This window comes from Brachybacterium halotolerans (assembly GCF_016623465.1).
Classification (GTDB): domain Bacteria; phylum Actinomycetota; class Actinomycetes; order Actinomycetales; family Dermabacteraceae; genus Brachybacterium; species Brachybacterium halotolerans.
The window spans coordinates 441,963-499,633 of sequence record NZ_JAEDAJ010000001.1; the positions used below are offsets into that span (position 1 = coordinate 441,963).

The 57,671-nt window shown below is 70.9% G+C and carries 45 protein-coding genes, 1 tRNA gene and 1 pseudogene (1 of these 47 only partly in view); 17 read left to right on the forward strand and 30 right to left on the reverse strand.

Annotated features, from left to right (window positions below; genetic code table 11):
* Positions 1 to 144: 144 nt before the first annotated feature.
* The gene (locus tag I8D64_RS02005; RefSeq protein ID WP_200500825.1) at positions 145 to 576 is read right to left on the reverse strand and encodes a hypothetical protein; all 432 of its coding nucleotides are present in this window, start codon (positions 574 to 576) and stop codon (positions 145 to 147) included.
* A 287-nt stretch (positions 577 to 863) separates the two neighbouring features.
* On the opposite strand from I8D64_RS02005, the gene I8D64_RS02010 reads away from it, so the two are divergent.
* Together I8D64_RS02010 and I8D64_RS02015 are read left to right on the forward strand one after the other, a co-directional pair.
* Complete coding sequence (locus tag I8D64_RS02010) at positions 864 to 4,319, forward strand: bifunctional proline dehydrogenase/L-glutamate gamma-semialdehyde dehydrogenase (protein ID WP_200500826.1); 3,456 nt, start codon at positions 864 to 866, stop codon at positions 4,317 to 4,319.
* 290 nt (positions 4,320 to 4,609) lie between these two features.
* Positions 4,610 to 5,860, forward strand: coding sequence for an acyltransferase family protein (locus tag I8D64_RS02015; RefSeq protein WP_200500827.1), 1,251 nt, complete (start codon positions 4,610 to 4,612; stop codon positions 5,858 to 5,860).
* Positions 5,861 to 6,070: 210 nt separating this feature from the next.
* Here the strand turns inward: I8D64_RS02015 and I8D64_RS02020 are convergent, their stop codons facing one another.
* Complete coding sequence (locus I8D64_RS02020; protein WP_200500828.1) at positions 6,071 to 7,450, reverse strand: UTP--glucose-1-phosphate uridylyltransferase; 1,380 nt, start codon at positions 7,448 to 7,450, stop codon at positions 6,071 to 6,073.
* Between the two features lie 73 nt (positions 7,451 to 7,523).
* Here I8D64_RS02020 and metG point away from each other — a divergent pair, with 73 nt between their 5' ends.
* Positions 7,524 to 9,317, forward strand: a complete 1,794-nt coding sequence (metG, locus tag I8D64_RS02025; protein WP_200500829.1) for a methionine--tRNA ligase — start codon at positions 7,524 to 7,526, stop codon at positions 9,315 to 9,317.
* Positions 9,318 to 9,326: 9 nt separating this feature from the next.
* Here metG and I8D64_RS02030 read toward each other — a convergent pair whose 3' ends face one another.
* Genes I8D64_RS02030 through I8D64_RS02040 form a run of 3 tightly spaced genes read right to left on the reverse strand, consistent with a single transcriptional unit; the run spans position 9,327 to position 11,636 of the window.
* Entirely contained in the window at positions 9,327 to 10,091 is a 765-nt protein-coding gene (locus I8D64_RS02030) for a PIG-L deacetylase family protein (protein WP_200500830.1), read from the reverse strand.
* A 55-nt stretch (positions 10,092 to 10,146) separates the two neighbouring features.
* Entirely contained in the window at positions 10,147 to 11,184 is a 1,038-nt protein-coding gene (locus I8D64_RS02035; RefSeq protein WP_200500831.1) for a hypothetical protein, read from the reverse strand.
* The gene (locus I8D64_RS02040) at positions 11,181 to 11,636 is read right to left on the reverse strand and encodes a hypothetical protein (protein ID WP_200500832.1); all 456 of its coding nucleotides are present in this window, start codon (positions 11,634 to 11,636) and stop codon (positions 11,181 to 11,183) included. Before I8D64_RS02040 ends, I8D64_RS02035 begins: the two co-directional genes overlap by 4 nt.
* A 245-nt stretch (positions 11,637 to 11,881) precedes the next feature.
* On the opposite strand from I8D64_RS02040, the gene I8D64_RS02045 reads away from it, so the two are divergent.
* Together I8D64_RS02045 and I8D64_RS02050 are read left to right on the forward strand one after the other, a co-directional pair.
* The gene (locus I8D64_RS02045) at positions 11,882 to 13,366 is read left to right on the forward strand and encodes a phytoene desaturase family protein (RefSeq protein WP_200500833.1); all 1,485 of its coding nucleotides are present in this window, start codon (positions 11,882 to 11,884) and stop codon (positions 13,364 to 13,366) included.
* Positions 13,367 to 13,488: 122 nt separating this feature from the next.
* Positions 13,489 to 13,671, forward strand: a complete 183-nt coding sequence (locus I8D64_RS02050; protein ID WP_343068392.1) for a hypothetical protein — start codon at positions 13,489 to 13,491, stop codon at positions 13,669 to 13,671.
* Here I8D64_RS02050 and I8D64_RS02055 read toward each other — a convergent pair.
* The 6 genes from I8D64_RS02055 to I8D64_RS02080 all read right to left on the reverse strand — a co-directional run bounded on the left by I8D64_RS02055 (position 13,634) and on the right by I8D64_RS02080 (position 20,459).
* Positions 13,634 to 15,064, reverse strand: coding sequence for an O-acetylhomoserine aminocarboxypropyltransferase/cysteine synthase family protein (locus I8D64_RS02055; protein WP_200500835.1), 1,431 nt, complete (start codon positions 15,062 to 15,064; stop codon positions 13,634 to 13,636). The genes I8D64_RS02050 and I8D64_RS02055 overlap by 38 nt on opposite strands.
* A gap of 212 nt (positions 15,065 to 15,276) precedes the next feature.
* The gene (locus I8D64_RS02060; RefSeq protein ID WP_200500836.1) at positions 15,277 to 15,936 is read right to left on the reverse strand and encodes a DNA-3-methyladenine glycosylase I; all 660 of its coding nucleotides are present in this window, start codon (positions 15,934 to 15,936) and stop codon (positions 15,277 to 15,279) included.
* Between the two features lie 9 nt (positions 15,937 to 15,945).
* A complete protein-coding gene (locus tag I8D64_RS02065; protein ID WP_200500837.1) occupies positions 15,946 to 16,806 on the reverse strand; it encodes a siderophore-interacting protein in 861 nt (286 codons plus the stop codon).
* A gap of 98 nt (positions 16,807 to 16,904) precedes the next feature.
* Positions 16,905 to 18,050 (reverse strand): FAD-dependent oxidoreductase, encoded by a 1,146-nt coding sequence (locus I8D64_RS02070; RefSeq protein WP_343068393.1) that lies wholly within the window; start codon positions 18,048 to 18,050, stop codon positions 16,905 to 16,907.
* Entirely contained in the window at positions 18,047 to 18,892 is an 846-nt protein-coding gene (locus I8D64_RS02075) for an HAD family hydrolase (protein ID WP_200500838.1), read from the reverse strand. Before I8D64_RS02075 ends, I8D64_RS02070 begins: the two co-directional genes overlap by 4 nt.
* A gap of 34 nt (positions 18,893 to 18,926) precedes the next feature.
* Positions 18,927 to 20,459, reverse strand: coding sequence for an MDR family MFS transporter (locus I8D64_RS02080; RefSeq protein WP_200500839.1), 1,533 nt, complete (start codon positions 20,457 to 20,459; stop codon positions 18,927 to 18,929).
* Positions 20,460 to 20,846: 387 nt separating this feature from the next.
* Between I8D64_RS02080 and I8D64_RS02085 the strand changes: the two genes are divergently transcribed.
* Positions 20,847 to 21,353, forward strand: coding sequence for a DUF6314 family protein (locus I8D64_RS02085; protein ID WP_200500840.1), 507 nt, complete (start codon positions 20,847 to 20,849; stop codon positions 21,351 to 21,353).
* A 49-nt stretch (positions 21,354 to 21,402) separates the two neighbouring features.
* Here I8D64_RS02085 and I8D64_RS02090 read toward each other — a convergent pair whose 3' ends face one another.
* The 4 genes from I8D64_RS02090 to I8D64_RS02105 all read right to left on the reverse strand — a co-directional run bounded on the left by I8D64_RS02090 (position 21,403) and on the right by I8D64_RS02105 (position 25,789).
* Entirely contained in the window at positions 21,403 to 23,127 is a 1,725-nt protein-coding gene (locus tag I8D64_RS02090) for a flavodoxin domain-containing protein (RefSeq protein ID WP_200500841.1), read from the reverse strand.
* A 242-nt stretch (positions 23,128 to 23,369) separates the two neighbouring features.
* Entirely contained in the window at positions 23,370 to 23,747 is a 378-nt protein-coding gene (locus I8D64_RS02095; protein ID WP_246482632.1) for an SHOCT domain-containing protein, read from the reverse strand.
* A gap of 177 nt (positions 23,748 to 23,924) precedes the next feature.
* Positions 23,925 to 24,587 (reverse strand): response regulator transcription factor, encoded by a 663-nt coding sequence (locus I8D64_RS02100; RefSeq protein ID WP_200500842.1) that lies wholly within the window; start codon positions 24,585 to 24,587, stop codon positions 23,925 to 23,927.
* A complete protein-coding gene (locus I8D64_RS02105; protein WP_200500843.1) occupies positions 24,584 to 25,789 on the reverse strand; it encodes a sensor histidine kinase in 1,206 nt (401 codons plus the stop codon). Before I8D64_RS02105 ends, I8D64_RS02100 begins: the two co-directional genes overlap by 4 nt.
* Before the next feature lie 310 nt (positions 25,790 to 26,099).
* On the opposite strand from I8D64_RS02105, the gene I8D64_RS02110 reads away from it, so the two are divergent.
* Both I8D64_RS02110 and I8D64_RS02115 read left to right on the forward strand, forming a co-directional pair.
* A complete protein-coding gene (locus I8D64_RS02110) occupies positions 26,100 to 27,128 on the forward strand; it encodes a pyridoxal-phosphate dependent enzyme (RefSeq protein ID WP_200500844.1) in 1,029 nt (342 codons plus the stop codon).
* Between the two features lie 623 nt (positions 27,129 to 27,751).
* The gene (locus I8D64_RS02115) at positions 27,752 to 30,955 is read left to right on the forward strand and encodes a DEAD/DEAH box helicase (RefSeq protein WP_200500845.1); all 3,204 of its coding nucleotides are present in this window, start codon (positions 27,752 to 27,754) and stop codon (positions 30,953 to 30,955) included.
* A 101-nt stretch (positions 30,956 to 31,056) separates the two neighbouring features.
* Here I8D64_RS02115 and I8D64_RS02120 read toward each other — a convergent pair whose 3' ends face one another.
* Both I8D64_RS02120 and I8D64_RS02125 read right to left on the reverse strand, forming a co-directional pair.
* The gene (locus I8D64_RS02120) at positions 31,057 to 34,233 is read right to left on the reverse strand and encodes a DEAD/DEAH box helicase family protein (protein ID WP_200500846.1); all 3,177 of its coding nucleotides are present in this window, start codon (positions 34,231 to 34,233) and stop codon (positions 31,057 to 31,059) included.
* Between the two features lie 320 nt (positions 34,234 to 34,553).
* Positions 34,554 to 35,090 (reverse strand): hypothetical protein, encoded by a 537-nt coding sequence (locus tag I8D64_RS02125; protein WP_425490258.1) that lies wholly within the window; start codon positions 35,088 to 35,090, stop codon positions 34,554 to 34,556.
* Positions 35,091 to 35,316: 226 nt separating this feature from the next.
* Here I8D64_RS02125 and I8D64_RS02130 point away from each other — a divergent pair, with 226 nt between their 5' ends.
* Both I8D64_RS02130 and I8D64_RS02135 read left to right on the forward strand, forming a co-directional pair.
* Positions 35,317 to 35,661 carry a sulfate permease gene (locus tag I8D64_RS02130; RefSeq protein ID WP_200500847.1) on the forward strand — a complete coding sequence of 115 codons (345 nt, stop codon included), beginning with the start codon at positions 35,317 to 35,319 and terminating at the stop codon, positions 35,659 to 35,661.
* A 69-nt stretch (positions 35,662 to 35,730) separates the two neighbouring features.
* The gene (locus tag I8D64_RS02135; protein ID WP_200500848.1) at positions 35,731 to 36,735 is read left to right on the forward strand and encodes a DNA-processing protein DprA; all 1,005 of its coding nucleotides are present in this window, start codon (positions 35,731 to 35,733) and stop codon (positions 36,733 to 36,735) included.
* An 82-nt stretch (positions 36,736 to 36,817) separates the two neighbouring features.
* Here I8D64_RS02135 and I8D64_RS02140 read toward each other — a convergent pair.
* Positions 36,818 to 38,374: pseudogene (locus I8D64_RS02140) on the reverse strand (AAA family ATPase); the annotation flags it as partial.
* 45 nt (positions 38,375 to 38,419) lie between these two features.
* On the opposite strand from I8D64_RS02140, the gene I8D64_RS02145 reads away from it, so the two are divergent.
* Both I8D64_RS02145 and I8D64_RS02150 read left to right on the forward strand, forming a co-directional pair.
* Positions 38,420 to 39,645 (forward strand): IS3 family transposase gene (locus I8D64_RS02145; protein WP_246482634.1). Its coding sequence is split into 2 segments (ribosomal slippage): positions 38,420 to 38,705 and positions 38,705 to 39,645, totalling 1,227 coding nucleotides; the frame shifts between segments, so codons are not numbered across the junction.
* Between the two features lie 17 nt (positions 39,646 to 39,662).
* Complete coding sequence (locus I8D64_RS02150; RefSeq protein WP_200500850.1) at positions 39,663 to 40,754, forward strand: recombinase family protein; 1,092 nt, start codon at positions 39,663 to 39,665, stop codon at positions 40,752 to 40,754.
* Here I8D64_RS02150 and I8D64_RS02155 read toward each other — a convergent pair.
* From I8D64_RS02155 to I8D64_RS02185, 7 genes are all read right to left on the reverse strand, one after another.
* Positions 40,746 to 40,818 (reverse strand) — tRNA-Ala (locus I8D64_RS02155). The two genes, I8D64_RS02150 and I8D64_RS02155, sit on opposite strands and share 9 nt — an antisense overlap.
* Positions 40,819 to 40,891: 73 nt before the next feature.
* Positions 40,892 to 41,527, reverse strand: a complete 636-nt coding sequence (locus tag I8D64_RS02160) for a histidine phosphatase family protein (protein WP_200500851.1) — start codon at positions 41,525 to 41,527, stop codon at positions 40,892 to 40,894.
* A complete protein-coding gene (gene rsfS / locus I8D64_RS02165) occupies positions 41,524 to 41,898 on the reverse strand; it encodes a ribosome silencing factor (RefSeq protein ID WP_152352818.1) in 375 nt (124 codons plus the stop codon). The genes I8D64_RS02160 and rsfS overlap by 4 nt, the downstream gene beginning before the upstream one ends.
* Positions 41,895 to 43,025: a hypothetical protein gene (locus tag I8D64_RS02170; protein ID WP_200500852.1), complete on the reverse strand. Its 1,131-nt coding sequence runs from the start codon at positions 43,023 to 43,025 to the stop codon at positions 41,895 to 41,897. Before I8D64_RS02170 ends, rsfS begins: the two co-directional genes overlap by 4 nt.
* Positions 43,018 to 43,626 carry a nicotinate-nucleotide adenylyltransferase gene (gene nadD, locus I8D64_RS02175; protein ID WP_152352816.1) on the reverse strand — a complete coding sequence of 203 codons (609 nt, stop codon included), beginning with the start codon at positions 43,624 to 43,626 and terminating at the stop codon, positions 43,018 to 43,020. The genes I8D64_RS02170 and nadD overlap by 8 nt, the downstream gene beginning before the upstream one ends.
* Before the next feature lie 3 nt (positions 43,627 to 43,629).
* Positions 43,630 to 43,851, reverse strand: coding sequence for a hypothetical protein (locus I8D64_RS02180; protein WP_152352815.1), 222 nt, complete (start codon positions 43,849 to 43,851; stop codon positions 43,630 to 43,632).
* 101 nt (positions 43,852 to 43,952) lie between these two features.
* The gene (locus I8D64_RS02185; protein ID WP_200500853.1) at positions 43,953 to 45,353 is read right to left on the reverse strand and encodes a glutamate-5-semialdehyde dehydrogenase; all 1,401 of its coding nucleotides are present in this window, start codon (positions 45,351 to 45,353) and stop codon (positions 43,953 to 43,955) included.
* 178 nt (positions 45,354 to 45,531) lie between these two features.
* Here I8D64_RS02185 and I8D64_RS02190 point away from each other — a divergent pair, with 178 nt between their 5' ends.
* A complete protein-coding gene (locus I8D64_RS02190; RefSeq protein ID WP_200500854.1) occupies positions 45,532 to 45,900 on the forward strand; it encodes a DUF488 domain-containing protein in 369 nt (122 codons plus the stop codon).
* 62 nt (positions 45,901 to 45,962) lie between these two features.
* Positions 45,963 to 47,039: a ribokinase gene (locus I8D64_RS02195; RefSeq protein WP_200500855.1), complete on the forward strand. Its 1,077-nt coding sequence runs from the start codon at positions 45,963 to 45,965 to the stop codon at positions 47,037 to 47,039.
* 253 nt (positions 47,040 to 47,292) lie between these two features.
* Here I8D64_RS02195 and proB read toward each other — a convergent pair whose 3' ends face one another.
* The 5 genes from proB to I8D64_RS02220 all read right to left on the reverse strand — a co-directional run bounded on the left by proB (position 47,293) and on the right by I8D64_RS02220 (position 54,284).
* The gene (proB, locus tag I8D64_RS02200) at positions 47,293 to 48,480 is read right to left on the reverse strand and encodes a glutamate 5-kinase (RefSeq protein ID WP_200500856.1); all 1,188 of its coding nucleotides are present in this window, start codon (positions 48,478 to 48,480) and stop codon (positions 47,293 to 47,295) included.
* Positions 48,481 to 48,482: 2 nt separating this feature from the next.
* The gene (obgE, locus tag I8D64_RS02205; protein ID WP_200500857.1) at positions 48,483 to 50,015 is read right to left on the reverse strand and encodes a GTPase ObgE; all 1,533 of its coding nucleotides are present in this window, start codon (positions 50,013 to 50,015) and stop codon (positions 48,483 to 48,485) included.
* A gap of 126 nt (positions 50,016 to 50,141) precedes the next feature.
* The gene (gene rpmA / locus I8D64_RS02210; protein ID WP_200500858.1) at positions 50,142 to 50,396 is read right to left on the reverse strand and encodes a 50S ribosomal protein L27; all 255 of its coding nucleotides are present in this window, start codon (positions 50,394 to 50,396) and stop codon (positions 50,142 to 50,144) included.
* A gap of 39 nt (positions 50,397 to 50,435) precedes the next feature.
* Positions 50,436 to 50,744, reverse strand: a complete 309-nt coding sequence (gene rplU, locus I8D64_RS02215; protein WP_200500859.1) for a 50S ribosomal protein L21 — start codon at positions 50,742 to 50,744, stop codon at positions 50,436 to 50,438.
* A gap of 258 nt (positions 50,745 to 51,002) precedes the next feature.
* Positions 51,003 to 54,284: an Rne/Rng family ribonuclease gene (locus tag I8D64_RS02220; protein ID WP_200500860.1), complete on the reverse strand. Its 3,282-nt coding sequence runs from the start codon at positions 54,282 to 54,284 to the stop codon at positions 51,003 to 51,005.
* Between the two features lie 476 nt (positions 54,285 to 54,760).
* On the opposite strand from I8D64_RS02220, the gene I8D64_RS02225 reads away from it, so the two are divergent.
* The 3 genes in view from I8D64_RS02225 to cydD are tightly spaced (at most 15 nt apart) and all read left to right on the forward strand, a layout consistent with a single transcriptional unit that may run on beyond the window.
* A complete protein-coding gene (locus I8D64_RS02225) occupies positions 54,761 to 56,317 on the forward strand; it encodes a cytochrome ubiquinol oxidase subunit I (RefSeq protein WP_200500861.1) in 1,557 nt (518 codons plus the stop codon).
* Between the two features lie 15 nt (positions 56,318 to 56,332).
* Complete coding sequence (gene cydB / locus I8D64_RS02230) at positions 56,333 to 57,415, forward strand: cytochrome d ubiquinol oxidase subunit II (protein WP_200500862.1); 1,083 nt, start codon at positions 56,333 to 56,335, stop codon at positions 57,413 to 57,415.
* Positions 57,416 to 57,426: 11 nt separating this feature from the next.
* A protein-coding gene (cydD, locus tag I8D64_RS02235) for a thiol reductant ABC exporter subunit CydD (protein ID WP_200500863.1) crosses the window boundary here: on the forward strand, positions 57,427 to 57,671 show its start. Its footprint extends 1,489 nt past the window's final position; 245 of the gene's 1,734 nt are visible here — the first part of the coding sequence; it begins with the start codon at positions 57,427 to 57,429; its stop codon lies beyond the right edge, outside the window.

A 57,671-nucleotide genomic window follows, 5' to 3' on the forward strand; every position in this document is an offset into this window, starting at 1 on the left:
CCCCCCCCCCCCCCCCCCCCCCCACCCCCGCCCCCCCCCCCCCCCCCCCCCCCCCCCCCCCCCCCCCCCCCCACGCTCGTATCGTCGTGCCACCGGCAGGTGCGCCGGACTTCGTGCAGTCGGCAGATGCGCCGGCGCCGGGGCTCAGGCGCTGAGGGGCTTATCGCCGACCTCGCCGTCGCCGCCCGAGGTGGTGTCGGGGGTGCTGCCCGCGGAGCTGTCCGGAGTCGCGGACGTCGATCCGGAGCCCGAGGCCGAGGAGGATGCCTTCGCGCTCTCGTCGCCCTCGTCGTCCCCCGAGGCGTCGTCGGCGCGGTGGGTCGCGCGGTCCTTGACCGCCGTGGCCGCACCCGCGGCGGCGCCCTTCACGGAGTCGGCGACCTCGGGCGCGCGGTCCTTCGCGCGCTGGGCCAGGGCTTCCGCCGATTCCTTGGCGTCGGACGCCTTCTGCTGGACCGTCGGGTCGTCGGCGATCTGGCGGGCGGTGGACTCGAGCGACTCGTAGGGTCCGCGGCCCATGCGGGAGCCCGCGAAGAAGCCGAGCACGAGGCCGAGCAGGAAGATGACCTTCTTCATGGTGTTCTGCCTTCCGTCGGGGCAGCTTCGGACACTGCCGCAGGTGCCCCATCGTGGCACAGGCACCCGATGACCGGACGTACGATGGCAGTCCCTCGGGCGCGCGCACGGACCCGAGGACGGCAGGAGGGCACCGTCGCCCTCCACCCACCGCGGCGCACCCGTCGCGGGCCCTGCGCCGCCGTCCTCCCCGCCGCTCCCCGGGACACCGCGGGCCGTGCCCCGCATCCAGCGTCAGCCAGCGTCAGCGAGACGTCCCGTCCCGTCGACAGATCAGGAGAACAGCGTTGCCCACGACCACTCGGACCCGCACCACGTCCATCGCGCCCGAGCAGGTCGCATCGCAGGTCAGGGACTGGGTCCACGAGGCCGCAGCGCGGCCCGTCCCCCGCTCCGCCCAGCTGCTGGCCGATCTCCTCAAGGACCCGAAGGGCCTGGACTTCACCGTCGCCTTCGTGGACCGCGTGATCCGCACCGAGGATCCCCGCGCGGCCGCCTCCGAGCTCAAGCGGCTCGCGGCGGACCCGCCGTCGTTCCTGCCCGCTCCGCTGCGCCGCGTGATCTCCTTCGGCGGCGCCACCGCACCCACGCTGCCCCATGCCGTCATCCCGACCGCGCAGGCCGTCATGCGGCGCATGGTCTCCCACCTCATCCTCGACTCGCGCGACCCGCAGCTCGCCCGCTCCGTGCGCCGTCTGCGCGCCGAGGGCACCGACCTGAACATCAACGTGCTCGGCGAGGCCGTCCTCGGCGCCCGCGAGGCCGGGCGGCGCCTGGCCTCCGTGCGAGAGATGGCCGGCCGGGACGACGTCGACTACGTGTCGATCAAGATCTCCTCGATCGTCGACCATCTCTCGCTGTGGGGCGCGGCGGAAACGGTCGACCACGTCGTGGAGACCCTGCTGCCGCTCTACCTCGACGCCTCGCGCCAGGACTCCCCCACCTTCCTGAACATGGACATGGAGGAGTACCGGGACCTCGAGCTCACCCTCGACGTGTTCGAGAAGCTCCTGGACCGCCCCGAGCTCATGCAGCTGCGCGCGGGCATCGTGCTGCAGGCCTACCTGCCCGACTCGTTCGCCGCGATGCAGCGCCTGCGCGCCTTCGCGAAGGACCGTGTGGCCCGTGGCGGCGCGCCCATCAAGGTGCGCGTGGTCAAGGGCGCGAACCTCGCCCTGGAGACGGTCGACGCCTCTCTGCACGGCCTGGACCAGGCACCGTTCCACACCAAGGAGGAGTCCGACGCCCAGTACAAGCGGATCCTGCTGGACTCCCTCGAGCCCGAGCACCTCGGGGCCGTGCACCTGGGCATCGCCGGGCACAACCTCTTCGACGTCGCCTTCGCTCACCTGCTGATGGGCGAGCGCGGGATCGACGGGGCCGACGACGAGGTCGAGTTCGAGATGCTCGCCGGCATGGCCCCGGGGCAGCAGCAGGTGGTCCGCGAGGCCGTCGGCTCGATGCGCCTGTACGTGCCGGTGGTCTCTCCCCGTGAGTTCGACGTGGCCGTCTCCTACCTGGTGCGGCGCCTCGAGGAGAACGCCTCGAGCGAGAACTTCATGTCGGCCGTCTTCGAGCTCGACGACAGCGAGGACCTGTTCGCACGGGAGCAGGCGCGCTTCGAGGCGTCACTCGCACGGGCGATCGAGGGCCCGGCGGAGGCCACCCACCGCGACCAGGACCGCGCGGCGGAGGAGCACGGGGAGCGGCCGGCGCTCGGCTCGACCGTGATCCCCGCCCGTCCCGGCGCCTTCCGCAACACTCCCGACACCGACATGTCCACGGCCGCGAACCAGGAGTGGGCCGCCGGGATCATCCACCGCGTGCGCGGTTCCCGCATCGGCATCGAGGAGATCGAGGCGGCGCGCGTGACCACCCGCGAGGGCGTCGACGACGTCTACCGCCGTGCCCTCGCCGCCCAGGAGACCTGGGCGAGGAGGGGCGCGAGCGAGCGCGCGCAGGCGGTCCGCGAGGTCGCGCGCGTCTTCGCCGCCCACCGCGCCGACCTCCTCGAGGTGATGGCCGCCGAGACCGGCAAGGTGCTCGAGCAGGGCGATCCCGAGGTCAGCGAGGCCATGGACTTCGCCCTCTACTACGCCGAGCAGGCGGAGCTGCTCGAGGAGCTCGACGACGCGGTCCTCACCCCCCGCCGCCTGACCCTCGTGACCCCGCCCTGGAACTTCCCGGTCGCGATCCCCACCGGCGGCGTGCTCTCGGCGCTCGTGACCGGCAGCGCCGTCGTCATGAAGCCCGCCCCGCAGGCCCGCCGCTGCGGCGCGATCATCGGAGCCCTGGTCCACGAGGCCGGGATCGACCGGGACCTCGTCCAGATCGTCGACGTCCCCGAGGACGAGGTGGGGCGCGCCCTGATCGCCGATCCGCGGGTGGACCAGCTGGTCCTCACCGGCGCCTACGACACGGCGGCGCTGTTCGCCTCCTGGAGGCCCGAGCTGCCGATCAAGGCGGAGACGAGCGGCAAGAACGCCGTCATCGTCACTCCCCACGCGGATCTCGACCTCGCCGCGAAGGACGTCGCCGCGAGCGCGTTCGGCCACGCCGGTCAGAAGTGCTCCGCCGCGAGCCTCGTGATCACCGTCGGCTCCGTCGCCCGCTCCCGCCGCTTCTCCTCCCAGCTCGCCGACGCCGTGATGAGCCTGCACGTCGGCTATCCGACGGACCCGACCTCCCAGATGGGCCCGGTCATCGAGGAGCCCGCCGGCAAGCTCGCGGACGGGCTGAGCAGCCTCGGCGCCGGGGAGCGCTGGCTCGCCGAGCCGCAGCAGCTCGACGAGTCCGGCCGTCTGTGGAGCCCGGGCGTGCGCGAGGGCGTCGAGCCGGGTTCCGAGTACCACCTCACCGAGTACTTCGGACCGATCCTGGGCATCGTCCACGCCGACACCCTGGAGGAGGCGACCGAGATCCAGAACGGCACCTCGTACGGGCTCACCGCCGGCCTGCACTCCCTGGACCTGGGCGAGATCGCCTGGTGGACCCAGCACGTGGAGGCCGGGAACCTGTACGTCAACCGCGGGATCACGGGTGCGATCGTGGAGCGCCAGGCCTTCGGCGGCTGGAAGCGCTCCGCGATCGGGGAGACCTCGAAGGCCGGCGGCCCGAACTACCTCATCCACCTCATGGATGCGGCCGACGTCGAGGGCCGGCGGACTCCCTCGGGAGCGATCCGGGACGAGGCCACCTGGCTGACCACGGCCAAGCACTCGGATGCGGCCCACTGGACCAGCACCTTCGCCGCCCGTGACCCGCAGGACCTGCACGGTGAGATCAACGTGCTGCGCTACGTGCCGATCCCCACGGTGGTGCGCGCCGCCGAGGGCGCGCGGGAGGTCGAACTGCGTCGCGTGCTGCACGCGGCGGCGACCGTCGGCGCCGACATCGAGGTCTCCGTGGCGACCGGCGCCCTGCGCGCCGCGGCCACTCAGGAGCTGCCGGTGGGCACCACCGTGCGGATGGAGGACGCCGACGCGTTCGCCGCCGCCGTCCCCGCGCAGTCCCGCCTGCGGATCCGGCTGGTCGGAGAGGCCGACGACGCCCTGCTGGGCGCGATCTCGCGCCGCGTCGAGGTGGCCCTGTTCCGCGGCCCGGTGACCGCAAGCGGACGGATCGAGCTGCTGAGCTTCTTGCACGAGCAGGCCATAAGCGCGACCGATCACCGCTACGGCAACATCATCCCCGAGACCCTCGACGTCACCGGCGGCGAGGGGTACGTCCACGGTCGCGACTGACGGGGGCCGACGGGCCGCGAGTCGACTCCGTCGGATCGGCCCGTTCGACCCGTCCGCCGGACCGGACCGTTCGACTGGCCCGTCCGCTGGATCGGCCCGTTCGACCCGTCCGCCGGACCGGCCTGTCGGACATGTCCGTTCCGCCGACGACCCGGCCCGTCGACCTGATCACACGCGCCCTCGCGCGCGGGGCGCGATGCGTCCCATTCGCGGCGCGGGTGCTTGAGCGCGTCACCTTCCGCTCCTAGCCTCGTCACGTTCCGTTCACCCCCGACGAGAGGCGCAAGCGCATGGCCGGCCAGCAGGATCCGAGCGCGGAGCCAGCCCCCACCGAGACGGCCGGCACGGGCCCGGCCGGTGGGAGCGCCCCGGCCGTTCCGACGCACACGCCGCGGCGCCCGCCCACGCACCGCGCCCACGGCGATGCCCGCGGGACGTCCGCTCCCGCGGCGCTCGACACCCGCGCAGCGCCCTCGGACCCCGGGAAGCCCGAGAAGCCCGCGAAGGCCGATAAGCCCGCGAAGAAGCCCCGTGATCCGCTGCTGGACAACGCGCGCGCGATCCTCATCGCGCTCGTGGTCGTGGGCCACACGATCGAGAGCAACGACAACGCGTACCTCGACATCCTCTACACGTGGATCTACTCGTTCCACATGCCCGCCTTCGTCGCGATCTCCGGCTTCCTCTGCCGCTCCTACCGCAACGAGCCGCGGCAGGTCTCGCGCCTGCTCACGGGCATGCTCCTGCCGTACCTGATCTTCCAGGTCCTCCACTCGATCGAGAGCGACCTCCTCGACGGGAACCCGATCACCGTGAGCCTGTGGCACCCGGCCTGGACGCTGTGGTTCCTGCTCGCGCTGACGTTCTGGCGGGTGTTCTCGCCGATCCTGCGCTCCCTGCGCTACCCGCTCGTGTTCGCGGTCGCGATCTCCGTGCTGGCGCCCCTCGAGGCGGACTTGGACACCGTCCTCACCTGGGGCCGCGTGCTGAGCTTCCTGCCGTTCTTCGTGCTGGGACTGATGTGCACGCCGGAGATGCTCGCGAAGATCCGCGACGTGCGCTGGGGACGGGCGATCGGCGCGGCGGCCTTCGCCTGCGCCCTCGTGGTCGCGGCGATCACCCACGACATGTTCTCCAACGACATCTTCACGATGTCCCGCAGCTTCTCCGAGAACGATCTCGGGAACGTCTACGGCATGGTCACGCGCTTGCTCGTGCTGATCTGCGGCACGATCCTCACGATCGCGATGATCATGGTCGCCCCGCGTCGCCACCACTGGTTCACGGCCCTGGGCGTGGAGTCCCTGACGATCTACCTGATCCACCCGCTGCTGCTGCAGATCCCCCGCGACCTGGGCTGGTTCGACGCGATGACGTCGAACCTCGACGCGGTGATGCTCGTGGTCGGGGCGCTCCTCCTGGTGCTGATCCTCTCGCGCGCACCGATCGTCAAGGTGCTCTCGTGGATCACCTCGCCGCCCATCGGCCACTTGCTCGTGCGGGAGCCGGCAGCAAGCGCGGCAGGGCCGGCGCGGCGCTGAGCCCGAGGCCCGCAGCGGCGCCGCGCACGGCCCGACCCGGGCGAAAGTGGCGCACCGCGGGGCGGCAGTCGCGCACCGGCGTATGGCGGACGTCTCTGCCATATCTGGCAGAGACGTCCGCCATTTGCCGGTGCATGACCGATGGACCGCGTCGACCATCCACAGATCCGCAGGGTGTGCCCCGCGCAGTGGGGACCCACCCGCAGGTCCTCAGCCGCCGAGCACGGTCCCGCCGGGGATCTGCGCGGGGTCCTCGGGGCCGACGACGGCGTCGCCGCGGGCGACGACGTCACGCCCGAAGGTGTGATCGCCCGTCACGCTCAGCGAGGTCGCCTCGCGCAGGGACGGCACGCCGTGAGGGAAGCGGGCGTCGAAGTCGCCGATCAGCTTGTAGTGGTCACTGTCCAGGGAGACGGTCGGGGCCGACGGCACCTGCTGGACGAGCGCGCTCTTGGTGTCGAGGTCGTAGACGTCCGAGCGCACCAGCAGCAGGTCGCTCGTGGCCTTCACGGGCAGGAAGCGATCGCGGCCGACGACGATCGCGCTCGCGCCCTCGAACACCTCGATCGCGGCGCCCATCGCGGACTCGATCTGGTAGACCGGCGTGCTCGACTTGTCCGAGGGGTCGACGGTCTTGGAATTGCGGATCATGGGCAGCGGCATGACGCCGTCGTGGGCGCGCAGCACCGCGTCGAGCTTCTCGAGGTCCATCCACAGGTTGTTCGTGTGGAAGAACGGGTGACGGTGCTCATCGGTGAAGAAGTCCATCTCCTCCTCCGGCGTCTGCGCGGTGTCGCGCAGGATGAGCCGACCGTCGGACTTCCGCACCGCGAGATGGCCGCCCTTGCGATCCGCGGGGGTGCGCGGGCACAGCTCGGCCGCGTAGGGCGCGCCGGAGGCGGCGAACCAGCCGGCCAGCACCGGGTTCGGGAGCGTGCCGAGGTTGTCGGAGTTCGACACGGACGCGTACTTGAAGCCGGCGGCCAGGAGCTTCTGGAGGACGCCGGAGGTCTGCAGCGCCGTGTAGAGGTCGCCGTGGCCCGGCGGGCACCACTCGAGGTCGGGATCGGCCTCCCAGGTGACGGGCTCGAGGTCGTCGGCCCGCAGCTTGGGCTCCTTGTTCTGCAGGAAGTCCAGCGGGAGATCGCCCACAGACAGGTCCGGGTACTGCTCGAGCACCTCGAGGGTGTCCTCGCGCGTGCGGAAGGAGTCCATGAACAGCAGCGGCAGCGGGGAGCCGGTCGCCTTCCGCGCGGCCAGGACCTGCTCGACGATGATCTGCAGGAAGGACCTGCCGTCGCGCACGGGCAGCAGCGACTTCGCGCGGTCCATGCCCATCGAGGTGCCCAGGCCCCCGTTGAGGTTGATGATCGCGAGGCGGTCGAAGGCCTCCTTGGCCTGGAACGGATCGATCGTGACGTCCTCGAGCCGGGGCGGGTCGAGGTACGGGGAGATGGTGTCCTCCGGGATCGACCCGGTGACGCCCTCCTCGAGCTGCTGGTAGTAGCGGGAGAACACGTCGATCGCCGTCTGGGCGACGCCGGCGTCTCGCATCTTCTGCTGGGCTGCGGAAAGGCCATGGGTGCTCATGTGGCCAGGGTATCGGTCGACGCGGGCCGTTCGCGGTCCGCGTGCGGGCGTGGTGTCCGTAGACTTGCGTCCCATGAGCACAGTCCTGTCCGCGGTCGCCTGGCCGTACGCCAACGGTCCCCGCCACATCGGTCATGTCGCCGGCTTCGGCGTCCCCTCCGACGTCTTCTCGCGCTTCATGCGCATGGCGGGCCACGACGTGCTCATGGTCTCCGGCACCGACGAGCACGGCACCCCGATCCTGGTCGAGGCCGACAAGGAGGGCGTGACCGCCCGCGAGCTCGCCGACCGCAACAACCGGATCATCGTCGAGGACCTCGTCGCCCTGGGCCTCAGCTACGACCTGTTCACGCGCACCACCACCCGCAACCACTACGCGGTGGTGCAGGAGATGTTCGAGGTCGTGCGCGACAACGGCTACATGATCGAGCAGACCACCTCCGGCGCCATCTCGCCGTCGACCGGCCGCACCCTGCCCGACCGCTACATCGAGGGCACGTGTCCGATCTGCGGCGCCCCGGGCGCGCGCGGCGACCAGTGCGACACCTGCGGCAACCAGCTGGATCCGACGGACCTCATCGACCCGGTCTCCCGCATCAACGGCGAGACCCCGGAGTTCATCGAGACCACCCATTGGTTCCTGGACCTGCCCGCGCTCGCGGCGGAGCTCGGTCGCTGGCTCGACGAGCGCGAGGCGACCGGCCTGTGGCGTCCGAACGTGATCCGCTTCAGCCAGAACATCCTCCAGGACATCAAGCCGCGCGCGATGACCCGAGACATCGACTGGGGCATCCCCGTGCCGGGCTGGGAGGACCAGCCCACCAAGCGCCTCTACGTGTGGTTCGACGCCGTGATCGGCTATCTCTCCGCGTCCATCGAATGGGCGCGGCGCCAGGGCGATCCGGAGGCATGGCGCCGCTGGTGGAACGATCCCGAGGCCCTCACCTACTACTTCATGGGCAAGGACAACATCGTCTTCCACTCGCAGATCTGGCCGGCGGAGCTCATCGCCCAGAACGGCGAGGGCGACAAGGGCGGCGAGCCCGGCCGCTTCGGGAAGCTGAACCTGCCCACCGAGGTCGTCTCGAGCGAGTTCCTCACCATGGAGGGCCGGAAGTTCTCCTCCTCCAAGCGCATCGTCATTTACGTGCGCGACATGCTCGAGCGCTATCAGCCCGACGCGGTGCGCTACTTCATCTCCGCCGCGGGCCCGGAGAACCAGGACGCTGACTTCACCTGGTCCGAGTTCGTCTCGCGCACGAACAACGAGCTCGTCGCCGGCTGGGGCAACCTCGTGAACCGCACGGCCGCGATGATCGCGAAGAACGTCGGCGAGATCCCCGCCGCGGGCGAGCTCGAGGACGTCGACCGGGCGCTGCTGTCCCAGATCGAGGGCGGCTTCCGGTCCGTCGGCTCCCTCATCGAGGCCCACCGGCAGCGCGCCGCGATCGCCGAGGCCATGCGCCTGGTGGGCGAGGCGAACCGCTACGTCTCGGAGACGGAGCCCTTCAAGCTCAAGGCCCCCGAGCAGCAGGAGCGCCTGCACACGGTGCTCCACGTGCTTGCGCAGGCCGTCACCGACCTCAACACCATGCTCGCCCCGTTCCTCCCGTTCTCCGCGAACGCGGTCGAGCGGGCGCTCGGCGGGGACCGGCAGATCGCCCCGCTGCCCGAGGCCCGCGAGGTCGAGGACCTGGACGGCGGCCCCTCCTACGCGATCATCACGGGCGACTACACGGACGTGCCCGTATGGGGCCACCGCGACGTCGAGACCGGTCGCCCGGTCGCGAAGCCCTCGCCGATCTTCACCAAGCTCGACCCGAAGGTCGTCGACGAGGAGCTCGAGCGGCTCGACCCCGAGGCCTGACCCGACGGGTCACTGCCCCGTCGAGCCTCCGAGCCCTCCCAGGTCGAAGACGCGGGCGGTGACGGCGAGCCCGCCGCCCTCGCTCTGCGCGCCGCCCTCCTGCAGGGCGCGCGGGATGAGCTCCTCGGGCGCGGGGTGCCCGGTGACGTGCGCGAGGTACGCCTCGTGGCTGCGCAGCGAGGCGATCGACGCCGCGGCGTCGTCGGGGCCGACGGGGATCGCGTGGGTCGGCCGCGAGTGGCCGACGACGATCAGGGCGCGGGCCTGCCACGGTCGATAGCCGTCGTGGCCGAGCTCGCGGAACACCCAGGGGTTCGCGGCGTCGCGCGTGCCGTCGGCCGCGGCCGTCCCGGCCGTGCGGTGGTCCGCCTGGTTCAGGGAGCCGTGGGCCTCGACCTCGTAGGTCGTGGTGAGCACGAGGTCCGGGCGCACGTCGCGGACGGTGCGGGCCACGTCGCGCCGCAGGTCGAGCGAGGGCTCGAGCATGCCGTCGGGATGGGCGAGGATCCGCAGATCCTCGACGCCCACCGTCGTGCAGGCGGTCCGCTGCTCGCGGGCGCGCAGCGGGGCGACGACCTCCGGTGCCTCCGCCATGCCCGCCTCCCCCGCGGTGAGCAGGAGGTAGGTGACCTCGACGCCGCGCGCGGTCCAGCGGTGCACCGCGGCGGACGCCCCGTACTCCATGTCGTCGGGATGCGCGACCACGCAGAGCACACGGCGCACGTCCTCGTCGGGAAGCGTCGGCAGGGCGCGGGCGGCCTGGTGACTGGGCATGAGGACTCCCCTCGGTCGACGGGCGGCGAAGCGTCGGGCCGCCCGGGCTCCGAGGCTACTCGGGCTCGACTCCCGCGCGGGAGGGATCCGGAGCGCCCGCGCGCCCAGCGCCGGCTCGCGCAGCGCTGGCTCGCGCAGCGTCGGCTCGCGCAGCGCGACGGCGCCCGGCCCATCGGCGCAGTCGCGCCGTGATCCGCTCGAGCGGCAGGAACGCCGCCCAGCACACCACCGTGGGCAGGAAGTGGATCCCGAGCGCCACGAACGTCGCGAGATGGAAGACGAGGAAGACGCCGATCAGCGCGTAGAGCTTCCTCCCCCGCAGGAACAGCGCGAGCGGAGACATGGTCTCGAGGGCGATGAGCGCCCATTGGGCCGGACGGAACAGCCAGGGCACGTCCAGCATCCACTGCACCCACGGGGCGCCGCGGCGGATGAACGCGAAGGCGAACACTGCGCTGTTCGCCCAGGTCGCCGGGGACCCGGAGATCACCGACTTCTCGAGCACCGAATAGAAGTAGGTGAGCACCACAGCGAGCTGGATGCACCGCAGCGCCCAGCCCGCCTGCCGAGAGAGCACTCCTGCGTCGGCCCCACCGACCCCACCGAACCCGTCGACCCCGTCCACCCGGTCGGCCCGTGCCCCCGCGATGCCGGCGGTGGGCAGCACGGCCACGGCGACCATGAGCGCCACGTGGTCGTGGCTGATGTAGCCGTAGCCCTGGGAGTAGAGCATCCAGATCCAGAAGCTCACGGCGAGCACCACGCCGCTCGCGCGCGGCGCGCGCCCCAGGGCGCCCAGAGCCCCGGAAGCGAGGATGACAACCAGCAGTCCCCAGCCCAGCACCGGCGTCACCGCGGGAAGGTGCAGGAGGCGGGCGAGCGCCGTGGGCCGGAAGTACTCGGGGTTCGCCGCGTGGCCGATCACGTCATTCGAGACCAGCAGCACGTCGAAGACGACGAACGCGCTGATCAGACGGCGCATCACCTCCAGACGCGCGAGGGGGATCGCCGGGGTGAGGACATCGAGCAGTCGTTCTGTCCCTCGCCGTGCGCGGGGCGGCGTGCTCGCGCCCGTCGAGATCGCCGTGCTCATCGCGCCTCCCAGGTGACCAGGGTGACGTGCTCGGGCGGCCCGTCGGGCGCGCCTGAACGCAGGTGGTAGCGGTCGCTGCAGACGGTGAGGCTCGTCAGCTGCGGCTCGTCCGGGTGGTGGGCGTCGACGGCCCGGGCGAGCGGGGCGAGGCGCTGGGGGTCCTCGCGGATCCCGCGCAGGTTCCCCTCCACGTCGGAGCGCGCGATGCCGGCGTCGGGGAAGCTGATCGGGAGGACCTCGTCGCTGCCCTCGCGGGTGCCCTCGAGGCAGGTGTCGTCGACGACGCCGTCCGGGTCGCGGGGCTGGGCGAACATGGCCATCGCGCTGAACGGGAAGAGGTCGTCGGTGTGTCCGATCTGAGCGGCCGTCAGCACGGCCAGTCCCGCAGCCATCGCGAGGATCCGCCAGGCGAGGCCCACGGGGCCCATGCGCCCCACACGCGTCCGCCGCACACGCGGCACTGTGCCGCCGGGGGCTCCCGGCATCCCGGCCGTCGAGGGGCCGATCCCCGGATCATCGTGCTGATCGGCGCTCCGCCCGGTGGGCCGATCGCGAGGGGACGCGGGATCTTCGGTCATTGCGCCCACGATAGGGAACGCGGACGCGGCCGGGCCGAACCCCACGCCGATCACGCCCCACGACCTGGACCTCCGGGGTCCGCGCGCGACGCCCCTGCCCCGACCACTAGGCTTCGAGCATGGCTTCCCCCTCGCTGGACGCAGTGGTCGTCGGCTCAGGGCCCAACGGGCTCGCGGCGGCGGTCACCCTCGCCCGTGCGGGGCTGAGCGTCCAGGTCCTCGAGGCCGAGAAGACCCTGGGCGGCGGCTCCCGCACGCTCGACCTCGGCCTGGCTCCCGGGATCGTCCACGACATCTGCTCGGCCGTGCACCCGATGGCGCTCGCGAGCCCGTTCCTGCGCGAGTTCGACCTCGCGGCGCGCGGCGTGCGCACGATCGTGCCCGAGGTCTCCTACGCCCAGCCGCTGCCGGGCGGTGATGCCGGCATCGCCTGGCACGACCTCGAGCGCACCGTCGAGGGGCTCGGGCCCGACGGGCCCTCGTGGCGCCGCATGTTCGAGCCCCTCGCCCGACATGCCGACGCCGTCACCGCACTCGCTCTCGGCGACAAGCGCTCGATCCCTTCGGAGGTGCTCTCCCCCGCCGGGCTCGTGGCCGGCGCCCGGTTCGGGCTGCGGGTGCTGCAGCAGGGCACCCGGGCCTGGGACGCGCCCCTGCACACGGAGAGGGCGCGCGCCCTGCTCACTGGAGTCGCCGCGCACGGCATCAGTCCCCTGCCGTCGCTGGCCGGCGCCGGGGTCTCCCTGCTCCTGGCCGCGCTCGCGCACGCGGGCGGCTGGCCGATCCCTGTCGGCGGCAGCCAGGCCATCGCCGATGCCCTGCTCGAGGACCTGCGCGCCCACGGCGGCAGCGTGATCGCAGGCCGCCCTGTGCGATCGCTCGCGGATCTTCCGCCCGCGCGCGCCGTGCTCCTGGACACGAGCGCCGACGACGCCTCGCGGATCCTCGGCCGCACGATCCCCCGCCGCACCGCCCGCGGCCTGCGGGGCCTCGGGCACGCGGGTGCCGCGGCGAAGGTGGATCTGGTGACCAGCGGGCCGATCCCGTGGGCGCATCCGGACGTGCGCCGCGCGGGGACCGTGCACCTGGGCGGCACCAGGGAGGAGGTCGCCGCGGCCGAGAACCAGGTGCTCGCGGGCCGCATCCCCGAGCGTCCCGTGGTGCTCGTGAGCGATCCGGCGGTCGCCGATCCCTCCCGCGAGGTCGGTGGTCTGCGGCCGATCTGGGCGTACGCGCACGTGCCCGTCGGCGGCATGGAGGATCCCACCGAGGCCGTGATCGCGCAGGTCGAGGCGAGCGCCCCCGGATTCCGCGACACGATCGTCGCCGCGAGGGGCATCCCCGCCGCGCGCATGGGCGAGCACGACCGGGCGATCGTCGGTGGCGACATCGCGATGGGGACGATCACGATGTACCGCATGATCGCGCGGCCCCGCGCGGTGTGGGACCCCTACCGGCTCTCGGACGACGGCCACTTCCTGTGCTCGTCCGCGACGCCTCCGGGCCCCGGGGTCCATGGCCTCAACGGCCATTTCGCCGCGCGGCGCGTCCTGCACGAGCGCTTCGGGATCCGTCGGGCCCCCGACCTCGGCCCTGGCGCCTGACGGCGCGAGAACCCTGCGCACTCCCAGCGAGCCGACCGGTCGAGGCACGCGGCGCGTTCGACGGATCTGCCCCACTGGGGCACACTCGTGGCATGGCTCAGCGATGCGAACAGTGCAGGAGAGTGATCCGCGGCCGCGCCCGGAAGTCGTTCACGGGGCGCCTGCTGTGCGAGCGCTGCAACGACCGGATCCTCGGCGCCTCCGCAGGGCATGCGGTGGGCGGCGGGGTCGGGCACGCCGTGAGCGGCGGCGGCTGGTTCGGGCGCGTCAAGCAGTTCGCGAGCGGGAAGCGCCCGCGCCGCTGAGCACCGAGGCGCGACCCGGCGCGTCCGTCGGTGCTGCGTCTCCCGGTCCCGCGTCTCCCCGTTCCGCGCCTCCCGGCTCCGCGTCGCCCGGTTCCGCGCCGCTCGGTCCCGCGTCGCGCGCCGTCCGCGCGGCGGCGAGGCCCCGTTGCAGGTCCGAGAGCAGATCGTCCACGTCCTCGAGGCCGATGCTGAGGCGCACCGTGCCCTCGCCCACCCCGCAGGCCGCCCGCTGCTCCGTGCTCAGGTGCGAGTGCGTCGTGGTCGCCGGGTGGCAGACCAGGGAGCGGACGTCGCCGATGTTCACGGCGAGGGTGAAGACGCTCAGGGCATCGCAGAAGGCGGCGGCCGCTGCTTCCCCGCCCTCGAGGTCGATCGAGAACACTCCCGAGGTGCCGCGTGGGAAGTCGCGCGCGGCGAGGTGCGCGTCGGCGCGACCGGGGGCCGACGGATGGTTCACACGGGCGATTCCTTCCGCGCCCTGCAGGCTGCGAGCGATCTGCTCGGCGTGAGCGCTGATGCGCTCAAGGCGCAGGTCGAGGGTCTCGATGCCCACGAGCACGTCGCGGGCGCTCTGGGCGGGAAGGGTGGCGCCGAAGTCGGTGACGTACTTGGCCCGGGCGAAGCCCAGCAGTCCGGAGCCGCCGGCCTCGTACTCGTCGGCGAAGGTCACGTGGAAGCGCTCGTTGGGTGTGGTCAGGCGCGGCCAGCGCTCGGGACATCGGCGCGGGTCGAAGGAGCCGGTGTCCACGATGAGTCCGGCGATCGTGGTGCCGTGACCGGCGAGATACTTGGTGGCCGAGTGCACCACCACGTCGGCCCCGTGCTCGCCGGGACGGTAGAGAGCGGGGCTCGCGAGGGTCGAGTCGACGACCACCACCGCGCCGTGCTCGTGGGCGATCGCGCTGATGGCATCGAGGTCGGTCAGCTCAGCCCCGGGATTTGCGATCGACTCGAGGAGGACGACGCGGGTCTCCGGGCGGATCGCGGCGCGCCAGGCGTCGACGTCCCAGGGGTCGACGGAGCTCCAGCTCACCTGCAGGTCGACGAGGGTGTCGCCGAGGAACTCCGTGGTCCCGCCGTAGAGGCGGGAGGAGGCCACGACGTGGGTGCCCGGCTCCAGCAGGGCGCACAGCGCGATCGTGGTGGCCGCCTGCCCGCTCGCCACGGCGATCGCGCCGATCCCGCCCTCGAGCGCGGCGATCCGCTGTTCGAGGACGGCCGTGGTGGGGTTCCCGGAGCGGGAGTAGGCGAACCCCTCGCTCTCCCGGGCGAAGAGGGCCTTCAGAGAGGCGTGGCCGCTGTGGGCGTAGGCGCTGGTGGCATAGATCGGGGGGACGAGCGAGCCGTGGGCGCCGCGCGCGTCCCAGCCCGCGTGCACCGATGTCGTGGACATGACCTTCTCCTCCCGAGCGGCCGACGGGGCCGAGGACGCCGCTCCCGGCCACTCTCGCGCGCACACGGGTCGGGCGCCCAGGAATGTGACCACGTATGACCGCTCATGCGGTCCCCGCGCACCGGACGTGGCGGTCGGGCACGGGATGCGCGGCTCGCGCGGGTCGGGCTCGGGATGCGCGGCTCGCCCGGTTCAGGCTCGAGTTGAGCCGGTCAGGCTCGACGCGCGCCGGTCTCGTCCCAGAGGCCGGAGCTGCCGCGGCGGTGGGAGCCCAGCAGGTGGGTGTCGACCACGCCGAGGGCCTCCATGAGCGCGAACATCGTCGTCGGCCCCACGAACCGGAATCCTCGGGCCTTGAGCTCCTTCGCGAGCGCGCGGGACTCGGCGGAGGTCGTCGGCACCTCGGCGGCGGTGCGCGGCGCAGGGCTCGTCCCCGGCCGGTAGCTCCAGACCAGATCGGCGAGGGTCGAGCCGCGCGGCAGGTCGCCGCGGGCGCCGATCCCCTCGGCCTCGCGCAGGGCGAGGGTCGCGCGGGCGTTGGCGATGGTCGCCTCGATCTTGCCGCGGTGGCGGATGATGCCCTCGTCGGCGAGCAGGCGCTCCACGTCGGCCTCCTCGAAGCGGGCGACCGCCTCGGGGTCGAAGCCCGCGAAGGCGCGGCGGAATCCGGGGCGGCGCCGCAGGATCGTGGCCCAGGAGAGGCCGGACTGGAAGCCCTCGAGCGCGAGGCGCTCGAACACCTCGGCCTCGGTGCGTCGCGGCATGCCCCACTCGGTGTCGTAGTACTCGCGCAGATCCTCGTGGCGGCTCGCCCAGACGGGGCGGGCCAGTCCGTCCTCGCCGACGACAAGGTCCTCGCTCGGATCGCTCATGCGGCGGGGTCAGTCCTCGTCGATGCGGCCGACGGGCTCGCGCTTCTCGGCCTGGAACTGGTCCTCGACGCGGCCGGCGGCCCAGTAGGCGGAGATCGAGATGAGGGAGCGGTCGATGCCGCGCTCCTTGACGAGGTTCCGACGGATCCGCTTGATGATGCCGCGCTCCCCGTGGGCGAAGACCTGGAGGCCGTCGGCCGGGAGGTCCAGGCCCTCGGTCTCGGTGACCAGCTGCTCGCGGTCGCCGATCAGCCAGCGCAGCTCGACGCCCTCGGGGTGGTCGAGGTCCTGCTGGTCCTCGGCGTGATCGAGCTGGACGAGGGCGATGCCGCGGGCCGCGGGCTCCATGGCCTCGAGGGCGGAGGCGATGGCGGGCAGCGCCGAGTGGTCGCCGATCAGCACGTGGAAGCCCGTCTCCGGGTCGGGGGCGTAGCCGCCGCCGGCGCCGTTCGCGGCGACGACGTCGCCGGGCAGGACGGCGTCCGCCCAGGCGGCCGCGATCCCGTCGATCGTGCCCTCGCCGTGGAGCACGAAGTCCAGCGCGAGCAGCTGCTTCTCGCGGTCCCACGAGCGCACCGTGTAGGTGCGGCGGGACGGCAGGGTCTCGGGCGAGGTCTCGCGCAGGCCCTCCATGTCGTAGGGCGGCTGCAGGCCGCTCCCTGGCTGCGGGAGCAGGAGCTTGAGGTACTTGTCCGTGGAGTCGTTGTCGTTCAGGACGCTGACCTGGTCACCGCCGACGATCACGCGCAGCAGGTTCGGCGTGATCCGCTGCTTGCCGATCACCTCGAGGACCGCCTGGGGACGCGGAGGCCGCTTCCCCTTGTCCCTGGGGTTCGGTGCTGCGGTCCCGGATCCTGTGGCGTCGCTCATGCCTCCGACAGTACGGCAGACCGCCGACCCCCTGCAGGACCGAGGGATTATCGCCACACGTCCCTTGCGTTAAATCGGGGCCGGTCCTGGACGGGACGTCAGCTGCGCAGGAGGCGCCGGGCCGCGGCGCGGCCGGCGCGGTTGGCGCCGATGGTGGAGGAGCTGGGGCCGTAGCCGACGAGGTGGATGCGAGGGTCGTCCGCGACCTGGGTGCCATCCATCCGGATGCCGCCGCCCGGGGCGCGCAGGTGCAGCGGCGCGAGGTGGTCCAGGGCCGCGCGGAAGCCGGTCGCCCAGAGCAGGACGTCGAGGGGCGTCGTGGTGCCGTCGGCCTCGATCACACCCTCGGGCACGATGCGCGTGAACATCGGTCGCCGCGCGAGAGCTCCCCGGGCGTCGGCGGCCGCGAGGGCCGGGCTCCAGGGCAGGCCGGTCACGGAGACCACGCTGAGAGGGGCGAGTCCCTGCGCCACGCGCTCCTCGACCATCGCGACGGCCGCGCGGCCCTCGATCTCGGGGGTGAACCCGCCCTCGCGGAAGACAGGCTCCCGGCGCGTGTACCAGAAGGTGGTCGCGACCTCGCTGAGCTCGGCGAGGAAGCCGGTGGCGCTGATCCCGCCGCCGACGATCCCGATCCGCCGCTCGGCGAGGGCCGCGGCGCCGGGGTAGTCGACGGTGCGCAGCATGCGACCGCGGAAGGTGCCGATCCCCGGCACGAAGGGGACGAACGGATTGCCCCAGGTGCCGGTCGCGTTCACGATCGCGCGCGTGCGGATCGGCGCCAGCGACCTCCCCTCCCCGTCCACGCTGTCGACGCGCAGCGGCGAGTCGATCCCCGCGTCCGGATCCTCGGAGCGCACGGAGGTCACGCGGACAGGCCGCTCGATCGGGAGGGAGCCCCGCCGCTCGAACTCGTCGAAGTAGGCGGGGACCGCGGTGTTCGCGCTCTCGAACTCGGCGACGGTGCCCTGCGGCATGTCGGGGAGGTCGGCGATGTGGTTGACCGTGGCCATGGTCAGCGAGTCCCAGCGATGCCGCCAGGCGCCGCCGGGCCCGTCCTCGGCATCGAGCATGATGACGTCGGCGCCGCGGCGCAGCAGGTGGTGGCCGGCGCTGAGTCCCGCCTGTCCCCCGCCGATGACCACGACGTCCGCCTCGCGCAGGGAGGGCTCGTCGGATTGAACCGGACGGGCGGGCGGGGCGGACCGGACGGGCCCGTCGGACGGGACGGGCTGCTCGCTCACGGGAGCGCCAGTGCTCGGAGCGCGGCGGGGAGTTCCCTGATCCCGGAGATCACCGCATCGGGGCGAGCGAGCCGATCGGCGGGGTCCACGCGCGCCTGCTGCCGCGCGGTGAGGTCGCGGAGGAACTCCGAGAAGGGGTCGTCGCGCTCGGGCGACGTGCCGGGCGAGGCCACCAGTGCAGGACCCGTCGGCCCCTGGAGCTCGGCGGGCGCCGAGGGGCAGTAGAGGACCGCCGCGCCGCCCGCGCGATGGGCGCCGAGCACGTCATCGTCGAGCCGGTCCCCGAGGTGGACGAGGGGTCCGGCGCCGCTGCGTGCGCCCGTCAGGGCGCTCGCGAACATCACCGGATCGGGCTTCGGGGCACCGGCGGAGTCGGCGGTGACGAGGTCGTCGACGAGGTCGAGGAGACCGACCGCCCGCAGCGCTGGCACCTGATAGCGGCGCCACCCGTTGGTGATCACCACGAGTCGCCAGCCGTCGGCCTTCAGCGCCCGCAGCACCTCCGGCGCACCCTCCTCGAGCAGTCGGGTGCGCGCGGGAGCCACCTCCTCGAGTCGCTCGACGATGTCGAAGGGCAGCCGGGCGCCGCGCTCGCGAGCCACCCGGGCGAGGGTCGCCTGCCAGTCGTAGGCCGCGGCGGGGTCCTCGGAGAACATTCTCTGCGCCTCGGCCATCACCTGGTCGTGGAGGCCCTCGATCCCCTGCTCGCGGGCGACCTGCGCATCGAGGTCCGCGATCACGGTCCCCAGCGGCCCGTGGATGAGCGTCGCGTCCAGATCGAGGCCGAGTGTCCCCGCGGTGGGGGCGGAGCGCTCGGGCGGCGCGGAGGCTGGGCTGGTCATGCCGTCCATTCTGCGGTCCGCGACGTCGCGCCGCTCAGGCGGCAGACTCGACGGGGATCTGCTGCGGCTCCTCCTCGGCCTCCTCGGGCGCCCGGATGAACCAGGCGAGCACCACGGGCACCAGGGCGATCAGTCCCGCGACGAGGAAGGCCGCCCGCGCTCCCGGGGCGCCGGCCGCCGCGGTCGAGAGGCCGTCGGCCTCCCCCTGATGGAGGATCGAGGAGTACAGGCCGATGAGGACGGCGACGCCGGCCGCGCCGCCCACCTGCTGGAGCGTGTTCAGCGCGGCCGACCCGTGGGAGTACAGCCGGCGCTGGAGCGAGCCGAGCGAGGCGGAGAACAGCGGCGTGAAGGTCATCGCGAGGCCCACGGACATGAGGGTCTGGACGATCATCAGCACGGGCCAGGCGGTGTCCTCGCCCACCGTCGAGTAGAACAGCAGGGCGCCCGCGACCACGATCGTGCCGGGCACGAGGAGGACGCGCGGGCCCTTGGCGTCGTACACGCGGCCCATCACGGGCCCCAGCAGTCCCATGAGGATCGAGCCGGGCATGAGGATCAGGCCCGACATGAGGGCGTCCAGTCCCGCGACGTTCTGCAGGTACAGCGGCAGCAGGGTGAGCGTGCCGAACATGGCCATCGCGACGACGCCCATGATGATCACGGCCAGCGTGAAGGTGCGCGAGCGGAAGACCCGGAGGTCCAGCAGGGCGTCGTCGGCGCGCTGCAGGGAGACCTGGCGCAGGCAGAAGAGGGCGAGGATCACGAGGGCGACGACGATCAGGACGATCGCCGTGCCCTGGGTCCCCAGGCCCGGGATGGTCGCGCTCGCTCCGCCGCCGCCCGCGGTCTCGTGCGCCGAGCCCAGCAGGCTCAGCCCGTAGACGAGCCCGCCGAAGGCGAGGGCGGAGAGGATCACCGAGAGCACATCGAGCGGGGCGCGCAGGGTCTCCCCGAGGTTGGTCATCCAGCGGGCGCCGAGCAGCAGGGCGACGAGCGCGATCGGCAGCACGATCCCGAACAGCCAGCGCCAGCCCAGGGTGTCCAGGACCGCGCCCGAGAGGGTCGGGCCGATGGCGGGGGCCAGCGAGATCACGAGGCCCACGCGGCCCATCATGCGTCCGCGCGAGTGCGCGGGCACGACGTTCATGATCGTGGTCATCAGCAGCGGCATCATGATGCCGGTGCCGACCGCCTGCACGACGCGCCCCAGCAGCAGCATCGGGAAGCCGAGCGCGAGCAGGCAGACCAGCGTGCCCAGGGAGAACGCGCTGATGGCGAAGAGATACACCTGGCGCGTCGTGAAGCGCTGCAGGAGGAAGCCGGTGGTGGGGATGACCACGGCCATCACGAGCATGAAGCCGCTGGTCAGCCACTGCCCGTTCTCCGGGGCGATGCCCAGGTCGTTGTTCAGGTGCGGGATCGCGATCGCCATCGTGGTCTCGTTGAGGATCGCCACGAAAGCGGCGACCAGCAGCAGCCAGATGACGCGCATGCCCTGGGGATCGATGCCCGTGGCCGGTGGCGCGGCGGGCTGCGGGGAGGGCGCGGTCTCGTGCGAGGACATGGGACTCCTGGGTCAGGGCGGCGGCGCGCTCGCGGGCGAGGGGCGCCGGTGGGTCGTCGAGGGCCCGCGGCCGGATCGGCGGGGCCGACGACCCTGCGGGAAGGGCGGGAGCGCTGAGGCCGACGGCGGACGCCGTGGACCGGCGCCTGGCGTCGACGCGAGCGGCACTCCGGGCAACGTCGGCGGATCGGGCGGTATTCCCGTGGTCCGGACCGAGGATGCCGATCGCCCCGTCCACGAGTATCGCGGTCCGGGGCCCCTCGCGTCACGGGGGTTTTCCCGAGGACACGTCCGACCTCGGGCCGCCCTCGCCTCGGTGAGCGCGGGCCCGTGGTGAGCGCCGGACCGATGCTGTCGCCTCCACCTCGCCCTCGATAGCCTCGACGGGTGAGCGACCAGCAGCACGACCTCCGGCCCACCCCTCGGACATCGCCGGGTGCGAGCCCGCGGGCGCTCCTCGGCGACTGGCTGCTGAACCGCCGCATCGAGGATCGCCTGTCCCGCGAGATCCTGCAGGTGACCGGGACGACCGAGATCTCGATGCGCGAGGACGGCCGTATCGCCTGGAGCGAGAGCGGTGTGCTCACCCGCGGCGCCGCGGATGCTCGGCCGATCCCCGTGCGACGCGAGCTCCTCATCGAGCGCCGTGCCCGCCCCCTCGATAGGCAGGGCGGCGCGGACTCCCCGGACGAGGACTGGATGGTGCTGTTCGCCGACGGCCGGGACTTCCATCCCTGGACGCCCGGACGGCCCGTGGTGCACCCCTGCGGCGAGGACCGCTACGACGGCCTCGTCGAGATCCTGGATGAGCGCGAATGGCGCGTGACCTGGGAGGTCATTGGCCCGGCCAAGGACATGACGATCCACAGCGTCCTCACCGCCCCGCAGGCCTGAGGCCCCGCAGGCCCGAGGCTCCGCGGATCCGTGGCGCCGCCGCCCGGGCTCAGTACACGTCCTCCCGGTACCTGTGCTCGGCCTGGAGCCGCGCCACCCAGGCCGCGCCCCGCTCCGGGGAGCCGAGCTCCCGGGAGGCGACGGCGCGCAGGGCGAGTCGCACGGCGGGCGCCATCTCGCGCGCATCGCCGCACACGTGCAGATGCGCTCCTCCGTCGATCCATGCGAAGAGCTCGGGGCCGAGTCGATCCATCGTGTGCTGGACGTACTCGGCTCCGTCCGCCGCCCGGGACTCGGCGACGTCCAGTCGCGTGAGCACGCCGTCGTCCCGCCATGCCTCGAGCTCCCGTGCGTACAGCAGGTCCGTCGTGCGCTCGCGGATCCCGCACAGCAGCCAGCTGCGGCCCGAGTCGCCGCGCGCGCTGCGCTCCTGGAGATAGCCGCGGAACGGTGCGACGCCCACGCCGGGGCCGATCATCACCAGATCGGCCGACGCATCGTCGGGCAGACGGAATCCCGGTGCGGGCCGGTGCCGCACGAGGACCTCCCGGGACGGGTTCCCGCCGGGCTGCTCCCCCGCGCTCCGGGCGAGCCGGGACAGGGCGCCGCTCGCGGTGCCCTCGAGGATCCTGCCGGCTCGCTCGTACCGGAGGGTCCGCACGGTGAGGTCCACGCGGCCCGCGTCCACCCTCGGGCTCGAGGCGATCGAGTAGGCGCGCGTCTGCAGCGGGCGCAGCCACCGCACGAGGTCCTCGGCGTCGGCCTGCAGCTGCGGAACCTCCTCGAGGACGGAGAGCAGGTCGCGTCCCCATCGCCAGCGCTCGAAGTCCGTGGCGCGCCCGGCGAGCAGGCGTCCGAGGGCATCGTCCCCGGTGCGCTCCTGGATCGCCTCCACGAGCGAGCGCGGCAGCTGGCGCAGCTCGAGCCGCTCGGTCAGCAGACGCGCGGCGGTGATGCTCGTCGTCCCGTCCTCCACGACCTGGTCCGGATCGATCCGCAGCCGGTCGAGCACGGCGGCCACGAGGCGCGGGTCGTTGGGCTCGAGCAGATCGAGGGAGTCGCCGACCTGCCAGGGCGGTCCGTCGCCGTCGGGTTCCGCCGCCGCGAGCGCGGACGGCAGCGCGAGCGTGCAGTGCAGGATCTCCCGATCGGGGTCCGTGTCGGTGAGCACCCGCACGCGCTCGACGATCGCGGTCCCGGCGGTCCGTGCCGCAGGGTCGGGAATCCGCAGCGGTTCGGGCTCGATGTCCTGGGGTCCGGCGGGCGGGGCTCCGGCACTGCTCGCGCCCCCGTCAGCGCTCACCGACCCCCGGGCGCCCGCTCCTCCGGCGGCCCCGGCCATGTCGCGGGCGACCGCGCCGATCCCCTCGCGCAGCCAACGCGAGGCGGGCGTCTCGTAATCGTAGTCGCAGGTGACGAGCTCGACGAGACGCTCCGCGCCGAGCTCGGCGAGGCGGTCGTCGAACTCGATGCCGGCCTGGCAGAAGTCCGCATAGACCCGGTCTCCCAGGGCGAGGACACCGAAGCGGAGGCGGTCGAGGTCCGGCGCGTCCGCGGCGATCAGCGCGTCCCACAGCTCCTCGACGTCGTAGGGGACATCGCCCTGACCCGTGGTGGAGACGACGAACAGCGCCCAGCGCATCTGCGCGAGCTCCTCGAGGGTCACGGCGTCGATCTCGCGCACGCGCACGCCGATGCCGACGGCGCGGGCGGCGGGTGGCGCGACGCGTTCGACGAGCTCCTCGCCGTTCCCGGTCTCGGAGGCATACAGCACGTGGAGCACGGGCTGAGCGCTCGGGCCGGTCTCGTGGGCGGCGGCGGTGGTGGTCCAGCGGGTCGTGGCGATCGCCTCCAGGGCAGACGGAGTTCCGTTCCTCGTGGGGCGTGACTCCAGCCTACGGATCCCCGCGGAGCGCTGCGGATGCCGTGGGTCACACCCTCTGCCCGGGCGGTCCCGCCGGGGTCAGCGATCGCGTCGACCCCGGCGTGTCCCCCACGAGGCCCCCGAGTCCTCGCTCAGCTCCGCTCGGTGAGGGCGGCGCTCGCGCGCAGCACCTCGAGCCGCTGGCGGTACTCGGCCTCCTCGAGGTCTCCCCGGGCGAAGCGCTCGGCGAGGGTCAGCTCGGCCCGGCGCAGCGGCGCGAGGGCCTCGTCGGCCCGACGCGCTCGCTCCTCGAGCCGGCGCTGCTCGCGCTCCTCGTGGCGCTCGGCGGACCAGCGCCGGCGCCCGCGGGTGAGCAGCACGACCGCGACCACGAGGATCACGAGCCAGAACAGCGGTGCGAGCAGGAAGAAGGGGCCGATGGGATGGGCGCCCCAGGATCCCGCTCCGCCGTCGGCGAGCAGAGGGACGGCGGGCGTCGCGGTGAGTGCGGTGGTGATCGCGGTGTGCATGGCGTGTCCTTCCGACAGGGGCCGCACCTGCGGCGACCCGATGCCTCCAGCGAACCGGCCACGGGCCCTCCGCACATCCCGCCCCGGGAGGCACTCCGACTGCTCCCCCGGGAGCAGGAGCGAGGTGCGGGGCCCCGTCAGCTCCGGCAGGACCCCGTCAGCTCCGGTGCCACGCCGTCAGCTCCAGCCGGGGCGCACCAGGCCCGTCTCGTAGGCGAGGACGACCAGGCGCGCGCGATCACGGGCGCCGACCTTCTGCATGATCCGCGAGACGTGCGTCTTCGCGGTGAGCGGGGAGAGCACGAGCCTGCCGGCGATCTCCTCGTTGCTCAGCCCCTCCCCGACCAGGCGCAGCACCTCCCGTTCGCGCTCGGTGAGCTCGCCGAGCGCGGTCGGGTCCGGGCGTTCGCGCAGGCCCCCGGCCGCGCGGTCCAGGAGGAGTCGGGTGATACCGGGCGAGAGCAGCGCGCCGCCGTCGTACACGACCCGCACCGCACGGATCAGATCAGCGGGTTCGGTGTCCTTGACCAGGAAGCCCGCGGCGCCGGCGCGGATCGCCCGCACCACGTACTCGTCGAGCTCGAAGGTCGTCACGATCACCACGCGCAGCGCGCGGAGCGCGGGATCGGCGGCGATCTGCTCCGTGGCCCAGAGCCCGTCGCCCTCCGGCATCCGGATGTCCACGAGCGCGACGTCCACCGGGGTCCGACGCAGCGCAGCGAGCAGCTCCCTGCCTCCCGCCGCCTCGAGGACGACCTCGATGTCCTCCTCGGCATCGAGCAGGGCGCGGAAGCCGCCGCGCACGAGCTGATGGTCGTCGGCGATCGCGACGCGGATCATGTGTGCCCCCAGGGAAGACGCGCGGTGACGACCGTCCCGCGTCCCTGCGGACCGGGCCCCAGGGAGAGGGTGCCTCCGAGCAGCTCGGAGCGGTCCCTCATGCTGCGGATCCCCGCCCCCGGATGAGCGAGCGCGGTGCCCACGCCGTCGTCGGCGACGTCGATCCGGAGCGCGCCGCCCTCGCGCCGCAGCCGGACCTCCGCCGTCTCGGCCCCGGAGTGCCGCACCACGTTCGTGAGCGCCTCGCGGACGATGCGGACGGCAGTCGCCTGGGTGCGACCCGCCGGAGCATCCTCGGCGCGGGGCTCCGTGCCATGGGGCTCCGTGCCGAGAGGGCCCGCGCCCCCGATATCGCTGTCCAGCGAGATCGCGAGCCCGAGCCCCCGGTGCTGCTCGAGGAGCGCGGGGAGGTCCGCGAGCTGCGGCTCTGGGGTCAGCGGCGCCTCCTCTCCGCGCAGGGTCGCGAGCACCCCGCGGGCCTCCTCGAGGCCGCCGCCCGCGAGGCGGCGGATGTTCCCGAGGGATTCGCGGGCCTTCGCCGGGTCCCTGTCGAACAGGTGGAGGCCCATCCCCGCCTGCACGGAGATCTGGGAGAGCGAGTGGGAGAGGACGTCGTGCAGCTCGCGGGCGATCTGGTCGCGCTCGGCCTGCTCCGCCTCGCGTCGCCGCTGCTCGAGCAGCGCCTCCCGTCTCCGCATCCGCTCGGCGCGCGAGCGAATGCCCATGCCGACGCCGAGGCAGACGGCCAGGATCACCGTTCCGGCGATGATCCGCTGGGGTGCTCCCGAGGGCCACAGCAGCTCCGCGAGCACGACGCCCACCGCCCAGGTCGTGCACGCCGTCGCGAGCGCCCACACGGGGGCGGCGCGCACCAGCGCGATCACGAGCGCGATGCCGAGCGCGACCGGCGGAGGGCCGAAGGGCGGCGGCAGGAACAGCAGGACGAGCGCGAGCGGCGCGATCACGATCACCGTCGGCCCGGGACGCGTCCAGATCGCGAGCAGGGCGAGAGCCGAGAGGGCCGCAGCCGCGGTCCGCGCAGCGACGAGCGCGGGGGCCGTCTCCGTCCACACGCCGATGGCGAGCGTCGGCGGCACCTGGATCAGGAGCGCGACCAGGGCGGGGAGCAGAGCGACGACGCGCCCCGGACCCCGTCGTCCCCGGGTGCGGGGCGCGGGATCCGCCCCGTCTCTCGCGCACATGCTCGAAGGCTACGCCGGAGCGTGCGCCGGGTCGTCCTCCCCCGGGAGCATGCGCCGGTGCTCCCGGGGGAGCAGACCAGGCCACGAGCCGCCGGGCCGGTGCGCTCCGATTGCCTCGCGCGGTCGCGGCGGGCTACGGTGACGCCGTGCTGACCTGTCGTTGTCGTCCCTGAGCGCCTGCGCTCGGCCCGAGCGCGCCCGCGCTCCCCGCCAAGCGCGCCCGCGCTCCCCGCCGAGCGCGCCCGACGATCCATCGACCACCGTGCGGCGTCGACGCCGTCCGCCGCACCCCGTCCAGAGGACACCACTCGTGCACTACGCCCAGTCCGCGGCCGATCTCATCGGCTCCACTCCCCTGATCCGCCTGCAGCGCGTCACCGAGGGGATCGACGCGACCGTCCTGGTCAAGGTCGAGTACTTCAACCCCGGCGGATCCTCGAAGGACCGCATCGCCCGCACCATCATCGACGCCGCCGAACGGGAGGGCCGTCTGCGCCCGGGCGGCGTGATCGTCGAGCCCACGAGCGGCAACACCGGGGTGGGCCTCGCCCTGGTCGCCCAGCAGCGTGGCTACCGGACGGTCTTCGTGGTGCCGGACAAGGTGGGCCCCGACCGTCGCGCCGTGCTCATGGCCTACGGCGCCGAGGTCGTGGTGACGCCGGCCGCGGTGGCGAAGGAGGATCCGCGCTCCTACTACAGCGTCGCCGATCGGCTGACGCGCGAGATCCCCGGTGCCTTCCAGCCCAATCAGTTCGTGAACCAGAACGGCCCGCTCGCGCACTTCCAGACCACGGGACCGGAGGTGTGGCGCGACACGGACGGCGCGGTCACGCACTTCGTCGCCGGCATCGGCACGGGCGGCACGATCAGCGGAGCGGGACGCTTCCTCAAGGAGGCCTCCGGTGGTCGCGTGCAGGTGATCGGCGCGGATCCGGAGGGGTCGATCTACTCCGCGGACCCCGCTGATCCCGAGCAGATCCACGCGAACCTCATCGAGGGGGTGGGCGTCACCTTCGTCCCCGAGACCTTCCACCCCGAGGTCGTCGACGGCCTCCAGCGGGTCCCCGACGCGGAGTCCTTCGCGATGGCGCGCCGCCTCGCCCGCGAGGAGGGTCTGCTGGTGGGCGGCTCGAGCGGCATGGCCGTGGTCGCCGCCCTGCGCACGGCCCATGACCTGCCGTCCGACGCGGTGGTGGTCGCCCTGCTCCCCGATCACGGGCGCGGGTACCTCGGGAAGCTCTTCGACGACGCGTGGATGCGCGAGAACGGCTTCGAGGTCGACGAGCCGGAGTCACTGGTGCCGGCGGACGTCCTCCGGGAGCTCGATCTCGAGCAGTGACGGGCCGCGGGGCCGACGGTCGACGTCCGGTTCGGCCGCCCCACGAGCGTCCTGGACACGACGAAGGCCCCCACCATTCGGTGGGGGCCTTCGTGACGAGTCACTGTCTCACGGTTTCTCGAGTGGACCTAGCGGCAAGCTTGTCGAAACCTGCCCCGTCGTTGGTTCGCATGGGCTCGATGCACCAGTCGATTCGCGTCCGCATGCTCAATGCCCGCCGCGAGGAGCCGCTCCCGCGTCAGCTTCCTCGCGCTAGCAAAGAACTGCTGGACGTGGCGCAGAGGCAGTACGAGGCCGGCGCCACGTTGCGAGAGACTGCCAAGGAACTCGGGATCGGTCGGGAGCGGCTGGCCTTACTGCTGCGGGACCGGGGTGTACGGATGCGGCGTGCCACACCGTCGGCGGACGATGTGCGGGAGATGGCTCGTCGCTATTCCGGTGGTGAGTCGCTCGAACGCGTGGGCAAGCGCCTCGGATTCTCACCCAGCACAGTCCGCAACCATCTCCGGTCTATCGGCGTAGTGCTGCGTGACGTGCACGGACGTGAAAGGTAACGAACCTCGTCGATCGCCGAGATTGGACGTCAGGCACCTGTTGCTGCTCGACCGGGCAAGATGGGGACCATGGGACTGGCTCGGGTCAGAGATGAGCGGCTTCGGATTCTGTCGTTCTGGTGGATGTTGGAGTTGTTCAGCCCGCAGCAGGTGCCGGCGTTGACGCGTCGAGCGACCCGCCCGTCGGATCGTCAGGTGATCGCGTGGCAGTCCGGGGATCCTCTCCCCTGGGATGTACTGGCTCCGCCCGAGCCGTTCCACGGGACGCGCAGGGTCTGGCGCCACACCCTGTATCTGGGCGTCTACAAGCTGGAGGCAACCTACGAGGCGTTGGGCCGTGTGTTCGGCGAGGATCCTGACGCCTACGACAAGCGACCCGACGGTGAGAGCGCCTGTGCCGGGCTCCTGATCGATAACGAGGGTCGACTGGTCACCGATTCGGCGGTGCTGTCATCAGCGCTCTGGGCAGCTGGCCGGACACGAGATCCAGGACCGAGCAACCCGCGCTGGATGGCCGGGTTCGACGAGGCCGCGGAAGAATTCGTCGAGTCGGTTGACGCTTTTGAAGGCGCCCGCCGCGACGCCGATGGCGGAGAGCAGCCCCCGCCTTACGACTCGGACTCGCTGAACGAGTTGCTGAAGCTCTCCCATGTCGCTGCCGGAGTCGAAGGCTTCGATGACCTCGCGAACGAGCGCCTGGTGATCGAGAGTGTGGCGGTGTCGGCGCGACGGGCCGAGGACGGAACGGACACCGACTTCTTGAACAGCTTCTACCTCGACGATCTCGCGGCTGTGCGCACCCATGTCGCAGGCGGAGATCTCGGCGCCGGCCTTGCCACATATCTCACCGGCGACCAGACACTTCCCGTGTCCGACCGCATCGATGTCGTCACGCACCCGGGCGCGATAGACGCAGGCACCGCGATCGAGCGCCTCCCCAAGGGCCGGTGGCCGGCAAACCCGGAGCACTCGCTCGCCTTGAGCCAGCAGTTCGCTGTCAACCGCGCGCTGAACGACCTTGGGCATAGCACTGGCCTGATGGGCGTCAACGGGCCACCGGGCACGGGCAAGACGACCATGCTGCGCGACATCCTCGCCGGGAACGTCGTCGAGCGAGCCCGACGACTCGCGGCTCTGTCTCGGCCTTCGGATGCCTTCACTGAGGTCACGCACCGATGGTCCGATGGCGAAGGCCACTCCCGGATCGTTCGCCAGCTCAAACCCGAGCTGACGGGATTCGAGATGGTCGTCGCGTCGGCGAACAACGCGGCCGTCGAGAACGTCACCACAGAGATACCCGACGAGAACGCCATCAACGCGCCGTGGCGCGGCCACATCGACTACTTCGGTGATATCGCGACCAAGATCCTCCAAGACGTGGCCTCCAGCAACACCACCGGCAACGCGACACCGCCAACAGCCTGGGGCCTCGTCGCCGCCCGACTCGGCAGAAAGAAGAACCGCTCGGCCTTCCACTCAGCGTTCTGGTTCGACGAAAAGGACCCCAAGACCAAGAAGCCTGTCGAGAACGGCGTCCCAAGGATGCAGACAAGACTGACGCAGTGGCGCGACGGCGACGCTCCCTACACGCCCTGGGCACAAGCACGCGAAGCCTTCCACGCAGCCGAACAGCGCGTCGACGTACTCATCCGGCAACGGGCGCAGGCCCAGGATCGGCTCCGCCGAGTCCCGGAACTGGCTGAGCGTGAACGTGGTCTCGAAGCGGCCATCGATCAGGAACTACGAGGTCTGAACCGGGCCCAACACGATCTGTCCCAGCATCAACCCGTTCAGCAGCAGGCAGATGAAGCCCGCGCGCAAGCCGTCAAGAGCCACAACCGGCACCTCGCCGCCAAGCCCGGCGTGCTGGAGACGATCTTCTCCTTCGGACGAGCCGTACGAGCTTGGCGCATACGCCTCGACGACCTCGCGCGAGCACTGGACAACGCCGAGCAACACCACCGAGAAGTGCACGACCGCGGGGAACGGCTCCACGACGCCGTACAGCATGCCCGAGCACGGCTGTCCTCAGCTCAACACGACCTGAACAGCACTCGAGATCAGCGGAGCAGACTTCAGGCTCAGTGTGCGCAGGACGAAGAACGGTTCGGTGCGGCCTATCCCGGCCCGGCATGGCAGGGTGATCAACGAGAGCTACACGCGCCCTGGCTCGACGAAGAGCTCGACAGAGCACGCTCTGACCTCTTCGTCGCCGCGCTCCAACTGCACCAAGACTTCCTCGCCAACACCGCACGCGACATGCTCAACGGCCTGCGTGCCGCCGGTGAGGTCGTCGCCGGGAACTATCCACGCGACCTCGAGCCAGAGAAGCTCCGGGCCGCCTGGCAACTGTTCTTCCTAGTCGTTCCGTTGATCTCCACAACTTTCGCCTCGGCCAGCCGGATGTTCAGCGGCATCGGCTCAGAGGCGATCGGCTGGCTGCTCATCGACGAAGCAGGCCAAGCCTCACCCCAGTACGCCGTCGGCGCGATCTGGCGCGCGCAACGCATCGTCGCAGTGGGCGACCCGCTCCAGCTCGAACCCGTTGTCACACTCCCCGAGAAGGCACAGCGCAATATCGCCAGCAGTTGCGACATCAGCACGACCTGGATCCCGCCACGCGCTTCCGTCCAGACCCTGGCCGACCGCGTCACACCGTTCGGAACGCTGCTCGATCAAGGCGAGGACAAGGTATGGGTCAGCGCGCCGCTGCTGGTGCATCGCCGCTGTGACAACCCAATGTTCACCCTGTGCAACCAGATCGCCTACAACAACCTCATGGTCAACGGCGTCCACCGCGACCTCAACGACCCCCACGAGCGCTTCGACAGCCCGACCGGTCCGATCATCGCCGCCAGCTACTGGGCCGACGAGCCGGCCAACAGCCCAGGTAGCCATCTCCAACCAAGTCAGATCGAGCGGCTAGAGAAGGCCCTCGCCTACTTGAACGACCACGGCATCCCACCGTCGGAGGTCATCGTCATCTCCCCATTCCGAGCCGTCGCAGACCGCCTCCGCACCCTCATCCCGAAATACCAGGGCCTCCAAGCCGGGACCATTCACACAGCGCAAGGACGCGAAGCCGCCGTCGTGATCCTCGTCCTCGGCGGTGACCCCAGCAAACCGGGAGCACCCGCCAACTGGGCACGGACCCCGAACCTCGTCAACGTCGCCGCCAGCCGTGCGAAACGCCGCCTCTACGTCATCGGCGATCGCGCCTTCTGGGCACGACACAACTACTTCCGAGACCTATCCAACGCCCTCCTTCAATAGGCGCAGCCGCTCACACGCGCCCTTCCGGGCAACTTGAGCGCGCTTCCTTGCTGTCTGCCGGAGTGCGGGTGCGGACACTCCCGGACCATCGCTCTGCGCGATCAGTCCGATCCGTAGACCTCAAAACCGCCTTTGGTCACGGTCTGCACATATGAGGCAGCGCCGGCGATGAGCCTTAGCTGCTCGTCACTCGCTGAACCGATGCTCAGGCCTGGCTGGACAATGATCGTCGTGAACCGCGGGAACAGCAGACACGCTTGCTGCCTGATCCGGAAGAGCATCTCGCGATCACCGATTTCGAACGCCGTCCCTCCAAAGCGGCGCGTATATCCGACGGCCCGTCGGTCGAGGTGCTCGAGGAGTGGCAACGCTGCGTTGTCTCGCCATCGCGCGCCGCGCATCGCTTGGCCGCAGACTTCGTAGAGGTCCTTGAGGCGGGATCCCGCATCTGGTTTCGAGGAGTACTTGCAGTGCACCAGCGTGACGTGCAGGTCCCCTCCATCGACTCGGATGCCGACGAGGTCGGCTGCCTCACCCGACCTGTCATCGTCGATGAGGACGTCAAAGGTCTGGTTCTCACCGAGGTAGCGCGCCATGAAAGCCTGGATCGAGTCGGCTCTGCGATCGGGGCCCTGCGATTCGACGGCGATGTTCACACCTCCGGCGGCCCAGTCGAGAGAACGCAGGTTGTCGCGGGGATATGGCGGAAGCTCGGTTCGGGGCGCGAGCAGCCGGTCATCGCCGGTGATCAGTCGGTCGCCGGAGAGAAGGAGCGTGGGCTTGTGGTTGTTTAACCAGGTCGACAGAGGCGCTGTCGATCCGCGCCCTCCCTCGACCGTGGCATCGTCACCCAGTGCACGGTAGTGCACACCAGTCGAACCGAACCGCCCCTCGTACGCGAGCTCCCACGTAGGTGTGACGACGGAGAAACGAAGTGGGCCGTCGACTCCGTAATCGTCGATCCTCAATCCGGCATCGGTCAACGGAACGCCGTTGGCGTTGAAGACAACGCGTGAGGACGTTCCGGCGCCGACGTAGAGCTCCCATGGCCACTCGACCGCGAGGAACGGGTACGGGGGCCGCTCCTTGACGTCGACAGGGATGATCATGTCGCGGAACAGCGATCGGACGTCAACAGACCTGTCCCGCAGCTTCGCTCCCTGATCGCGACACCATCGTCGCCATTCTGCAAGGTTCGACGCCGTTCGCATCGACCAGAATCTCCCGGATAGCGCCGCTGCAATCGTGACGCGCTCTCCCTCTTGAAACGCCTTGGCTGCGACGTGTGTGTTGGCCTTGTGGGTGCGCTCGGCTTCTGTCAGTGCCGTCTCGACATCGCTTCCCACGTGCATGGAGAAGCGCTTGTCACGATCCCGGGCATCGAGTAGCCCAATGTTCGTCGGAACGAGGCGGTCGAGCTTTGCAAAGACCTTGAAGGTGTCGTAACCGTTGACCGGCGCCGGTTCATGCCCGACCACTGCCTCGACGAGATCGTCCAGGCTGCGTTTGGTGTCCGAGCAGTGAACGTAGAGGAGCCCCTGCGTCCGATCGAGGAAGAGCACGACGAGCGTGTAATCAGTGGCTCGCAGGGATGGGATGTCACCCCAGCGGAGATCGGAGACCGTCTCGATCACGAACCAGGCGATGGTGTCATCACGGTTGACACTAATCAGGCCGTCCAAGATGCTGTCGCCGAACACGGCACGGGCCGCCAGCGGGTCCCAGTCCACGGTCGTCGTCGCGAAGGCGCGAGCGCTCATCTTCGGTTCCAGCAGGCCAACAGGCACGTCAGGCGGATTGTCAAGGAACGAGGCCTCGAACTCGCTGATCTCGTCAGCTCGCTCGGTCGCACGCTCCGTAATGTCGCTGAGGACCTTGTCCCAGTCGGGATCCTCTCGCAGGAGAAAACGCAACGGCGAGAGCGCCTGCTTCGGATCCTGGCGGATGAAAACGCTCGCGGTTCCGATCGGGACGGGAGATGACGTACGGGCGAGCCGGCCGATGAGCTGGACCATAGGGCTCAGGGATCGATGCGTGTCATGGAACGCTCCGACCTTGAGCGTGGGGAGGTCGAAGCCTTCGCCCAGCATGTCGACGCAAACGATCACGCGGCTGGACCGCTCCCGCATGGCTCGGATCGCCGCGTCACGTTCGCTCGCCCGCAGCGAGTCGTAGATCACCTTCGGAGCGAACTCGGGAGCGAGTCGCGAGTACAGCGCGTGGATCTCGTCGGCCCGAGGCTTCGTCGCGACCCGAGCCAGGAGTAGGTGTTCGTGCCCGGCGTCCAGATCGCTACGGAGCCGAGACAGCGCGGCTCTGGCAAGCGCTTCGTCATCGTCATCCAGATCAAGGACGGCCGTGAAGTCAATCGTGCTGAAGTAGCCTTCTTTCTGTGCCTCCCGAAGCGGGAAACGAAAGATCACTCGTCCCGGCAACGTCAGTCCGTCACGCCGGTAGGGGGTCGCGGTGAACAGCAGGACGGGACGCTCCCCGAAGGCGCGGATGATCTCCGTCCACGTTCGCGCTGGCGCGTGATGCGCCTCATCGACCAGGAGGTGTGTGAACCCAGAGAAGAACGCTCGCCGCACGGCATCCTCTGACGCGTGGATCGCGTTCGGAGTCGCCACCACGACGTTGCAGGCAGCCACGAAAGCGGCCGCGTCCTGTTCGCTGTCGAATCGTCCGGCGACTCGCCCGACCCGCGGTCTCATCGCGTCCGGCCCGACGATGCCCTCTTGCTGGAGGATGCCGAGCGTCTCGAACTTTGAGGCAATCTGCTCTCTCAGAGCCGAGGAAGGGACCACGACAAGGACGCGTTCCGGACGCTGCGCGACCAACCATGCCACCATGGTCTCGGTCTTGCCCGTCCCCGTGGGCATCACCACGATTCCTGGCTCTGTGAGGCCCGACGACTGGTATCCGACGATGGAATGCAGCGCACCGATCTGCGGGCGACGCAGGCTGTGCGGGCGACTGTGGGACGTGAACCCGATCGCTCCGTCGAAGGACTCCCTCACGGCATCCGCGGGTAAAGGGTGCCTCGATCCCACCCAGGTGATCTCGTCGCCCGATGCGCCGTTCTCGGGAAGGACGGCGACCAGGCCTTCTTCGCGCGGTTCGTCTGGTCCTGATGCGGTCGGCCACTGTCCGTACCTGCTTCGAATGTGCGGAGCAGGTCCGTCCGCGAGGTCGAGTCCATCGTGGGCCGGGACCAGCAATTGACGGAGCGTGTTCTTCCCGATGGCCTCCGTGGTCGCCCACACGTCGCTGGTTCTCACTGCAGCCACCCTGCGGTCGCACCAGCACACGCCTCGGAAACAGACGTGTCAACGTGGGATGGCCGTTGGCCAGATGATCTACGGAGCTTCCAACGCAGGCATGCTTCAGCGCGCTGCGCCAGGTCTGGTGTCGTCACCGGGTGCCTCCTACCGGTGACACGGTCACCTATCTGCAGATGCTCATTGAATTCATCATGCTGGACCGCACATGTTCTTCGTGAGCCGACACGCGGCCGCGCGCGAGAGGTCTATCGAGAACTCCATCGGGCTGTGGCTGCCGTTACCGGATGTACGGTCACAGGACACAGGCATGCGGGCGGTCAGAACGGCAACGAGGCCCCCAGCGCATCGATCACCTGTCGAGCGCCCTCGGCAGCCTCCTCGGTCGCAGCCTTTCCGAGACCCGCGCTGATCGGGGCAAGCAGTCCCTTGATGAGAGTGACTCCCCGCCGCACGATGCCCTGATCGGGCTCGGACTTGACCACTTCCTGGAGGACGAGGTTGGCGTTCTCGCGGAGCTCTGCCCCGTCGGTCTCGTCAAGCTGAAAGGTCGACAGGCTCGCCAGGATGTCGGTGAGCAGTTGCGCAAGTTGCTCGTACCCAGCGGCGACCTGCTCGCTGTGCTCCTGAACCTGCGTGACGCTCTGGTTGTCCCATGCGAGCTGGGCGTGGTCTCCGTTCACGGTGACGACTGGCCCGTTGTAGTTGTTGACTGTTGTGGCAGCCGGGAGCGAGACGACGCCGTGGTCGGCTTCCAGCGGCACCCGGACGGGGTTCTTGGCGAACTCGCGCTCGATCTCGCGCGACATCTTCCGTATGGCCTGCTTGTTGATCTTGAACCCGTTCGCCATGCTCACACCACTTCCTGCTCCGGAGGATCGCCTGCACCAAGGATCGCATGCAGCACAGACATCGGAGCGCCGTTCGAGGCCTTCCCTCGTCGCTCTGACAGGAGTATTTTGATGAGTAGGCGGCCTCTACCTACGTGACCCACTGCCGGATGCAGTGGGATGACCAGTCGGCCTCGGTCGGAGCGGTCCTTCTTGATTCCTTGTCACCGGAGACGAGGAGAGGACTGTGCTCATGTTCCGCCTGATCTGGATCGGCAGCGTCTACACCCACTACTTCGTGCGTCGATACATGCCCACCAACATCCTGCTGGACCTGATCCGTACGCGCCGTGGGCTGAAGTGGGGCCTGCCGGCGATGCTGCTGGCCATCCCGTATCTGTACGTGGCGAGCTTGCTGACGGTGCTGATCGAGGACGGCGCACCGGACTGGCTGCACGTGCTGGTGGTGTTGTGCATCTGGAACGCGATGAAGTTCGCGAGCATGGGCCCGGTCAGCGTCGTCCTGCTGCTGCGGGCGCGCGCCATCGAGTGGGGCGAGCGTTGTAGGTCTCGCCGCTCCGTGTCCGCGGTCGCCTGACCGCACCCTGTTGCGTGAGGGCGGTTGTGCACCTTCTCGGCGTCATCTGACCGAGAAGGAGGCCTCGTCATGGCCGGTATCGCTGACCTGGCAACTGATGAATGCCACGCGCGGATGCTGTTGTCGATCCTGTCCGGACCCGACGACGCCACCACTGGGCACATCCTTGCCCGTGAGGGTGGGGTCGAGACGATCCGCCGGCTCGATGATGACGGCGCGGTGCCGGGGCTGAATCGTGTGGACGCGCGGGTCTGGCGTGATCGCCTCGCGTTGCCGCGCCGACTGGAAAATGTGGCCGGGCGGATGCGCGACATCGAGCAGTCCGGGATCGCGACGGTGATTCCGGGTGATGCGCACTGGCCGCAGGCGCTGAACGATCTGGGCGACCGTGCCCCGTACGTGCTGTGGGCGCGCGGTGCGACGTCGTTCCTGGCCCGGCCGACCGCCGATCTGGTGACGGTCACTGGTGCTCGGGCGGCGACGGCGTATGGCGAGCAGGTCGCCTGCGAAATCGCTGGCGACCTCTCGCACGGTGAGCGGGTCGTGGTGGCCGGCGGCGCATACGGGGTCGAGGGTGCCTCTCACCGGGCAGCGCTCGCGTCTGGTGGCGACACGATCGCGGTGCTCGCCAACGGGGTCGACCGCCCATACCCGACCGGTCATCGCGAACTGCTTGATCGAATCGCAGATGTTGGCCTGTTGGTCAGTGAGGTGCCGCCGGGGTCGGTACCGACGCGGCAGCGGTTCCTGGCGCGCGGCCGGTTGATGGCCGCACTCTCTGGGAGCACCGTTGTGGTCGAGGCGGGCGTACGTTCAGGCGCGCTGCATACGGCGGTCGAGGCGCAGCGTCTGGGCCGAAGCGTCGGCGCGGTCCCGGGGCCGGTGACCTCGGTGACCAGCAGCGGCCCGCACATGCTGCTGCGTAACGGCACCGCCCAGCTCGTCACCGACGGCAGCGACGTCGAGGACCTGATCAACCACGCGCCAGAACGCGGCGCCGATCGCGCAGCGCTGGGTCCGGAGTTCGCACACCGCCCGGTGCCGTCAACGGATAAACCGACGCGGTCGATGTAGCCCCCCGGTCGCCGTCCTCTTCGTGCAAGGGCCTCGCATCCCGTGATGCAAGGCCCTTCCTCTTGTCCTCTGTCCGATCTGGTCATAGTTCGAGCTCTCGGGCGAGGCGCTGAGTGGGCCGCTGCTGGTCTCGGTGCTGCGGGCCGGTGAGTGCGCGGAATGCTGCGTCTGCACGGGCACGATCGATCTTCTGCGCGGTCCCCTCCGGTATCGGGCCGAGCGGACTCCCGTCGGTGATCGCGTAGCGATCGCGGTACGCGGCGATGATCCGGGCATGTAGATGCCACCGCTGCCGCCCACGGGCATCTGTCGGCGGTGTGCCGAGCGGGCGTGTCCAGGGTTCGTCGGCGCGGATCGCTGTGTCGAGGACGGCGTCGGCGCGGGCTTCGATCAGGTCACGACGCTCGTCCAATGCCTGACGCATGTCTGCGGCGACCTGGCCGTCGACTCGTGGGATCAGGCCAACAATCAGGCGTGCTGGTCTACGGGTACGGCCGGAACCGGCCGGGCGCGCGGTGGCGTGAGCGAGGCGGTGGTGGATGATCGAGGCGATGTCGTCGGCGTCCTCGAGTCCACGGGCTTGGATGAGGCGTGGCAGGAGCTGGTCGACGTCGTGATGGTTGGCCTCGGTCCGTCGCAGATCCGCGGTCAGTGCACCGAATGCCTCGGAGTCGATGACGGTCTCGGCTTGCTCGTCGGTGAGCCCGCTGGTGCGGATGAGCTGAGCCCAGCGGTCGTGTTGGGCGGCTTGGGCGATGGTCTCGTACTCGGCGGCGAGCTGTGCGATTGAGCCCCAGGCCTCCTGCTCGGCGGTGATGGTCTCGTGCGCGGAGAGCTCTGCCCCGACGTGCTGCAGCACTCCGTAGAGCACGGTGCGGGCGGTCGCGTCGGGGTTGTCTGACGGGTGCGGCGCGGCGTGGTCGTCGGGGCGGTTCAGCACCACGTAGGCGCGGTTGGAGTCGCGGCCGCGGGTCATGGCTACATAGAAGTTCTCCCGTGTTGTCGTCGGCTCGACCAGCACATGCGCAGTGTCGGTGGTGATGCCCTGCGCCCGATGCGCTGTCACCGCGTACCCGAGATCGACATGCGCGGCAGCGTAGGCAGCCGGAAGGACGAGGGGGCCGCCGAACCGGCGCCCGGTCTTGCGGATGGTGATGGAGCCGTCGTCGCGGACGGCGGTGATGGTCCAGCGTTCGCCGTTGCGGATCCAGTCCTTCCCGTTCCGCAGCCGGCGGTCGTTTCGGCGAGTGATGATCGTGTCCCCGACACCGGCCCGGTTGCCATCGTTCAGGTCGACCTCGCGGCCTGGGCGGAGGGTGCCGTCGAGGATGAGGTCGGCACGGGCTCGGTTGTTCAGCTCGGTGACGTCGTCGCGGGATTCCGCGATCAGCACCGACACGTGCCCCGCGGCCCCGTCAGCGCGCCATGCCATGTAGGCGGCATCGATCATCGGTTCGGCATCGCCGTCGGTGATGCGGTCGTGATCGAGGTAGGTGTCGATCACCTCGGTGCGTCCGTGCCGCAGTGCCAGGGATGCGGTCTTCCCCCACCCATGGGTGAACCGGTGCACGTCGATGAGCTCCGGGGCATCGTCGCGGTCGGAGACGAGGAGGTTGAACGCTCCCCCGGCATCCACTGAAGCGCCCTGGGTTCCGTTCCGAGTCTCAGCAAGGAGAATCGGAGCATGCCCAAGAAGTTCAGTCCAGAGCTGCGTGACCGTGCCGTGCGCATGGTCTACGACCGGCAGGCACTCGAAGGTGGCCCCAGATCGGTGTCGATCCGTGCGGTCGCACCTCAACTCGGTGTTGGCATGGAGACGCTGAGGATCTGGTGCAACCGCTACGGGCCGGTCGAACCCTCTGCCGGCCCCGGGGAGTCGCTCGAGGAGGAGAACCGCCGGCTACGTCGAGAGCTCGCCGAGTCCCGGCGGGCCAACGAGATCCTCAAGGCCGCGTCCGTGTTTTTCGCCAAGGAACTCGACCACCCCACGACGAATTGATCGCCTTCATCGACAGGCATCGCGATCGCTTCGGGGTCGAGGCCATCTGCCGCATCCTGGGCGCGACAGAACGTGGATTCCTCACCTCTCGCGGCTACCGCGCCGCGAAGCAGCGCCCGGCATCGGCCAGGGCGATTCGTGACGAGGTGCTCGTCGAAGAGATCCGTCGGATTCATGCCGAGAACTACGGCGTCTACGGGTATCGGAAGATGCATCACGCGATGCGCCGTGCCGGATGGGACATCGGCCGCGACCAGACCGCTCGGCTGATGAAAGCTGCTGGTCTGTGCGGGATGCGCCGTGGCCGAAAGGTGCTCACGACGAGCTCTGCTGGTGGCCCGGACCTTCGTCCTGATCTGGTCGAGCGGGACTTCACGGCTGCCGGACCGAATCGGCTCTGGGTCGCTGACATCACTTACGTCCGGATCCCGTCCGGGTTCTGCTACACCGCGTTCATCACGGACGTCTTCACGCGAAGGATCGTCGGCTGGGCGGTGGCCACCACCCTCCACACCGAGGCGCTGCCACTGCAGGCTCTCGAGCAGGCCCTCCAGACCACCCCGGCAGAAGCGTCCCGGACTGGGCTGATCCATCACAGCGACAGAGGCAGCAACTACGTCTCGTTGGCTTACTCCGATGCGCTGATCACTGCCGGGGTCCAGGCCTCGGTCGGACCAGTCGGGGACAGCTACGACAACGCCTTGGCCGAGACCGTCAATGGTCTCTACAAAGCCGAGCTCATCCACCGACGCCGCACCTGGCCCTCAGCTGCCGCAGTCGAGATCGCCACCCTGGACTGGGTCAACTGGTGGAACACGAAGCGCCTTCACGAAGCCCTCGACTATCGCACCCCGGCCGAACTCGAAGCGGCCTACACTCGCCCCACGACGACCGCACCCGCGACCGTCTAACCACGGAACGAAACCCAGTGCGCTTCAACATCCGCTCCACGGATGCGAACGGCCGAGAAGTGCGCGACGTGGAGCTCGACACGGACCGAGCCGACTTGATCCGGTTCGCGTTCACCGCCTACGCCACCGGGGACTGGTCGCTGTCCAAGCTCGCCCGCGAGCTGGAGACCCGCGGTCTCACCACCAGGCCGACACCGTCGTATCCGGCAAAGCCGGTCACGACGAAGCTGCTGCACAAGATCCTCACGAACCCCTACTACCAGGGCATCGTCACGTTCGGCGAGGTCACCTACCCCGGCTCGCATGAGCCGCTCGTGACCCCGGAGACGTTCGACCAGGTCCAGACGATCCTCCAGCAGAACAACATCGTCGGCGACAAGCCGCAGAAGTACGACCACTACCTCAAAGGCTCGATCTACTGCGCCTGCGGGAAACGGCTCATGTTCGAGCGGCCCCGCAACCATCAAGGCGTCACCTACGACTACTTCACCTGCACCGGCCGACGCTTCAAACGCAACACCTGCCAGCGCACCGCGATCCTCGTCCACCGCGTCGAAACCAGCATCGAGAACCGCTATGCCAACGTCTCCATCACCGAGGACGAGGGCAAGCGGATCAAGGACGTGCTCGGGCAAGTGTTCGATTCCCTGGCCGCGTCGACCAGTGACGAGCGGAAGCTGCTCACCACGCAGAAGACGAAGCTCGAAGCCGAGCAGGTCAAGCTCCTCCAAGCCCACTACGCGGACGCGATCCCCATCGACCTGCTCAAGACCGAGCAAGACCGCATCCGCGCCAGCCTGGCCCAGATCACCAGACGACTCGACACCCTCGACACGACTCACGAGAACGCGAAGATCGGACTCGACGGCATCCTCGGGCTCCTCACCGACCTCAGCGACGTCTACGCCAAGGCCGAGCCCGCCGAACGACGCATGCTCAACAGGGCACTGTTCGACCGCATCACTATCGATGCCGACGACCACGCCGGTCTCAGCCCGAACCACACGATCGCTACGATCCTCGCCGCCAAGACCAGCGGACACAACGAAAGAACCTTGCCCCGCAATGATGCGGGCAAGGTTCGAACGTTTCCGATTGGGTGGAGCTAAGGGGATTCGAACCCCTGACCTCTTCCATGCCATGGAAGCGCGCTACCAACTGCGCCATAGCCCCGTACTGGGTGCCGATCCGGCTCTGACCTCTCGGTCCGGCCTTGCGACTCGACGAGTCTACAACCTCGGCCAGCTCATGCGAAATCGGCCGGGACGTTGTGTGACAGCAACCTCATCGCCTTCCCCGTGGGGTCCGAGTGCAGCGGTTCGAGCAGGCTGCGGTGGCAATTGCCCATGCCGCCGATGCCGTGGAAGGCGCTCGCGTCCAGGCCGATCAGGGTGGTGATGCCGGCGCGGATCGCAGCGCCGTGGGAGACCACGAGGATCGTCGCGCCGGGGTTCTCCGCCATCAGCGTCCGGGCGGCGACGGCGAACCGCTCCCCCACGCTCTCGCGGTCCTCGATGCCGATGCCCGGGACGGTCCTGCCGGCGCGCCACTGGGCGTGCAGCTCGGGCCAGCCCTCGTGGATCTCCTCGCCGGTGAGGCCCTCCCACTTCCCGAAGCTCTGCTCGATGAAGGCGGCCTCGGTCTCCACCTCGGCCGCACCGACCGCGTCGGCGATCGCGCGGGCCGTGTCGCGGGCGCGGGTCAGCGGGGAGCTGATGACGAGATCGAAGCTGTGGCGGGACAGCGCGTGCGCGACCGCTCGGGCCTGCTCGCGGCCGGTCTCGTTCAGCGGGATGTCGACCTGTCCCTGCAGGCGCCCCTGGACGTTGTGGTCGGTCTGCCCGTGCCGCACCAGCAGCAGGCGGCTGCGGGGATCGCTCATGCGCCGGCGCCCTCGACCTGCAGGTCGACGACGGGCGCGTCCCGCCACAGGCGCTCGAGCGCGTAGAAGGCGCGGTCCTCGGCGTGCTGGACGTGCACGACGACGTCGCCGTAGTCGAGCAGGACCCAGCGGGCGTCGCGCTCGCCCTCGCGACGCAGGGGCTTGCGGCGGTGCTCCTTGATGAGGTCACCCTCGATGCCGCCGACGATGGCGCTGACCTGGCGCTCCGAGGAGCCGCTGCAGACCACGAACACGTCGGTGATCACGACCTGCTCGGACACGTCCAGGCCGATGATCTCCTCGGCGAGCTTGTCGGCGGCCGCGTGCGCGGCGGCACGGGCGAGGTCGAGGGATTCGGGCGAAGCGCTCACGCGGAGGTGACCTCCAGGTCGGTGGGGACGGCAGTCGAGGCAGAGGCGGCGGACGCCGCCCCGTGCAGGGTGTCGGAAGGAAGGACGTCGGAGTGCAGGGCCCCGAGCGGGGCGGCCAGGGCCTGGTCGGTCCCGGGGCCGAGGACGCCCGTGGCCAGCAGGACCACGAGCGCGATGATCGCGAGGGCGATGAGCACCCACACGACCCACAGCAGCGGCTTGCCGCGCCCCTGCTCGGGACGGTTCAGCACGCGGCCCTCGAAGCGGGGGGCGGGCTTGGGACCCGGCGCCTCGCCGACGCCCATCTCACCGAGCTCGACGCCGTCGGCGTCGCGATCGACCGTGAGGGTCGAGGTGCTCGCGTCCTCGCTCGTCGCGTCCTCGCTCGCCGCGGCCTCGTTCGTCGTGCCCTGGGACGGGGCGCCCGCGTCGTCGGAGACGCTCGCACGCTCGGCATCCGGGGCGTGGGTGTCCGCGTCGGCGGTCGGCGCGGGGGCGGCCGACGGGCTCGGCTCCTCGGGCTCGACCTCGATGATCCGGGCCCGCTTGCCGAACTTGCGGAGCTTCGGGACGGGGGTGTCGGCCGTCGGCGCGGCCATCGCACCGCGCGAGGACGGCCGGCCCGCCGGGAGCGCTCCCGTCCGGGTGGAACTGCCGTGCGCACCGGCACCGGCGGTGGACGCCGCATGGTGGGGTGCGCCCGACGTCGGCCCGGCGGCATCGGTGCGCGAGGTCGTGCTGTCGGCCGACTCGGGATCGGCAGCCGCGGGATCGCCGGCTGCGGAGTCGGCGGCCACGGCGTCAGCGCCGGGGGCGTCGGCATCTCCGTCGGCGCCGTGGGCCCCCTCGACCGCGGAGGCCTCGTCGGAGGGCCCTCCGGTCGATGGTCCGTCGGTCGACGGTCCATCGGGCGACGCCCCTTCGGAGGACGAGCCGTCGGCCCCCGGGTCGGAGGTGCCAGCTGCGGCGTCGGCCCCTGGAGCGGAACTGCCGTCGTCGCCGGTGGCCGGGAGCTCGCCGGTGTGCTGGGCGGCAAGGGCCCGCTGCTCGGCGGTCTCCTCGGGGGTCAGCTGGCGGGCACGTCGACCGTGGCGCCTCGGCGCCTGCGGGGCGTCGTTCTCACTCACCGCCCTCACCTCCTGTGTACAGGGCGTACTTGTTGATGTACTGGACCACGCCGTCCGGGACCAGGTACCAGACGGGCTGGTCGGCGGCGACGCGGATGCGGCAGTCGGTCGAGCTGATCGCCATCGCGGGGACCTCGATGAGCGTCACCCGGTCCGCGGGCAGGCCCTCGGTCTCGAGCTCGTGGCCCGGCCTCGTGACGCCCACGAAGTGGGCGAGCTCGAAGATCTCCCGGGTGTCCTTCCAGGTGAGGATGGACTGCAGGGCGTCCGCACCGGTGATGAAGAACAGGTCCGCGTCGGGATGCATGCGCTGCAGATCCCGCAGGGTGTCGATCGTGTAGGTCGCGCCCGGCCGGTCGATGTCCACGCGGGACACCGTGAACACAGGGTTCGCGGCCGTCGCGACGACCGTCATCAGGTACCGGTGCTCAGGGTCGGAGATGACCTTGTCCGACTTCTGCCACGGCCGCCCCGTGGGCACGAAGATGACCTCGTCGAGCCCGAAGACGCTCTGCACCTCGCTCGCGGCGACCAGGTGGCCGTGATGGATCGGGTCGAACGTCCCGCCCATCACGCCGATCCGGCGAGGCTGCCCCTCCATGCGTCAGTGCCGACGCGCGTCCGTCGAGGCGCTCTCCTGCGCCGTGTGCGCGCGAGCACCGGTGCGGGTCTTCGCGGGGCGCTGGTTCTGGCCGCTGAACAGGTAGGTGATGCCCAGCAGGATGAGCAGGCCGAGGAACATGGCGCCGCCGACGAGGATCGGGGGGACGCCGCCCTCGGAGGCGTGCGAGCCGCCCTCGGCGAGGATCAGGACGTGGTCGAGCATGTGTGCACCTTTCGATGACGTGAACCCTCACATCATCCCATAGCCGAGCGCTCCCCGGACCCGGGCGCGGCCGGGTCGTGCGCGGATTCTCAAGCAGGTCCTCAGGGCTTCACGTGCCCGTCGCCGATGACGATCCACTTGGTGGAGGTGATCTCCTGCAGGCCCATCGGCCCGCGGGCGTGGAGCTTCTGCGTGGAGATGCCGATCTCCGCGCCGAAGCCGAACTCGGCGCCGTCGGAGAAGCGGGTCGAGGAGTTCACCATCACCACGGCCGAGTCGACGGCCGTCGTGAACAGCCGCTGCGAGGCGAGATCCGAGGTGATGATCGACTCGGTGTGCCCGGAGGACCAGCGGCGGATATGGGCGATGGCCGCCTCGACGTCGTCGACCACGCGCACCGCGAGATCGAGCGAGAGGTACTCGGCGGCCCAGTCGTCCTCGGTCGCGGGGACCACGGGAAGCACCGCCGGCGCATCGCCGGCGTCGTCCCGGGTGAGGATCGCGCGGGCCGCGTCGTCCGCATGGAGCGTGACGCCGTGCGGGGCGAGGACCTCCGTGATCGCGGCGAGAGCCTCCTCGGCGACGTCACGGTGGACGAGAAGCGTCTCCAGCGCGTTGCACACGCCGATCCGCTGGGTCTTCGCGTTCCCGACGATCGCAGCGGCCTTGGTCAGGTCGGCGCTGGCGTCGATGAACACGTGCGTGGTGCCGGTGCCGGTCTCGATCACCGGGACCTTCGCGTTGTCGACGACGCGCCGGATCAGCCCGGCGCCGCCGCGCGGGATGAGCACGTCGACGAGTCCTCGGGCGCGCATGAGGACGTCGGCCCCGGCGCGCCCGTGCTCGTCGATGCCGACGACGAGGTCCCGCGGGAGCCCCTGCTCCTCCAGGACGTCGCGCAGCACGGCGATGAGGGCGGTGTTCGAGTGCAGTGCGGCGGAGCCGCCGCGGAGCACCACGGCGCTGCCGGCCTTGAGCGAGAGCCCGGCGGCGTCGACGGTGACGTTCGGGCGGGCCTCGTAGATCATGCCGATCACGCCGAGGGGCACGCGGACCTCGCGCAGCTCGAGCCCGTTGGCGAGCAGCCCGCCGCGGACCACCTCTCCGATCGGGTCGGGCAGGGCGGCGGCGTCGCGCAGCTGCTGGGCGATGGTGGCGACGCGGTCCTCGTCCAGGAGGAGGCGGTCGCGCAGGCCCGCCTCGATGCCGGCGGCGTCGGCCTCGGCGATGTCCTGGGCGTTGGCCGCGACGATCTCCCCGGCGCGCGCGACGAGGGCGTCGGCCATGGAGCGCAGCACCTGGTCCTTGCGCTCGCGGGTGAGGGTGGCGAGCGCGGGCTGGGCGTCCTTGGCGCGGCGGGCGGCGACGAGCACCGCCTCCTCGACATCGGTGGCGGTGCCGGACGCGGCAGAGCCTGGGGCAGCAGAGCCGGGGGCAGGAGAGCCGGGGGCGCTGGGAGCAGAGGTGGGCGTGGGCGCGGGCGTCGAAGTCGTCTCGTCCATCCCTCCACACTAGGCCGCAGGCCCCTCCCCGAGGCAGGCCCGCTCCCCTTCTGGACGTCCCGGGGCGTGCGCGGAGTCACGTTCTGCGGTGCTACGGTCGCGAGCACCGGCGCAGCCCGGTCGCTACGGCAGCGTGGTCCTGTCGCCGTGTGCGCCGTCCCCTCGGAAGGAGTCCACGATGAGCACGATCCGGGTCCGCCGCATCTACGAGGACCCCCAGCGGTCCGACGGCGCACGGGTGCTCGTGGACCGCATCTGGCCGCGCGGCGTGAGCAAGGAGCGCGCGGACCTCACGAGCTGGTGCAAGGGCGTCGCTCCGTCGACCGAGCTGCGCAAGTGGTACCAGCACGACCCCGAGAAGTGGGAGGAGTTCGTCGAGCGCTACCGCGCGGAGCTCGACGACACCGAGCGTGCCGAGGCCCTCGACGAGCTGCGCGGCTACGCGGCGAAAGGGAACCTCACGCTGCTCACCGCCTCCAAGCGCGACGACATCAGCGAGGCGACGGTGCTGAAGGACGTGCTCCAGGAGGAGCGCAGGAGCAAGTAGTCCTGAGCGCGGGGTTGCCGCGAGCTGCGGAGCAGGCGGCGCGAATGGGACAGAATCGGAGCATGCACTCCGACTCCCACTCCCGTGCGTCCGCACAGTCCGCTTCGGCGCCGGCCTCGTCCGGGTCCTCTCCGTCCCGGCGCTCGCCTTCCGGGTCCGCGTCGACCACGCCGGACCCGTCGGACCCGTCGGACCCGTCGGACCCGCGGATCGTGGTGGTCGGCTCGATCAACGCGGACCTCTCCACGCGGGTCGCCCGCCATCCGCAGCCCGGCGAGACGCTGCACGGCACGGGCGGTGAGGTGCGCCCGGGCGGCAAGGGCGCCAACCAGGCGGCCGCCGCCGCGCTGCAGGGCGGCGCCGTCGCGATGGTGGGTGCGGTCGGCGATGACGCCATGGCGTCCGACGCCCTCTCCGTGCTCTCGTCCAGCGGCGCGGACCTCTCCGCGGTGCACCAGGTGGACGGGCCGACGGGCCTCGCCGTGGTCACCGTCTCCGACGACGGGGAGAACACGATCGTCGTGGTCCCCGGCGCGAACGCGACCATGAACGCCGCGCGGGTCCGCGAGAGCGGCGACCTCATCGCGGGCGCCGGCGTCGTCGTCCTCCAGGGCGAGATCCCGCGCGACGGGATCGAGGAGGCCGCCCGCCGCACGCGAGGACGTCTGATCCTGAACCCCGCCCCCGTGCTCGAGCTCGACCGCGACGTGCTCCTGCGTGCGGACCCGCTCGTGGTCAACGAGCACGAGGCGGCGCTCGTCCTCGATCTGCTCGAGGAGCACGCGGGCTCCTCCCCCGCTCCGGAGGACCTCGCCCACGCCCTGCACACGGCCGGCATCGAGAGCCTCGTGATCACCCTCGGAGCCGAGGGCGCCCTGGTCGGAGGGTCCGGAGCCGATGGCGAGCCGCAGTCCGATAAGGCCTGGTCACTCGTGCGGGTGCCCGCCGTCACGGTGCGCGCGGTGGACACCACGGGCGCCGGGGACGCCTTCGTCGGCTCCCTCGCGGTGCGGCTGGCAGAGGGCGCGTCCCTCGTCGACGCCGCCCGTTTCGCAACCCGGGTCTCCGCCGCATCGGTGACGCGAGAGGGAGCGCAGACCAGCTACCCGCGCAGGGGCGAGGAGCTTCCCGGCGCCTGAGAGCGCTGCGCGCCCCGTGCGGCCCAGGATGCCGCATTTTTCCCGACCCCCGAGAGCGCTGCGCGCGGCCTGGCCACCGAGAGTGCTGCGCACGTCCTGGCGTCCGAGAGTGCTGCGTAATCGTCGTTATGAGCGCTCATAACGACCGTTACGCAGCACTGAACGCCCCGGAGGAGCCGACGCGCCTCGAAGGAACCGACGTCCGCTGGCCGCCGATCGCACAGCGGTGGGGCCGACGTCCGTCGGCTCCGGCTCACTCGGCGGAGCCGGTCGCGTCCGCGACGGGAGAGGTGATCAGCACCATGTCGTCGCGGTGCACCACGGAGCGGCCGTAGCGGTCGCCCATGCGGTCGCGCAGCTCCTTGGTGGTGAGCCCCGCCATCGCGCGCAGGTCCTCGCTCGAGTAGGTGACGAGTCCGCGGGCGATCACGTCGCCGTCGGGCGCCGCGATGTCCACCGGGACGCCCGCGGGGAACGCGCCGTCGACCTCGGCGATGCCCACGGCGAGCAGGGAGCGGCGGCGGGAGCGCAGGGCGTCGGCCGCGCCCTTGTCGACCACGAGGGTCCCCGCGCCGCGCGTCGCGTACCGCAGCCACACCAGGCGGGAGCGGCGGCGGCCCTGCTGGGCCGGGAAGAAGGTGCCCACGTCCTCACCCGAGACGCCGCGCCCGAAGTTCTCGGCGGCGGTGAGCAGCGTCGCGGTGCCCGTGCTCGCGGCGTGGTGGGCGGCGTCGAGCTTGGTGACCATGCCGCCGGTCCCGACGGAGGAGCCCACCGAGCCGACCTTCACGTCGGTGAGCGCCGCGAAGTCCTCGACCACGCTGAGGCGCTCGGCGTCCGGCTCGGCCGGGTTCTTCGTGTAGAGCCCGTCGACGTCGGTGAGAAGCACCAGCAGGTCGGCGCCCAGCAGCTGGGAGACGAGCGCGGCGAGGCGGTCGTTGTCCCCGAAGCGGATCTCGTGGGTGGCGGTGGTGTCGTTCTCGTTGATGATCGGGATGATGCCCAGGCCCAGCATCGCCTCGAGGGCGGTGCGGACGCTGCCGTAGGTCTCGCGCCGGATGACGTCGGCCTCGGTGAGCAGCACCTGCCCGGTGATCCGGCCGTGCGCGCCGAAGGCCGCGGACCAGGCCGTGGCCAGCAGCGCCTGGCCGACGCTCGCGGCGGCCTGCTGGGAGGGCACGTCGGTCGGCCGTGCGTCGAGGCCCAGGGGGCGCAGCGACGCGGCGATCGCGCCCGAGGAGATGATGACGACGTCCCAGCCGTCCTCGAGCAGCGCGGCGATCCGGTCGGCGATGATCCGCAGCCCGGTCTCGTCGAGGTGGCCGTCGTCGCGGGTGAGGCTCGAGGAGCCGATCTTCACCACCGCCCGACGGGGTCCGGGGATGTCGGTGCGCGCCTGCAGTCGCGCCGGCTGGTGCGGTTCGTCGGTCACGGTGGCCATGGTCAGTCCTCCTGGTCGTCGATCGCGGGATCGGCCCAGTGCCCGGCGCGGCGCTCCTCCTCCATCGCTGCCAGGCGTCCCATGCGGGCCTCGGTGCGGGCGCGCTGCTCCTCGCGCTTCTCATCGCGCGTGGGGCGGTGGTGGTCCTCGAGTCGACGGTCGGTGCCGCGGCGGCCGAGCAGCTCGGCGCCTCCCACCATTGTGGGCTCCCAGTCGAAGACCACGGCATCCTGTCCAGGACCGATGACCACGGTGCTGCCGGGAACGGCCCCGGCGCGGTAGAGCTGCTCCTCGACGCCGAGGGTGGCGAGGCGGTCCGCGAGGTAGCCGACGGCCTCGTCGTTGGAGAAGTCGGTCTGGCGCACCCAGCGCTCGGGCTTGTCGCCGACGACCCGGTACGCCTTGTCGCCGTCGTACTGCTCGGTGACGACCTCGAACTCCTTGGCACCGAACGACCGCGGGGTGAGGACGATGGGTGCGGCCTCCGGCTCGGGCAGCCGGGCGCGGGCCTGCTCGACGAGCTCGGCGAGGGCGAAGCCGAGCTCGCGCAGGCCCCGGCGGGAGACGGCGCTGACCTCGAACACGGGCACTCCCCGCTCGGCGAGGCGGTCGCGCACGAGGTCGGCCATGTCGGCGCCGTCGGGCACGTCGGTCTTGTTCAGGACCACCACGGTGGGACGCTCCATGAGCGGCGTGCGGTCCTCGGTCTCCTCGTCGAGCCGGCCCGCGTAGGCGGCGAGCTCGCCCTCGATGGTCTCGAGGTCCTTCACGGGGTCGCGGTCGGACTCGAGCGCGGCGGCGTCGAGCACGTGGACGATCACGTGGCAGCGCTCGATGTGGCGCAGGAAGTCCAGCCCCAGGCCCTTGCCGCTGCTCGCGCCCGGGATCAGCCCGGGCACGTCGGCCACGGTGAAGCGGTGCTCCCCCGCCTCGACGACGCCGAGGTTCGGCACCAGGGTCGTGAACGGGTAGTCGGCGATCTTGGGCCGGGCCGCGCTCATCGCGGCGATCAGCGAGCTCTTGCCGGCGCTCGGGTAGCCGACGAGGGCGACGTCCGCGACGCTCTTGAGCTCGAGGACGAGGCTGCGCTCCTGGCCGGGCTCGCCGAGGAGGGCGAAGCCGGGCGCCTTGCGCTTCGGGGAGGCGAGCGCCGCGTTGCCCAGGCCGCCCTGTCCGCCGCGGGCGGCGACGAAGCGGGTGCCGGTGCCGACCATGTCGACGAGCACGTTCCCGTCCTTGTCGGCGACCACGGTGCCGTCGGGCACGGGCAGGATCAGGTCCTCGCCGCGGGAGCCGTGGCGCATGTCGCCCTTGCCGAAGTCGCCCGAGCTCGCGCGCTGGTGCGGCTTGTGGTGGTAGCTCAGCAGCGTCGTCGTCGAGGGGTCGACCTCGAGCACCACGTCGCCGCCGCGGCCGCCGTTGGCCCCGTCGGGCCCGGCGAGCGGCTTGAACTTCTCGCGGCGGATGGAGGCGGAGCCGTGCCCGCCGTCACCGCCGGTGACATGCAGGACGACGCGATCGACGAAGGTGGCCATGGGTCTCTCCTGCGGACGGCGGGATGGTGCTGCGGGGAAAAACGTGAAGGGGCGGAGCAGGTGCTCCGCCCCTTCACGAGGGTATGTGCTGCGTCGCGCTGTGCGCGCCGCGCCGGGACCGAGGTCTCAGACGCCGGCGATCACGTTGACGACGTTGCGGTCGCGCTTGCGGCCGAACTCCACGGTGCCCGCGGTGAGCGCGAACAGCGTGTCGTCGTTGCCGCGGCCCACGCCCGCACCGGGGTGGATGTGGGTGCCGCGCTGGCGCAGGATGATCTCGCCCGCGCCGACCTGCTGGCCGCCGAAGCGCTTGACGCCGAGGCGCTGCGCGTTGGAGTCGCGACCGTTCTTCGAGGAGCTCGCGCCCTTCTTGTGTGCCATGGGAAGAACCTTCTCTCGTTCAGCCTGGAAGGGCGACGCTCAGGCGATGCCCGTGATCTTCAGACGGGTCAGCTCCTGGCGGTGGCCCTGGCGCTTCTTGTAGCCCGTCTTGTTCTTGTACTTGAGGATGCGGATCTTCGGACCGCGGAGGTCCTCGACCTTCTCGGCCGAGACGGTGACCTTCTCGAGGTCGCCCTTGGCCGAGGTCACCGCGTCGCCGTCGACGAGCAGCACGGGCGTGAAGTCGACGCTCTGGCCCGGCTCGCCGGCGACGCGGTTGATCACGATGGTGTCGCCGACCGACACCTTCTCCTGACGACCGCCTGCGCGGACGATTGCGTACACCACGTCACTGCTCCATCTTGGTTCGTACTGGGTCGTCGTCTCCCGCCGCACCGCCTCCGGCGCTCCGGGGCGGAGAGCTGGGCGGGTGACGTCCGGGCCGGGTGCGCGACCCGCGAGGGTCGCAGCTCCGCCGACCGAGCGGCCGGGAACGACGATCGACGCGTTCTGCGCCGAGGGACAGCCTACGAGGCCCGGCCGGACCGGTCAAGGCTCATGACCGGTCCGACCTGCGATTTCACCGCTGAGAGCCTGTGGAACTCATCACGCGTCGGCGGCGCTGTCGTCGCGCTCCTCGGCGCTCCCGGAACCGTCCGCGGCATCGGGGGTGACCTCGGTCGCCTGCTCCGGCGTGTCCCCTGCGGCCTGCGCGGCGTCGGCCTCCACCGTCACGGCCTCCCCGTCGACGACGACCTCGGGGTGCTCCTTGGATCCCGTGGCCGCGGCGATCGAGGCGATGGTCGCGCGGGCGAGGGCGCGCGAGGCGCTGTCGGACTCGAGGCGGTGCACGTCGGTGGAGGCGGTGAGCTCCTCGACGGCCTCCTTGGCGCTCTGGGATCCGCGGTCCGAGCCGCCGTTCCCGCCGCCGGAGCCGTTGCCGCTGCTCCCGTTCCCGCCGCCGTTGCTCCCGTTGCCGCTGCTCCCGCTGCCGCCCTTGGACTTGCCCTTGCGGCGGCGGCCGCCCTTCGAGGAGTCGTCGTCCTGGGAGCCCTGGCCGCCGTGGTGCTGATGGCCGGTGTCCACGCCGTCGAGGTCGACGATCATGCCGCGGCCCGCGCAGGCCTCGCAGGTCGTCGAGAAGGTCTCGACCAGGCCAGCGCCCACGCGCTTGCGGGTCATCTGCACGAGGCCCAGCGAGGTGACCTCGGCGACCTGATGCTTGGTGCGGTCCCGGCCCAGGCACTCCACGAGTCGGCGCAGCACGAGGTCGCGGTTGGCCTCGAGCACCATGTCGATGAAGTCGATGACGATGATCCCGCCGATGTCGCGCAGGCGCAGCTGGCGGACGATCTCCTCGGCGGCCTCGATGTTGTTCTTGGTGACGGTCTCCTCGAGGGAGCCGCCGGCGCCGGTGAACTTGCCCGTGTTCACGTCGATGACGGTCATCGCCTCGGTGCGGTCGATGACCAGGGAGCCGCCCGAGGGCAGGTAGACCTTGCGGTCCATGGCCTTCAGCAGCTGCTCGTCGATGCGGTGCTTGGCGAAGACGTCCTTCTCGCCGACGTGCTTGGTCACGCGCTCCAGCAGGTCGGGGGCGACGTCGGAGACGTACTCGTGAACGTCCGAGTAGACGCCCTCGCCCTCGACGATCAGCGAGGTGAAGTCCTCGTTGAAGACGTCGCGGACGACCTTGATGGCGAGGTCGGGCTCCTGCGAGAGGGAGGCGGGAGCGGACTTCGACTTCTGCGCCTTCTGGATCCGGTCCCACTGCTTGCGCAGGCGCTCGACGTCACGGGTGAGCTCCTCCTCGCTCGCGCCCTCGGAGGCCGTGCGCACGATGACGCCCGCGTCCTCGGGGATGACCTGCTTCATGATCTTCTTCAGGCGCGAGCGCTCGGCGTCGGGCAGCTTGCGGGAGATGCCGGTCATCGAGCCGCCGGGCACGAACACCACGTAGCGGCCGGGCAGGGAGATCTGGCTGGTCAGCCGCGCGCCCTTGTGGCCGATCGGGTCCTTGGTGACCTGCACCAGCACCGGATCGCCGCTCGAGAGCGCGAGCTCGATGCGGCGGGGCTGGCCCTCCAGGCCGGCCGCGTCCCAGTTGACCTCGCCCGCGTACAGCACGGCGTTGCGGCCCTTGCCGATGTCGACGAAGGCGGCCTCCATGGACGGCAGCACGTTCTGGACCTTGCCCAGGTACACGTTGCCGACCATCGAGGTGTGCGACTTCTGGGCCACGTAGTGCTCGACGAGGATGTCGTCCTCGAGCACCGCGATCTGCGTGCTGCCCTTGCGCTCGCGCACCACCATGGAGCGCTTGACGGACTCGCGGCGGGCGAGGAACTCGGCCTCGGTGATCACGTTGCGGCGGCGACCCTGGTCGCGTCCCTCGCGGCGGCGCTGCTTCTTGGCCTCCAGGCGGGTCGAGCCCTTGACGGCCTTGACCTCATCACGAGCCTCGCGGACCTTGACGACGGTGTTCGGCGGATCGTCGGGCGACGGGCCGTTCTCCGAGTTCGAGGACGAGCCGGAGCGGCGGCGACGACGACGGCGGCGCGAGCTCGAGCCGCCCGAGGAGCCGTCCTCGTCCTTGCCCTGGTCCTCGCCGTCCTGGGAGTCGCGGTCCTCGGAGTCGTCCGCCGAGGACTTCTTGCCGTCTTTCGTCGCGCGCTCGGAGGCGTCGTTCGAGGTGTCCTCGGAGCGCTCATCGTCGTCGCGCGAGTCCTCGTCCTCGCGATCGGCGGAGTCCTCGCCGCGACCGCGACCGCGGCGACCGCGGCCGCCCCGGCGGCGACGTCGACGGGAGGAGCCTGAGGACTGGCCGTCCTCCTCCTCGCCGTTGCTGTCGTTCTCCTCGTCCGCGCCGCTCGCATCCGCGTCGACGTCGTCCTGGGCGCCGTCGCGCCGGGTGCGGCGGTCCTCGCCTGCGTCCTGACCGTTCTCCTCGCCCGACGCGTCCTCGGAGGACTCGCCCCGGGAGGATCCGCGGCGGCGACGGCTGGAGGAGCGGCGCCCGCGGGAGCCGCGGCCGCGGCCGCCCTGCTCCTCCTGCGCCTGCTCGTCCGCGCTGACCTGGGTCTCCTCGACCTCCGGCGCGTCCTCGCCGTCGGCGGGCGCCTGCTCCTGCTCGGGGAGCACGGCCTCGCTCTGGGGCCGGGTGGCGCGGCGGCGCCGCGAGCCGCGGGAGGCAGTGCCGAAGGACAGCTCCGCGCTGCCGGACTGGTGGTCCTCGTCGTCGTGGCCGGCGCGCTGCTCGGGCACCGTGGTGCGCTTCTCGGGCGTGGGCGCCTGGAAGATCAGCGAGGCGAAATCGATCTGGGTCTGCTCGCGCACGGCCTGCTTCGGCTCCTGCGGGCGGTTCTCGGCGAGGGCCTGCAGATCCGCGGCGACACCGCTGGGCCGCTCGGAGTCCGCCTCGGCCGAGGCGTCGGCCCCGGTCTCGGCGTCGTCCTCGGAATCCTCGGGGGTGGTCTCCGCGGTCTCGACGGCGACGGTCTCGTCCGCGGCATCCGCCGCAGGATCCGTCTCGGGCGCCGGCTCGGCGACCGTCTCGGTCGCGGCGGGCTCGGCGACTGTCTCGACGGACTCCGCGGGGGCGACCGGCGCGACGGGCGGGCCGGCGGGGGCGCCTGCGGCACGACGACGACGCCTGGTCGCGGGCTTCTCGGCCGCTGCGGGGGCCGGCTCGCTCGGGGGCGTCTGCTGGGCGGCGACGGTGGTGTGCCGCTGGGGAGCGTCGGCCTCGGGCGCCGTCTCCTGGTGCTGCGGGGCGCCGACCGGGGATCCGGCGCGGCGGCGCGGACGCTTCGCCCTCCCCGTTCCGCTCGTGGTGCTGGGCGTCTCCTGCGATGCCGACGTCTCGGGGGTGCTGATGTCCTCAGCCATGGGGCTGCTCCTCATAGAGGGACCGACGCACCCCGGGCCCTTTGGTCATCGTCCATGCGGACGGAAGTCGTTCGCCCTCTCCGGCGCGCGGCTCCAGGTCAGGAGCGCTGCGATGTCGGCCGCTCGAAGCATCTCGATCGCGCTGTGCGCGGTATCGGTGCATGGCTGGTCGACCCCGAGGAGGTTCCCCCTCCGGGTACGCGGAGGAAGAGCGCTCCCGGCAGTATGGCACAGGCGAGCGCTCCTCCCGGGGACGTGGGCACCCGTGAGACGCGTGCGACGGGGCCAGAGTGAGAGGTCCGGAGGCGCTCGGGCAGGCTCGGGCATGCTCGGGAAGGCGCATGACGGTGCGGGCGATTCCCGCTGGCGGCAGGACCATCGTCCCTCTGCGGCCGCTCCCCCGGGTCCTACGCTGATCGTGAACGCGGCGCACTCGCGTGCCGCGCCGTCCCCTCGCCCCACGGAGGACAGGTCCCATGGAAGCCCTCGACATCGCTCGGTGGCAGTTCGGCTCGATGACCGTCTACCACTTCCTCTTCGTCCCGCTCACGATCGGCCTGTCCTTCCTGGTCGCCGTCATGCAGACGATCTCCATGCGCGCGCGCAGCTCGATCGCCAAGGACGCCTGGACGCGCCTGACGAAGTTCTTCGGGTCGATGCTCATCGTGAACTTCGGCATCGGCATCGCCACCGGCATCCTGCAGGAGTTCCAGTTCGGCATGAACTGGTCGGAGTACTCGCGGTTCGTGGGCGACGTGTTCGGCGCCCCGCTGGCCCTCGAGGGACTCGTCGCCTTCTTCATGGAGTCGGTGTTCCTGGGACTGTGGATCTTCGGCTGGGGCCGCCTGCCCGAGAAGGTGCACCTGCTGACCATCTGGTGCGTCTCCTTCGGCACCATGGCCTCGGCCTACTTCATCGTCGCCGCGAACTCCTTCATGCAGCACCCGGTGGGAGCCTCGATCAACCCCGAGACGGGCCGTGCCGAGCTCGATCCCGACAAGGGCGGGCTGTGGGCGATCCTCACGAACATCACCACCCTCGTGGCCTTCCCGCACATCATCTTCGGCGCGCTGCTGGTCGCGGCCGCCTTCATCACCGGCGTCGCCTCGTGGCACATGGTCACCCACCACAACCGCGCACGCACCGCGGGCCTGACCACCGACGAGGGTCGTGCGCACGACCAGCAGGCGCGCACGATCTTCCGTCCTGCCGTGCGCTTCGGCGTGATCGCCCTGTTCATCGCTGGCCTGGGCCTGTTCGTCACGGGCGACCAGCAGGGCCAGATCATGTTCAAGCAGCAGCCGATGAAGATGGCCTCCGCGGAGGCGCTCTGCGAGACGGAGACCGGGGCGTCGTTCTCGATCCTCACCGTCGGCGGACCGCAGGCGTTCCATCAGGACTGCGGCGACGTCACGCACGTCATCCAGGTCCCCTACGTGACCTCGTTCCTGGCCACGCACACCTTCGACGCGACCCTGCAGGGCGTCGACGAGCTGCAGGCGAAGGACCTCGAGACCTATGGCACCACCGTCACCGACGTGCACGGCGAGCAGCACGCGGCCGACTACCGGCCCAACCTGTTCGTCACCTTCTGGTCGTTCCGCCTGATGATCGGCCTGGCCGTGTTCAGCGCGGTCCTCGCCTTCTGGGCGCTGTGGATCACCCGCGGACGGGGCGAGAAGGCGCGCACCTCGGGCTCGCAGGTCTTCAAGTGGTTCGCCGTGCTGTCGATCCCGATGCCGTTCTTCGCGAACGCCGCCGGCTGGGTCTTCACCGAGATGGGCCGGCAGCCCTGGGTGGTGGTCCCCAATCCGGACGACCCCACGGTGTTCCTGATGACGATGCAGGGGGTGTCGGGCAATCCCGCCTGGATGGTGATCACCTCGCTCACGTCCTTCGCCCTGCTCTACACGGTGCTCGCCGTGATCTGGTTCCACCTCATGCGCAAGGCCGCGCTGAAGGGCATACCCCTGCCCCGGCGCGATCCCGAGACGCAGCAGCTGGACACCCCCACCCTGTCCTTCGAGTACTGAGGGAGACACGGAGCCATGGATCCCGTCCTCACCGACCCCACCGCTGTGCAGACCGCGTGGTTCTGCCTGATCGCATTCATGTTCGCCGTCTACTTCGTGCTCGAGGGCTTCGACTTCGGCGTGGAGATGAACCTGGGCGTCCTGGGTCGCGGCGACAGCGAGCGCCGCGGCACGATGCTCTCGACGATCGGCCCGATCTGGGACGGCAACCAGGTCTGGCTGATCACCGCCGGCGCCTCGCTGTTCGCGGCCTTCCCCGAGTGGTACGCGACGCTGTTCTCCGGGTTCTACATCCCGCTGCTGGTCATCCTGCTCTCGCTGATCCTGCGGGTCTGCGCCTTCAAGTGGCGCGACAAGCTCGAGGGCCGTCGCTGGCGCACCGGCTGGGACGTCGTCCACACGATCACCTCGCTGCTCCCCTCGTTCCTGTGGGGCGTCGCGTTCTCGAACATCGTCGCGGGCGTCGCCATCGACGAGAACTCGTGGGTGACCACCTCCGTGCTGGGACTGCTCACCCCGTTCGCCCTGCTCGGCGGGCTCGTGTTCGTGATGCTGTTCTGGACCCACGGCTCGCTGTACCTGGTGCTGCGCACCGGCGACTCTCTGCGCGCGGACGCCCGCGCCCTCGCGGGCCGCACGATCTGGCCCACGACCGTGCTGGGCGCCGTGTACCTGATCTGGGCGCAGCTGACCGTCTCCCACACCGCTCTCACCTGGATCCCGCTCGCTGTCGCCGCGCTCGCGCTCATCGCGGTGATCGCGGGGAACCGCGCGCGCCGCGACCGCCTCGCCTTCCTCGCGAGCGCGATCGCGATCGCCGCGGCCGGCGTGCAGCTGTTCGCTGGACTCTTCCCGTTCGTGATGCCCGCCGCGAACGATGCGGCCCATTCGCTGACCGTCGCGAACGCCTCCTCGTCCCCGCACACCCTGACGGTGATGCTGATCGCCGCGTGCGTGCTGCTGCCGTGCGTGATCGCGTACACGATCTGGGCGTACTGGGTGTTCCGCCATCCGGTGACCGGTGACGGCTCGGACGCCCCCGACTCCCTGCTGGCGCGCGCCCGCCGCGGCTACCGGCAGGCATTCGAGCAGGAGTGAGACCCTCAGACATGGACCAGGCGACCCCGGGCACCGGACGGCACTCGGGCGAGCGCCGTCCGCCGCTGGATCCCCGGCTGCTGCGCGAGGTCGCGGCCGCCCGCCGGCACGTCGTGCGGACCACGGCGCTGGGCCTGGTGCAGTCCGGGGCCGTCATCGCGACGGCCCTGCTCCTCGCCCGTCTGGGCGCCGACCTCCTCGTGGACCGCCGCTCCCCTCTGGACTCCCCCGCCCTGCTCGCAGCGCTCGTGGTCGC

Coding starts and splice junctions, on each gene's coding strand:
- I8D64_RS02005 (WP_200500825.1), bottom strand. CDS start 576: ATGAAGAAGGTCATCTTCCTGCTCGGCCTCGTGCTCGGCTTCTTCGCG.
- I8D64_RS02015 (WP_200500827.1), top strand. CDS start 4,610: ATGGCCGGCCAGCAGGATCCGAGCGCGGAGCCAGCCCCCACCGAGACG.
- I8D64_RS02020 (WP_200500828.1), bottom strand. CDS start 7,450: ATGAGCACCCATGGCCTTTCCGCAGCCCAGCAGAAGATGCGAGACGCC.
- metG (WP_200500829.1), top strand. CDS start 7,524: ATGAGCACAGTCCTGTCCGCGGTCGCCTGGCCGTACGCCAACGGTCCC.
- I8D64_RS02030 (WP_200500830.1), bottom strand. CDS start 10,091: ATGCCCAGTCACCAGGCCGCCCGCGCCCTGCCGACGCTTCCCGACGAG.
- I8D64_RS02035 (WP_200500831.1), bottom strand. CDS start 11,184: ATGAGCACGGCGATCTCGACGGGCGCGAGCACGCCGCCCCGCGCACGG.
- I8D64_RS02045 (WP_200500833.1), top strand. CDS start 11,882: ATGGCTTCCCCCTCGCTGGACGCAGTGGTCGTCGGCTCAGGGCCCAAC.
- I8D64_RS02055 (WP_200500835.1), bottom strand. CDS start 15,064: ATGTCCACGACATCGGTGCACGCGGGCTGGGACGCGCGCGGCGCCCAC.
- I8D64_RS02060 (WP_200500836.1), bottom strand. CDS start 15,936: ATGAGCGATCCGAGCGAGGACCTTGTCGTCGGCGAGGACGGACTGGCC.
- I8D64_RS02065 (WP_200500837.1), bottom strand. CDS start 16,806: ATGAGCGACGCCACAGGATCCGGGACCGCAGCACCGAACCCCAGGGAC.
- I8D64_RS02075 (WP_200500838.1), bottom strand. CDS start 18,892: ATGACCAGCCCAGCCTCCGCGCCGCCCGAGCGCTCCGCCCCCACCGCG.
- I8D64_RS02080 (WP_200500839.1), bottom strand. CDS start 20,459: ATGTCCTCGCACGAGACCGCGCCCTCCCCGCAGCCCGCCGCGCCACCG.
- I8D64_RS02095 (WP_246482632.1), bottom strand. CDS start 23,747: ATGCACACCGCGATCACCACCGCACTCACCGCGACGCCCGCCGTCCCT.
- I8D64_RS02100 (WP_200500842.1), bottom strand. CDS start 24,587: ATGATCCGCGTCGCGATCGCCGACGACCATCAGCTCGTGCGCGGCGGC.
- I8D64_RS02105 (WP_200500843.1), bottom strand. CDS start 25,789: ATGTGCGCGAGAGACGGGGCGGATCCCGCGCCCCGCACCCGGGGACGA.
- I8D64_RS02115 (WP_200500845.1), top strand. CDS start 27,752: ATGGGACTGGCTCGGGTCAGAGATGAGCGGCTTCGGATTCTGTCGTTC.
- I8D64_RS02130 (WP_200500847.1), top strand. CDS start 35,317: ATGTTCCGCCTGATCTGGATCGGCAGCGTCTACACCCACTACTTCGTG.
- I8D64_RS02135 (WP_200500848.1), top strand. CDS start 35,731: ATGGCCGGTATCGCTGACCTGGCAACTGATGAATGCCACGCGCGGATG.
- I8D64_RS02160 (WP_200500851.1), bottom strand. CDS start 41,527: ATGAGCGATCCCCGCAGCCGCCTGCTGCTGGTGCGGCACGGGCAGACC.
- nadD (WP_152352816.1), bottom strand. CDS start 43,626: ATGGAGGGGCAGCCTCGCCGGATCGGCGTGATGGGCGGGACGTTCGAC.
- I8D64_RS02180 (WP_152352815.1), bottom strand. CDS start 43,851: ATGCTCGACCACGTCCTGATCCTCGCCGAGGGCGGCTCGCACGCCTCC.
- I8D64_RS02185 (WP_200500853.1), bottom strand. CDS start 45,353: ATGGACGAGACGACTTCGACGCCCGCGCCCACGCCCACCTCTGCTCCC.
- I8D64_RS02190 (WP_200500854.1), top strand. CDS start 45,532: ATGAGCACGATCCGGGTCCGCCGCATCTACGAGGACCCCCAGCGGTCC.
- I8D64_RS02195 (WP_200500855.1), top strand. CDS start 45,963: ATGCACTCCGACTCCCACTCCCGTGCGTCCGCACAGTCCGCTTCGGCG.
- proB (WP_200500856.1), bottom strand. CDS start 48,480: ATGGCCACCGTGACCGACGAACCGCACCAGCCGGCGCGACTGCAGGCG.
- obgE (WP_200500857.1), bottom strand. CDS start 50,015: ATGGCCACCTTCGTCGATCGCGTCGTCCTGCATGTCACCGGCGGTGAC.
- rpmA (WP_200500858.1), bottom strand. CDS start 50,396: ATGGCACACAAGAAGGGCGCGAGCTCCTCGAAGAACGGTCGCGACTCC.
- I8D64_RS02220 (WP_200500860.1), bottom strand. CDS start 54,284: ATGGCTGAGGACATCAGCACCCCCGAGACGTCGGCATCGCAGGAGACG.
- I8D64_RS02225 (WP_200500861.1), top strand. CDS start 54,761: ATGGAAGCCCTCGACATCGCTCGGTGGCAGTTCGGCTCGATGACCGTC.
- cydB (WP_200500862.1), top strand. CDS start 56,333: ATGGATCCCGTCCTCACCGACCCCACCGCTGTGCAGACCGCGTGGTTC.